This is a genomic window from Pedobacter sp. MC2016-14 (assembly GCF_020991475.1).
Taxonomy (GTDB): domain Bacteria; phylum Bacteroidota; class Bacteroidia; order Sphingobacteriales; family Sphingobacteriaceae; genus Pedobacter.
The window spans coordinates 1-57,671 of record NZ_JAJMPA010000004.1; the positions used below are offsets into that span (position 1 = coordinate 1).

Below are 57,671 nucleotides of genomic sequence, written 5' to 3' on the forward strand. Positions count from 1 at the left end.
AATTTCATATAAATACTTGTTTAAACAGGTTAAACTACTGTAAAACAAGAAGAAAAAATCTAGGCTTATCTATCCCCGGATTTTAAAGTAGCCAAACAGCAGTAAAAACAATACACCAGCAGCCATAAGCACCCAGCTCCGGGGCCGCCTTTTTCTACTTTGCGCTATTTTAAAACTACTTTCTCCGGCACTTCTTTCAGCCTGTCTGGCTTAAAGATTATAAATTAACCCAACCATCACCGCAGCAAACCCATAGAAAACCCTGAAAAAACGCACAACAAACGCAGTCATTCTGTGCCTTTGCTGTGCGTTTTCTGTGCCTTTGCCGTGCCTTTGCTGTGCCTTTGCCCCGGACATGGTACGGACAAGCCTCCTATCAACTCAAATAATGGAGAAAACAACGGAAAATATACTGGTTGGTCTTTATCCTGAATGGACAATAGTTTCATGGTATAATTTAGCCGATAGGCACGATGATTGGAGTACAATTGACAAGCAAAATAATTCGTATGGAATCACCTACAAAGAACAACTGGCGCTTTAGGTTGCATGAAGTTATCTATGAATCTAATACATCGGCAGGCAAGGCATTTGATGTAGGTTTACTCTTTGCAATTTTCACTAGTATCATCATCGTCATGTTAGATAGTGTAGAAAGGTTACACGATCGCTATGGAAGTTTATTTAGCCTGATCGAATGGATCTTCTCTTTCCTCTTTACCATTGAATACATACTCAGGCTCATTAGCATAAAGAAGCCATTTAAGTACGTATTTAGCCTGCTGGGCATTATTGACCTCATCGCATTGATCCCATCTTATCTAAGCATTTTCTTCGTTGGCGCGCAATCGCTCCTTGTTTTCCGTGCGCTAAGGTTATTGAGGGTGTTCCGGATATTTAAACTAGGTCACTTTTTATCCGAAATCAATTTTCTAACCGAGGCCCTTAAGGGCAGCGTGAGGAAAATCAGTATATTTTTAATGACGGTACTTATGCTTGCTGTTATTCTGGGCTCCATCATGTACCTGGTAGAACAGCGGGAAAACGGCTTCGCTAACATTCCAGAAAGTATCTATTGGGCTATCGTCACCATCACCACCGTTGGTTATGGCGATATTTCACCGGTAACGCCTATGGGTAAAATGCTGGCTTCTATTGTCATGTTGATTGGTTATTCTATTATTGCTGTGCCCACAGGGATTATTACACACGATTTAGCATTGGCAGCAAGACAAAAGAAAGAGCTACCAGAGTCTTGCCCTACCTGCAGTCGCGAAGGACATGATGCCGATGCACTATTCTGCAAATTCTGTGGCTCCTCTTTATTTGTTTAACTAATAAAGCTTAAAGTTAAGCTATTGTAAATTATGCCGTTCTACATAAATCAGGCACAGTAATTGCATTCTGCTTAATCTACCATGAAAACAAGATTATTTACTGAAAAACTGCCTGAAGTACTGGACTATGCACTAGCCATCGTGATTAGTTCTGTACCCGGATTTGCCGAAGCCGACAGCAATACCAAACAACTTTATCAATCCATTACTAAAGAACTGCTGGCGCAGGAATTAAAGTCAAAAAGAGAATTTGCACGTCGCAACCTCCGCTTGCTTTCCAGAAAACCAAACCGCAGCCGCCTCAAATCCAGCGTATAGTTATACAAAACCAATCTACCTTAAGTATTTTCAATATCTTCAAGAGAAGAATGACTAGTGCCTACCGATTTTTTGATCACCGTTAATTCGCCATTCAGTTCCATCACTACCGCTTCTACCTGGTCCACATCCAACATCCTAAACTTGCGGATTTCGGCATAGATCTCCTCGCGGGTCAAAACTTCCTTTTTCATCGCATCCTCCAGAAATTCTCCCCTATAAAACACCATCGTAGGCGAAGAATTGATTACTTTTTCCAAAGTATTAGATTCCCTGGCCATCCAGGCCAGCAAATACTGCATCGCAATAATCAAGGCCAAAGCTACTGAACCATCAACTAAGGGCACCTTTGCTAAAATCATTGAAGAAAGTGTAGAGCCCAGAGTTACTGTGACTACAAAATCAAAGGCGGTAAGCTTAGCAAGTGTTCTTTTGCCCGAAATCCTAATAAATAAAAACAAGATAATATAAGCCAATACTGCACAGACCCCCACATGCCAAACACTTTCCCAATTTTTGAACAATAACTCTTCCATGCTACACTAACAGCCAAAACCTCCAATTGTTACCAATGTTATTTAGTGATTAGGTTTGCTTTAACAAAAGCTATTTTATTGTTCTTGAATTTGAAGTCGAAAGTTCCGCCTATTTTTCCCTCGGGAAAATCACCAGTAAATTCCACTTCCAGATGTGCATTTTCTTCATCCGCTATCGTTAGTTCAACTTGTTTGGTATAGGTATTGTAACCAATAAAATAGTTATCAAAATATTCCTTAATGCCATGATGTCCTTTAAATTTCCTGCCTACTGATGGATCATCTAAAATAGCTTCAGGCAAATAAAATTTAAGGTATTTTTCGGTATCGAAAGCATTACTGGCTGCAATCCACTCTTTAATAAAGTTAGGTATGTAGGTGTTATGTTTATTCATTGATATTTCTGTTTACTGTCGATGCAAATATGAAACAAATTCCACCTTAAATATTCGCCGAAATGGGATATTTCCTCGCCTTTTTGACGTTATCGTTACATCAAGTTTTGTATTTCGGCAAATGTTGAAATACACAAATCCATATTACCAGGCTGCGTCCGGCATGCGTATATACCATCAAGCAATCACGTTCGAGTCACGTTCAGATCAACTGCGAGGTTGAAAGGCATTTAGGTTACTCAACCCTTACGCAACCTCGAAGTTGATTCAAGCCAACGGTTAAGTTGGTATATACGCATGCCGGACGCATGTAATAAAGAACAAAATTCAGCCTTAAGGAATCAACTTTTCCGCACGCAACTGCTCAAACAGGCGGTAAAAAGAATCTTCCGTATCCTGATAGATGGTAAAGCCCATTTTCCTGCTTTTCGACATATCCGTCATCACCTCAATTGGTCTTCCAAGGTCAAGATCTGTATGCCATGCAGAAGAAAGACGTCCCAGGTCACTTTCTTTCAACTGGTACTTTTCAGCAATTGCTTTCCAGCTTTCCCCGTCATTACGCATTTCCTGCTCCAGCGAATGAATTGCACCCTCAAAGCCAACTGCGGCTACACCAAAGTAAGTTGCAATTCGATTCCACAATCTGCTCCAGCGAAATACATCTCCATTTACTATATTAAAAGCCTGGTTGCGGGCAAGCTCTGTAGTAGATGCCCAAATCAGTTGTGCCGCCAAAACCTTAGCATCCGTCACATCAGAGAGGCCATTCCATTGCGCCGATGAACCCGGCCAGATAAACGGGCGGTTATTTTCTTTGCAAATAGATGCATATACTGCAAGCGTTGTCCCCAGGTTCATGGCATTCCCAACCGCCTTACCAATTACAGTATGAGGTCTGTGGATACTCCAGCTAAAACCATCACGCTCCGCAGCAGCATAAACTTCGTCCTCCTGTGCATAATAGAAATTTTCAAGATCCAGTCTTGGGTGCTCTTCCCTTAAAGGAGTTTCAGGTAAAAAACCTTCCTTTGCATAAGCCTCAAATGGGCCCAAATAATGTTTCAGTCCCGTAACCAGTGCCACATGTTCTACTGATTTATGTTCAGATAAAACTTCTAGCAGGTTCCGGACCATCAAAGCATTTACCCTGATATTTTCCGCTTCCGTATCATTTCGCATCCATGTAGTAATGTAAACATGGTTTGGCTTCACATTTTCCAGTGCCGCTTTAAGGCTTGCCTGATCCAAAAGATCAGCCGCCACAGGCTTCAAGAATATATTTTCTGTATTTGGATTACGCGCCAAACCATACGTTTCCCAACCCTGCTCAATCAACATTTCAGCCAAATTACTCCCGGTGATCCCGCTAGATCCTACTACTAAAGCTATTTTATTCATGATATTTTATTTTACACAAAGTTAGTCCCGCAAAGGTCCCTGGCGCTTGACCTGCGTCAAATAATACAGTTGACCTGGATCAAGCGTTTTAAAAATCTATCTTTGTTGTTCCTAATAAATAGCCAAATGATCGACGTACTCTTTAACCACATCCAGGATAAAGTTTCCCTAACAGCGGCCGATAAAGAAACCATACAAAGTTTTTTTACCCCTAAAAAATTGAGGAAGCGCCAATACCTGTTGCAGGAAGGTCAGGTCTGCAAACACCTCAGCTTTGTGGCTAAAGGACTACTTAGAACCTACAATGTAGATGAAAAGGGCCTGGAACACATGAGTGTTTTTGGTTGGGAAGGCTGGTGGATTTCAGATTTCAACAGTTTCCTCTCCGGCGATCCGGCCATTTTTAATATCGATGCCATTGAAGATTCAGAACTGCTACTGATCAGCTATGACGATTATGAAAACCTGACCCTCCGTGTACCCATCATGGACAGGTATTTCCGGATGCTCTACCAAAACAGCATCGTGACCAAAGAACGGCGTTTGATGAGTTCCATCACCCATACCGCACAAGAAAAGTACCTCAAACTTGCCGAATCAAATCCGGAAATCCTGGAACGAATCCCACAAAATATGATCGCTTCCTATTTAGGTATTGCACCCGAAACACTGAGCCGGATCAGGAAAAACCTGGTGGCAAAAAAATAACAGGACAAAGGCGTTAAAAGGAGACCGAAGTATGCACCATTACACGGTTGCCCGCATAAGCCCTGCCCCCGGCAAGATCCTGCGACCGCACATTCTGATAATTTGTGCCCAAAGACATGCCTTTAAACGCCAGTTCTAGACCAGCAATTGCCGATAAAGAATAACCACCAGATACATCAACCGTATATTTTTTATCCTCCAGGTCCTTTTTAGCTGTTTCATATAAAATTCCGGTATTAGGGGCAATCGTCAGCACTTTAGCCACCCTGAATTTATAGTAGGCCAATACATTACTGGTAAATTTATTGCCGTATTTGTAATTGTACTTGTTTTCCGTATTCATTTTATAACTCACATTTGCGTTAAGGCCCATATCGTTGTACCTGATATCGTATGCCGCAGTCAGCGTAAAGTCTGTACTTGCGGTACCCAGCTGAAAGTTGTTTGGAGATTCCTGTACCGCCAGTCTTTCTGCAGGTTCATAGTTTCCCGTAGGTACTTTTATCCCCCCGCCAATCCACAGCGACTGGATCATCAGCCGATCTTTCACCGTGCCTATCTGTTCAAAAACCTTGTAATAGCCCATAACCGCAACATCACCCAAACCGTTTTTGGTTCCATTGCCTTCCTGGTTGCTTCGCCTGTTAAAGTTGTAGGGCACAAAAGCCAGTACCCGGAAGCGCTTGCCCAGGTTCCATCCACCCCAAAGTTCTGTACTTTGATAATTTTCATCGGCAGTAATTGGCGTACGTTCACCATTAGGTCCAAGATGCGTATGCAGGTTTTTATATTGGTAACGCAGGCCTAAAAACCGCTTATTAAATTCAGGTAAAATCCCCAGGTAGTAACTCCCCACGCCACAGCCACAAATATCACAGGCATAGCTGGAAACCGTACTAAAAAAAATAAGGGCCAGGCTCATAATTAATTTCTTCATATCTATTATTGTTCAGAGAGTAAGGTGTTTTTGATGAATTCCTCATCATTCAGTGTGGAAAGAAAAGCGGCAATTTTTGCCCTGTCGTCATTGCTCAAAACCAATCCGGGCTGCGCATTTTTGGTTAAAAGAGGGTCTAAATTGGGCGTAAGCTGAACTTCCGAATGGTAATGTTCCAGCACTGCCGCCAATGTTAAAAACCGGCCATCGTGCATATAGGGGGCTGTATACTTTAAATTCCTTAAAGAAGGAACCTTAAACTTATACCGATCTGTTGCCTGCAGCGTAGCCGTATAAAGCCCCTGATCGTTCACTGCAGTAATGCTTAAGCCATTGTTCCGGAAAGAACCATCCGTAAATAGAGGTTCCGAATGACAGGAAGCACATTTTTGCTTAAATAAAGTATAGCCAGCCTGCTCCTCCGCATTAAAAGCTGCATTCCCTTCCTTACGCATCACCTTGTCATATTTAGCATTACTGCTGATGCACATGAGCATAAATTGCGATAGCGATTTCATCAACCTTGCCGTATTGATTTCTTCCGTCCCAAAAGCACTTTTAAAAAAGGTCGTATACTTTGGCAGCAGCCGGAGCTTTGCCATCACATTTTCCAGGTTTTCGTCCATTTCCTCATGCGTCGTGATGGGCACAATGGGCTGCAGGTCCAGATCATATACCCCACCGCCCCACATAAAGGCTTTGTTCCAGGCCAGGTTCATGATGGGCGGTGAATTTCGGGTACCCAGCCTGTCGTCAATGCCATGACTTACATCATGGCCATGTTGCGTAAATGCCGAAGATTGGATGTGGCATGAACCACAGCTGATCGTATTGTCGCGCGAAAGCCGTGGTTCATAAAATAAGGCCCTGCCCAATTCAAAGCCGGCTTTGGTAACCGGATTATTGGCGAACTTATATTCCGGATCAGGAAAATTAGCTGGTTTCTGAAAACCAAGAAAGGACTCTATTTCTTCCTGGATCCCATTGTCTTTTTTGCAGGCCAGGATAAACAAGCCCAATGCAAAAAAGACAAGCAGGTGTTTTCTATTCATCATTCCTAATTTTCGGTATGGTCATGACTGAACATCTGCGTTAGATTAACCGCAATTTTAGTACTGAATTCGCTGAACATCGCATTAGGATGTGCGGCAATGCTGAAACCATTTGTTCCGTTAAAAACCTTCATGGCATCTACAAAAAGGTGCACATTACTTTGGCGGCCTTTCCTTACCCTGGCAATACCTGCCGCGTTTAAATCAATCGTTACCGTTTTAATGTTGTTGATGGTAGGTGCCGAATATCCGCCGAAACCACCAATATGGTATTTAAACTGCTTTTTGCCCGTTGGGTCGCCATTCACATCGTCAGAAATGACAGGCGAGTTTCCTTCAAATTTAAAAAAGATATACCCGGCATTCCAGCCCCAGTACATCCCTCCGCCATCCATCATGCCGCCGCCTGCGGCCGGATCCAGCACCCCAGTCCTTCTATCAATAGGCATTGTACTGCGCAAACTGTCCACACCAATTGTGAAAGTCAATTTGGTGTAGTCACCCTCAGGCACCCTTACTTTTGCAAACCGGGTTGCTTTATCTGACGATTGAATCAAGAAATAACTACTGTCCTGCTTTACGGCATAACTTTTACCATCCGCAGTCGACACTTTTAGATTACTGATAAAATATTGCAGCATAGAGATGGAGAATTTTTCTCCGGCCAGATTGGTGTATAAACTGGTGGTATTGTTTAAAGTAAGCGTACGGTCCCCAACAATGTTGTCAAATTCTACCGAAAAAGGCGCCAGGTTATTCTCATCAAATTCAGGCGTAGGATCATCCTGTTTAGAACAAGCCGAAAGGATAAAGAGCGGTACAAGTAGCAAAAGCTGTATATTCTTATATTTTATGGTCATTATGTTTGTATCAAGTTAAATAATTAGGATTAGCCGGAAGGTTATTTCTTTTTCAGATAGCGTTCAGGCTTTTTATCGAAGGACTTTTTACAGCTGGCTGAGCAAAAATCGTAGAGCACGTCCAGGTAGGTAGACTGATATTTTGAATTTGCTTTTTTAACCGACATTCCACATACCGGATCTTTGGATTCCTGATGGCTGTGGTTGTGTATTGGAGTAGCTGCCATAGAAAATACCGACAGCAAAATGAGGATAGGAAATATAAATTTCATAAAAATTGGGCACTATACGTGATACAGCTCCTACGAGGAAGCCATAAACACGAATGAAAAAATAATTTTGAATAATGAAGGCAGTAAATGCCTTAAGCTTGAATTAAGCTGCCAATTTGGGTGGTTGAAAGATAGAACCCAGGAAACAGTTGCTGTAGTGACAAGTATATTCCGGGTAAGAAGTGGTAAATAGCGTTGCGGTTACCGGAGATTGAAAGTTAAAAGCATCCGTTCTCTCAAAAAAGGATATGGATAGGTTACTCAATAAATCTTTAGTGGCTTCTTTCTTTTCGTTCTCTTCGGCCTGCTGCACCTTTTTCATCAGGTAACACTTACCATTGCAATTCATCCAGGGTCTGTCTTTATTTACGCAAAGGGTTTTTGCAATATAGTCCTGGTTGACTTCAAAACCTGCATACACCAATATCCTTGAAAAGCTGGAGCCGATCAAAGCAAAGAGTAGTAAGCAAGCAATTAGCCGTTTTTGCATAATAATGCGCAAATATAGTGATATAAATATATCAAGGAAGCAAAAAAGCCATTAAAGAACTGGTAGACCAAAATTACATTAAGATGATAGAAGAATTGGCATAAAGTGACGAATTTGAGATCAGAAATGTCCTAAAACAAGATAGGGATGTTCCATCCAGAACCATCCCTTTCTAACCAAATATAAACCTGTATGAACGGTTTTTATCTTCAATCTACTGTACACCACTCATTTCTGAGTCCGAAGTAGCTATATTTTCATTTTAAATCTTCTCGTTTTATTTGTGATTTCGATAACCACATCACAAAAGTAGACAAAAAGAATAACAATTCACTATAAATTTTAAAAAAAGAACGATTTATTTTAATGAATTCTCTAAATCAGCTCATTTTCAAGCAAAATAAACAGTCAAAACTTGCAATATTTCAATTTTTAGCCAAACATTATTAAACATTAGGCCAAAAAACCCATTTTTAAACAAGCTTAAGTCAAAAAACAGCCAATTTTTAATTCGTTAACTTAAAAACAGCTTAAATTTAACAAGCTTAATAAAAAAATGAACGTTTTTCTCTAAAACTCAAGCATCCTTAAATATTTAAGTCTACTTCCGTGTTGATCTAAACAAAAATAAGTCCATATCACTAACACAGTGCAAATTTAACAACTTTTAACTTGTTATGCTAACAAGACGTGTCGAAATGACACTTTATTTTTCGATCACCCAAAATGGTGCTAAACAATACTGCCAAAACTACCCTGCCGATCTGAACATGTGTCACCTATTATATACCAACCAACAAACTGCATCTGTATGATAAAGCCTTTGCGCTTTAACCATCTGTATTCCGGAAGGCCAAACCAGTACAAGATAACATGTAGCTTCCAGGGAGGTTGTTGTAAACAAACAGTGGTAGAACACGCATAAAACCCGTATAGAGCCCGTATAGAACAGGTAAAAAAAACGAGCTTGATGTGCTTGTTACATGACTGTTATTAGGCTACTCCTACCATTTATTACGGAGCACCTCCCTACAAACCGCAACGATATTTATTAAGCCTCTGCACTATAATGGCAAAGTGCTTCAAAAATAGATTTCTCCTTCGAAATGATGCCCTATTAATACGCATCGAACAAAAGAATCCTCCCATTGAGCTGAGCTCCGGAAAATATGCAAATCGAGGGGCCTTTTGGAAAAGCGAGGGGGCTAAAGAGCCTGCCTTGTCTGCTTGTCCTTCAAAAAATTCCTTCCGGAGAAAAAATTCCAGACAAGCAGACGCAGCAGGCGATTAGCCCCCGAGCGCTTTTTAACTTTTTTTAACACGCCTTATTAATGAACAATACATAGCTTAGCGTCCTGTTATTTTTAATTGACGATATCGTATTATTAACTTATCTTTGCACAATGTTTAAAATTAAACACGTTTTACTCTTAAGTTTCACCATCATAGCCCTTTCTGTTGCGGGTTGCAAAAGCCGTTTTGAAAAACTAAGGCTGAGTAACGATGTCGCCAAAAAATACCAGGAGGCGATGAAACTCTATAACAAAAAGAATTACACCAAAGCATTGGTCTTATTTGAAGACCTTGCACAAAAATACCGTGGCAGAGCTGAGGCCGAAGAATTAAACTACTATTACGCATTAACACTGTATTACCTTAAAGATTATACAACGGCGAGGTACCAGTTTAAATCCTTTGCAGACACCTATCCAACCAGTAAGTACGCAGAAGAATGCCGTTATATGGGCGCCTACTGCTATTATCTGGATTCACCGGATTTTCCGCTAGACCAGGCCAATACTTATAAAGCGATAGACGCATTGCAGTTATTTATCAACTTGTACCCAAAAAGCGAGCGTGTAGAACTGGCCAGTCAGTACATTTCAAATTTACGTGGAAAGCTGGAAACCAAAGCGTTTGACAATGCTAAATTATATTACGACCTTGGTGGCTACGACATCACCAACTATAAAGCGGCTGTAATCGCCTTAAAAAATGCACAGATCGATTTCCCGGACATTAAATACGCCGATGAAATGGATATGCTGATTGTAAAATCACAATACCTGTATGCAAAGAACAGTTACGAATTCCGTCAGGAAGACCGTTACAATGAAGCGATTGGTTATGCCAATGAATTTATAGATGCGCATCCGGAAAGTAAATTCCTGGCTGAAGTTAAAGGATTGAAGTCAAGCAGCGAATCTGGCATTATTGAAGCCAAACGTGTGATGGCACTGACTGCAAACGAAGAGAAAAAATACAAAGCATTAATGGAAAAAGATGCAAAAAAAGATAGTTCTAACAATACGAATCCAACACCCTTAAAATAATGAGCACAACTAAACACGTTATACCGAATACTACAGTGACCAGGAACATCAATGACCTGGATCAGAAAACAGAGAACATATACGAGTCGTTAGTGATTATTGCTAAAAGAGCAAACCAAATCTCTAACAACATTAAAGAAGAGCTGCATGGCAAACTTGCGGAATTTGCTTCTTCAAATGATAACCTGGAAGAGATTTTCGAAAACAGAGAGCAAATCGAAATCAGCAAGCACTATGAGCGTATGCCTAAACCAAGCCTGATTGCGATTGATGAATTTCTGAACGATAAAGTTTACTACAGAAATCCAGCAAAAGAGCAACAATAGCAGCAAATATGGTTAAATTGCATTTCAATGCACCTCATTAATCATGTTTAGCAATAAAAAAATCATCATTGGCGTTTGCGGCAGTATTGCGGCATACAAATCGGCCTCATTGGTACGGTTGCTGGTTAAGGCTGGCGCAGACGTCAGGGTAATTCTAACTGCAGATGCAGCACATTTTATTACCCCCCTTACCCTATCCACCCTTTCTAAAAATCCCGTTTACACCCGGTATTATGATCCTGAAAGCGGGGTATGGAGTAACCATGTGGAATTAGCCCTGTGGGCAGACCTCATCCTCATAGCCCCTGCCAGTGCAAACACCATTGCCAAGATGGCTACTGGATTATGTGATAACTTCCTGACTGCAGTTTACCTTTCAGCTAAATGTCCTGTTTATCTGGCTCCTGCCATGGACCTCGACATGTGGAAACACCAAAGTACACGCGACAACATTTCGCGCCTGCTGAGTTTTGGAAATTCTATTATTGAACCCAATGACGGAGAACTGGCCAGCGGATTACAAGGCCAGGGCCGCATGGCAGAGCCAGAGGAAATTGTGGCTTACCTGACATCAAGTCTAAACCAAAACCTGCCTTTAAGCGGTAAAAAAGTGATGGTTACAGCAGGGCCGACTTTTGAAGCCATAGACCCCGTGCGCTTTATTGGCAACCATTCATCAGGGAAGATGGGGTTTGCCATAGCCGATCAGCTTGCGGCGCTGGGTGCAGAAGTTACGCTGATTACCGGGCCAACCGCAGAAAAAAGCAAAAAACCTGTCCGCAGAATTGATGTCATCAGTGCAGCGGATATGCTGGCAGCTTGTACACAAGAATTTAAAGACAGCGACATTACCGTAATGAGCGCAGCTGTAGCCGATTATACCCCAGTAAACATCGCCACGCAGAAAATTAAAAAGCAGGAAAGCGAATTTTCTGTTGAACTTAAAAAAACGACCGACATCCTGGCCACTTTGGGCAATGTTAAATCTGCCGGACAAATCCTGGTGGGTTTTGCGCTCGAAACCGAACACGAAGAGGAACATGCCATTGGCAAACTGAAAAAGAAAAACCTCGACCTCATTGTGCTGAATTCACTGAACGATAAAGGTGCAGGATTTAAAACAGATACCAATAAAATCACTATCTTTAATCAGCAGTTTGAAAAGACTGTTTTTGAAGTAAAGTCTAAAGTTGAAGTTGCGGCAGACATTTGCAAGGAGATCCTAAAGTTAGTTTGATGAAAAAGTTTGTACTCTTAATTTTTATGGCCTTTTTGGGCAATCTCGTTTACGGGCAGGAATTGAACGCGAGGATCCAAATCCTTGCGCCAACGGTCCCCAACATCAATAAAAGAAACCTTGATATCCTGCAGACCACCATCAGGGATTTCCTGAACAACAACAAATGGAGTACAGAAACCTATTTACAACAGGAACGCATTGATTGCAATTTCGTGATTACGTTAACCGCATGGGATGGCAGCTCAGGTTATAAAGCTGAGGCGCAAATTCAGAGCAGCAGACCGGTTTACGGAACGGCTTATTACAGTACCATTTTGAATTTAAGTGACAAAGACTTTGATTTTAGCTATAACGAAGGACAACCGGTAGATTTCTCTGATCAGAATTACCTGTCTAATTTAAGTTCCCTGCTGAGCTTTTATGCCTATACCATGATAGGATTGGATAAAGACAGCTTTAGTAAAATGAGCGGCACCCCCTATTACCTGAAAGCCCAAAACATCCTGAACATTGCCCAAACTGGTGGAAATTCGGGCTGGAAAGCTTTTGACGGACTTCGCAACAGGTACTGGCTGAATGAAAACCTGCAAAATAAGGGCTTTGATGAATTGAGGGCATTTATTTATGACTACCACTACAGCGGATTAGACCAGATGCAGGAAAGCGTAAGTAAAGGCACCAAAAATATACTGAATTTGCTGCCCAACCTTAAACAAATGGACAAGCAAAAATTAGGCTCTATTTTCCCTAATTTCTATTTTGCTTCCAAAGCAGATGAAATCGTAAACGTAATGGGAACCGCTGATGCACAAGACCGCATCAAGGCTTACAATTTATTGGTAGAGATTGACCCTGCCAACATCAGTAAATACGAAGGCCTTAAGCTGGCCCGCTAAAATCCAAATCTCCCGGAATTATCTTTATTATTTTAAAAATAAGCTTTTGCTTAGCTTAAATTCATAATTTAGCAAAGGATATGCTACAGAAACTTTCGATACGCAATTACGCCTTAATAGACAACCTGGAGCTTGAGCTGGACAAAGGCTTAAACATCATCACAGGGGAAACAGGAGCGGGAAAATCAATCATGTTAGGGGCCCTTTCACTAATTTTGGGTCAGCGCGCAGAAACCAAATACTTCTTTAACCAGGAAAAAAAATGTGTAATTGAGGGATTTTTTAAACTGAGCGGAACAGCTGCAGAAGCCCTGAAAACAGCATTTGAAGAACAAGACCTGGATTTCCAGGTTGAAAGCATTTTACGCCGGGAAATTTCTATTGACGGCAAATCCAGGGCTTTTATCAACGATACGCCTGTAACCCTTACCGTGATGAAACAGCTTGGGGAAAAACTTATTGATATCCATTCCCAGCATGCCACCATGGAGGTTAGTGATCCGGGATTTCAGCTTGCTGTAGTAGATACTCTGTCCAATCACCAGTTATTATTGAACCGGTACCGCAGCGAATTTAAACACTACAAAAATATACAGCAACAGCTGAAAACAATGGTACTTCATGCAGAAGAGGCACGAGCCAGACAAGACTATGAACAATTCCTGTTCAATGAACTGGAAACGGTCAACCTGCAGCCAGAGGAACAGGAGGCCCAGGAAACTGAGCTGCAAACCTTAAATAATGCGGAAAGCATCAAAAGAAGTCTGGTTAATGCGTACCAATTGCTGAGCGAGCAGGAGGCTTCGGTACTGCCCATCCTAAAAGAAGCCATCGGACAATTACAGTCGGTAGAGAAATACAATCCGGCTTACGAAGCCCTCAATGAACGCCTGCGGTCTACATTGATTGAGCTTAAAGACATCGCTGAGGAAACTGCCGCCCTGGAAGAAGACATCGCATTTAACCCTTCGAGGATTGAAGCCATCAATGCCAGGTTGGATACCATTTACAGTCTGCAACAAAAACACCGGGTAAAAAGCATTGCTGAACTGATCGGTATTCAGGAGCAATTGTCTAACAACCTCAGTTTACTGCTGAGCGGTGATGAGGAAATTGAGCGCTTAAAAGTTGATATTGAAAAGTTAAAAAAACAACTGGAAAGCTGGGCTGCCGAATTATCTGCCAGCCGCAGTCAGGCTATTGCTGCCGCAGAAGAACAGGTAGCTGAGATTTTGCTGCAAGTGGGCATGCCAAATGCCAGGATAAAAATTGAGCAGGCCAAACTGGAAGAACTGAACAAGGACGGCCAGGACCAGATCAACCTGTTGTTTTCGGCCAATAGCGGTCAGGCCCCTGCCCCGGTCGGCAAAGTAGCTTCCGGCGGAGAATTGTCACGTTTAATGCTGGCCATCAAATCTATCATGGCCAAACATACGGCATTGCCGACCCTGATTTTTGACGAGATTGACACCGGAATTTCCGGAGAAACCGCCTTGCGTGTAGGTAAAGTAATTGGACAGCTGGAGCAAAATATGCAGGTAGTTTGCATTACGCATTTACCACAAATTGCGGCCACCGGTAACGCCCATTACTTTGTTTATAAAAATGAAGAAGGCGGGCGCAGTACTACAGGCATTCGTAAACTGGACAAAAAAGAGCGCATCGCTGCCATTGCGGAAATGTTAAGCGGCAAAAATCCAGCTACATCTGCGCTGCAAAATGCTAAGGCACTGCTAGGGTTATAAAAATTATTTGCTACCTTCGGCAGGTTTTTGAAAATAAAAAATATTAACTATGTATAACTTATTAAAAGGTAAACGCGGTATCATTACAGGTGCATTAGATCAAAACTCTATTGCCTGGAAAGTAGCGGAAAAAGCACATGAAGAGGGCGCAACGTTTGTATTAACGAATGCACCTATAGCTATGCGTATGGGAGAAATTAATGCACTGGCAGAAAAAACCGGTTCACAAATCATTCCTGCAGATGCCACCAACGTGGATGAGCTGGCTAACTTGTTTACCCAATCTCAGGAAATATTAGGCGGTAAGATTGATTTCGTTTTGCACTCTATTGGAATGAGCGTTAACATCCGCAAAAAAATTCCATATACAGAATCTAACTACGATTATTTCATGAAAGGTATTGATGTTTCGGCATTGTCGTTTCATAAAATGCTTGCCGTAGCTAAAAAACTGGATGCTATTGCCGAGGGTGGTAGTGTGGTTGCTTTAAGTTATATGGCTGCACAAAGAACTTATCCTTTTTATACGGACATGGCTGACATCAAAGCAATGCTGGAATCTATTGCCCGCAGTTTTGGTTACCACTATGGTTTAGAGAAAAAAGTAAGGATCAATACGGTTTCTCAATCGCCCACTAAAACTACTGCCGGTACTGGTATTAAAGGTTTTGGTGATTTCTACGATTACGCGGACTCTATTGCCCCACTGGGTAATGCTGATGCAGAATCTTGCGCAGATTACTGTGTAACTTTATTCTCAGACTTAACCAGGATGGTGACCATGCAGAACTTATTCCATGATGGAGGTTACTCTTCTACTGGTGTGAGTGATGTGGTAATGAAAGGCCTGGGTGTTACGGCTGAATAAGCTAGCTAAACCAGCATAAAATTTAATGTTAAATATTGTTAAAGCCCTTTTAAAGGGCTTTTTTTTTATACTTTAGTGCAATGTTTAAATCTCTGTTTGCCTGCTGTATCATGCTGTTTTGCTGCGCCTTTGTTTATGGGCAGGCCGGATTGAGCATTAGCGGTGAAGTACGTGATAAAAAAGGCGAAACATTGCCCGGTGCGGGGGTTTACCTGAGCGGTTATAAACTTGCAACGGTAACGGATAACAATGGGAAATTTGTTTTGCCTAATCTTAAACCCGGCAATTACAATCTGTTGGTGGAAATGATGGGCTACCTTCCTTTTACTAAAAATGTAATCCTTTCAGACAAATCGGCTACGGTAACCCTGGTGTTGTCGGAGAACACCATTACCCTTAAAGAAGTGGTGATCCAGGCCGACCCCAACCGGGAGAAATATATCAACTTGTTTAAAGAGTATTTTATTGGTAAAACGCCGAATGCCGCCAAATGTAAACTCCTGAACCCGCAAGTTTTATATGTGAAATTTGACAAAAACTCCAATACGCTGAATGTGCAGAGCAATGAGTTTCTGATCATTGAAAACAGGGCCCTCGGTTATCGGCTCAAGTACATGCTGCAGCAATTTGAATACAATTACAATACGAGGATCATCTTTTATTCGGGGCTGCCCAATTTTGAAGATTTAAAAGGCTCAAAGGCCAAAAAGAAAGAATGGATGCTGAACCGGGAAGTAGCGTATTATGGCTCTTCGCAGCAATTTTTTAAAGCTTTATATAGGGGTACTACCAAAGAAGAAGGCTTCATATTACATAAACTGATTAAGATTAAAAATCCCAACCGGCCACCTGATACGCTCATCAACACCAACATCAGGCGTTTCATGAAGTCCATGCATGGGGTTATCCGGCTAGGTTCTGCCTTTAACGATTCGCTGAACCTGTGGACGCAGATTAAAAACATGCCTAAAGACATCCCTACTTTAAACCGTGGGGATGTGCTGACGGATACCCTGGTGACACAGCAGTACCAGAACCTTAAAACCATCAATTATAAAGACGACTTGTATGTGATGTACACTGGTGAAAGGGAAACAGTGGATTATACCAACCGCTCTGGTCATTCAGTAATGCGCCCACTAGATGTACCAAACTACCAGATTTCGGTGATTAAAATGCTAAAAGGCCCCGTACATTTCTTTGCCAATGGTGGAACTTACGAACCCCAGTCTTTACTGTACGAAGGGTTCTGGGCCTGGGAAAAGATTGCCGACCTGGTGCCTATGGATTATATACCGCTGAAGGCAAGATAAGCCTTGATGTGGATAAGTTGCCCTTGCAGGATTGCTAATTTTATTAGCATATTTGTTTATGCAAACAGAGCAAGGTAACCCTGAAGATCATCCTGAAAAAGCAAACCTATATTTTAAAGGCAGAGGTGCGCAGTTTAACCCGAATAACCGCTTTGCCAAAAACGACTACTTGAAAGAGCATGTTGAAGGTATTGACGATTGGGAAGAAACGGATCATAAAACGAAGTTTATCTTCGGACAGTCAAAATCTATTGTCAATAAAGTGGAAAGTCCTGATGTAGGCATGGCGTATTCCTTAAATCCGTACCAGGGTTGCGAACATGGCTGTACGTATTGTTATGCGCGCAATGCGCATGAATACTGGGGCTTTAGTGCGGGGATGGATTTTGAGCAAAAGATCATTGTTAAAAAGGAAGCACCAGAACTGTTCAAGAAATTTTTGGAGCGTAAAGGCTGGAATGCAGAAACCATTTCCCTCTCTGGCAATACAGATTGTTACCAGCCTGCAGAACGGCAGTTTAAAATTACCAGGCAACTGCTGGAGATTGCATTGGCTTACAAACAGCCGATTGGCATGATTACCAAAAATTCACTGGTATTGCGTGACCTTGACCTTTTACAGGAGATGGCTAAACTGAATTTATGCATGGTCTACGTTTCCATTAACAGTTTGAACGAAAAATTAAGGCTCCAGATGGAACCCCGTACTACTACGGCCAGACAAAGGTTAAAGGTAGTAGAAGAATTGAGTAAGGCCGGCATTCCCACGGGGGTAATGGTAGCCCCATTGGTGCCAGGACTGAGCGACCATGAAATTCCGCAGATTTTGAAAACGATAGCTGGTTGTGGCGCTGTTTCTGCAGGTTATACTATAGTACGCTTAAACGGGGCGATAGCCGGAATTTTTGAAGACTGGTTAAGGAAGAATTTTCCCGACCGCTTTGATAAAGTATGGCATATGATCCAGAGCTGTCATGGAGGAAAAGTTAATGACAGCAGGTTTGGCGACAGGATGCGCGGGGAAGGCAATATTGCACAAATGATTAGGGATACCTTTAAACTGCATTGCAGGTTAAACAAGCTCAATGAACAAAGGATTATACTAAACTCTGGTTTATTTGAAGTGCCACAGGCACAAATGAAATTATTTTAGCGGCTGACAGTTATCATCAGCCGCTAAAAAAGAATTATCCTAGTTTTTTATATTTAATTCTGTGAGGTGTTACATCGCCAAGGCGTTTTTTACGGTTCTCCTCATAATCACTGTAATTACCTTCAAAGAAGTAGACCTGAGAATTGCCTTCAAAGGCCAGGATATGCGTACAGATGCGGTCAAGGAACCACCTGTCGTGACTAATCACAACGGCACATCCACCAAAGTTCTCCAACGCCTCTTCCAAAGCCCTTAAAGTATTTACGTCGATATCATTGGTCGGCTCATCCAGCAGCAATACGTTTGCTCCTTTTTTAAGCGTAATGGCCAGGTGTACCCGGTTGCGTTCTCCACCAGAAAGCACACCAACTTTTTTCTGCTGGTCACCTCCGTTAAAGTTGAACTTGGATACATAGGCACGACCATTGGAAGCTTTATTGCCCAGCATAATGTTGTCCAGTCCGTCGGTAATATTTTCATAAACTGTTTTCTCCGGATCGAGGTCATTGTGCATCTGGTCTACATAACCCAGCGCAACCGTTTCCCCTACCCTGAAGGTACCTTCATCTGGTGTTTCCTGTTCTGTGATGAGGCGGAACAAGGTGGTTTTACCCGCACCGTTTGGACCAATAATCCCTACAATACCAGCTGGAGGTAAGGAGAAGCTCAGGTTTTCAAACAAGATTTTATCCCCATAAGCTTTGGTTACGTTGTTCGCTTCTATGACCACATTACCCAGTCTTGGACCTGCAGGAATGAAAAGTTCCAGTTTGTCTTCTCTCTCCTTACCATCCTCAGAAGCTAACTTATCGTAATTTGAAAGACGGGCCTTAGATTTGGCATGTCTCGCTTTTGGTGCCATACGCACCCACTCCAGCTCGCGTTCCAGGGTTTTCTGGCGTTTGCTCTCTGTTTTCTCTTCTTGAGACAGGCGTTTGGCTTTTTGATCTAACCAGGACGAATAATTTCCTTTCCATGGAATACCTTCACCACGGTCAAGTTCAAGAATCCAGCCTGCAACATTATCCAGGAAGTACCTGTCGTGCGTTACTGCAATTACAGTTCCCTTGTATTCTTTTAAAAATTGCTCTAACCAGTCGATGCTCTCCGCATCAAGGTGATTGGTTGGCTCATCCAGCAATAGCACATCAGGTTCTTGCAACAACAAACGGCACATGGCCACCCTGCGACGTTCACCACCAGACAGCACACCAATTTTGGTCTCCGGATCTGGGCAGCGCAAAGCATCCATTGCACGCTCCAGTTTGGTATCCAGTTCCCAGGCATTGGTGGCATCAATCTTATCCTGCAACTCTCCCTGTTTTGCCATCAGTTTGTCCATGGCATCCGCATCTTCATATACTTCAGGTAAACCGAACTGCTCGTTTATGGCTTCGTACTCTTTTAGGATGGCAGTAATTTCTGCCACACCTTCTTCTACAACTTCCCGAACGGTTTTATTTTCGTCCAGTTCCGGCTCCTGCGCAAGGTAACCAACGGTATAACCCGGAGAGAAAACCACTTCGCCCTGGAAAGCCTTATCAATACCTGCAATAATTTTGAGTACAGATGACTTTCCCGATCCATTTAAACCGATGACACCGATTTTAGCACCGTAAAAGAATGAGAGGTATATGTTTTTTAAAACTTGTTTCTGAGGGGGGTAAATCTTGTTTACACCCGCCATCGAAAAGATTATTTTTTCGTCCATTTATTACTTTTAATTAACTACAAAAATAGGGCTTTTAAACTTACCACCAAACCAGTGGAAATTTGATTTCATCTACAGAGCTGGCGATTAAATCTGGTTTAAAAGCATATTGCCCCAAGGTGTCTTTAGTTGAAATTCCAGACAGCACAAGGATGGTTTTATAACCCATTTGTACGCCGCCCTGGATATCGGTTTCCATGGTATCGCCGATGACTGTAGTTTCGCTGGTTTCCAGACCAAGAAACTTTCTGGCAGAACGCATCATAACCGGACTGGGCTTACCAGTAACAAAGGCCTTGATACCAGTCGCTTCTTCAATCATAGCTGTTGTAGCGGCTATACCAAGGTTATTCCATCCCGGCTTTTTAGGTGAAGGATCTCTGTTGGTGGTGATGAACTTTGCACCTGCAAGGATCATATCTACGGCACGCTGTACCATTTCCAGTGTAAAATTCCGTCCTTCACCCAGTACTACAAATTCAGGATCTGTATTGACCAGGGTAATACCATGATCGTGCAAAGAGCTCAGCAGGCCACCTTCGCCCAGTACATAGGCTGTACCGTTAGGACTTTGATCGGCCAGAAATTTTGCTGTAGCCATTGCACTGGTATATACGTGACTGGCATCAACTTTAATACCAAGGCTTTTTAATTTCCTTACCACTTCCAGACTGGTCCTCTGGCTGTTGTTGGTCATAAAGGCAAAAGGAATTTTATTGTCAATTAGGCCCTTAATAAATTTATCGGCTCCAAATATTAATGCTTCGCCACTGTATATGACACCATCCATGTCAATTAATAATCCTTGTTTCATTAGTTTAGTTTAAAATTCGGTGATTAAGGGTTTATAGGCTGATCCTGTACTCCTGTATAAAACCGATGGTGAGCCACAAATATAATATTTGTGAAAACAGCCGGACAGGAATTGTAACATTTTATTTGTAAAGAAAAAAAATAACTACCAAAATGGCAGAGATTCTGTTTCGCTTCACCAGTTTTGACAGTTGAAGACAGGATTAATTTTTGTGACCTGAAAAATACAAAAGGTGGAAATATAGGGATGAACCTGTGCGGGAAGCCCGTTCAAAGGATTTAATTACAGTTTAAATAAATGAAACCTGCTGATTTGCAGTCTTTAATTTCCGTCAGCATTCAGTAAACATTTGTGAAATTACGGCATGCCTGAGAACCATTCTATGGCATATGGCGTAATTGTTGATAAAATATGTTGACTGGAATCGTATATTTATAAACAATTTTATAGTTTAGGACATTCCGGTTTTTAGAAAGGTTATATATGGAAGCTAAATTTTCACCACAAGTAAAAGATGTGATCTCGTTTAGCAGGGAAGAAGCCCTGAGATTAGGTCACGATTATATTGGCGCAGAACATCTTTTGTTGGGTCTTATTCGCGAAGGCGATGGTATGGCCATCAAAATATTAAGATCGTTGGGCGTTGATACTTCAAAACTTCGCCGTTCTATTGAGGATGCAGTTAGAGGAACGTCCAGTGTTACGGTTAATCTGGGCAATATCCCATTGACCAAACAAGCTGAAAAAGTATTAAAAATTACCTATCTGGAAGCAAAGATTTTTAAAAGCGACCTGATTGGAACTGAGCATTTGTTGTTGTCTATTCTGCGTGATGACGATAACATCGCTTCTCAGATTTTAATGCAGTTCAGCATCAATTATGAAACCTTTAAACAGGAGGTTGAAATGAATAAAAATGGTTTTAGGGACGACGTCGAAAACAGTGCCTCTACAGGCGGTGATGACGACTACCGCGAAGAGGAATCTTTCAGCAGTCCTAAAAAAGTTTCAGATATTAAATCTAAGACACCCGTACTGGATAATTTTGGCAGGGACCTGACCAAGGCTGCTGAAGAAGGAAAGCTGGATCCGATTGTTGGCCGAGAGAAAGAAATTGAGCGTGTATCGCAAATTCTTTCCCGTCGTAAAAAGAACAACCCTATTTTAATTGGAGAACCGGGTGTAGGTAAATCTGCCATTGCTGAAGGTCTTGCACTGCGCATTGTACAACGTAAGGTTTCCAGGGTATTGTTCAACAAACGTGTGGTTACTTTAGATCTTGCTTCTTTAGTTGCAGGAACCAAGTACCGCGGACAGTTTGAAGAGCGTATGAAAGCCGTAATGAACGAGCTGGAGAAATCTACGGATGTGATCTTGTTTATTGATGAGATCCATACCATTGTTGGTGCTGGTGGCGCATCTGGATCATTGGATGCTTCGAACATGTTTAAACCTGCGCTTGCACGTGGAGAGATCCAATGCATCGGGGCGACTACGCTTGACGAATACCGTCAGTACATTGAAAAAGATGGTGCTTTAGATCGTCGTTTCCAAAAGGTAATGATTGAGCCGGCTACACCGGATGAAACCATTGAAATTTTGAACCGCATTAAAGAAAAATACGAAGAGCACCATGGGGTGACTTATACTGATGAAGCGATTGCTGCTTGTGTGGCACTGACTTCGAGGTATATTACCGACAGGTTTCTTCCGGATAAAGCAATTGATGCGCTTGATGAAGCGGGTTCAAGGGTACACTTGACCAATATCCATGTTCCTGAGAACATTATTGATATTGAGAAGAAAATTGAAGACATTAAAGTTGAAAAAAACAAAGTTGTTAAAAGTCAGAAATACGAAGAGGCTGCAAAATTAAGGGATACTGAAAAGAACCTTTTAGAGCAGCTTGACCGTGCTAAGGCAGAGTGGGAAGCAGAAACTAAAACCAAGCGTTATGAAGTTTCTGAAGACAACGTTGCCGAAGTGGTATCAATGATGACCGGAATTCCTTTGCAACGTGTTGGACAAACAGACAGTGCGAAACTGCTGAACATGTATGATACGGTTGCCGAGAAAATTATTGGCCAGGACGATGCGATTAAAAAACTGACCAAAGCGATTCAACGTACCAGAGCGGGATTAAAAGATCCTAAGAAACCAATTGGTTCCTTTATCTTCTTAGGTCCTACCGGTGTTGGTAAAACGGAATTGGCTAAAGAGCTTGCCAGGTTTATGTTTGACAGTGATGATTCACTGATCCAGATTGACATGAGTGAGTACATGGAGAAATTTGCCGTATCACGTCTAGTGGGTGCGCCTCCGGGATATGTGGGTTATGAAGAAGGTGGACAGCTGACTGAAAAAGTTCGTCGTAAGCCTTATGCTGTAATCCTTTTGGATGAGATTGAGAAAGCTCACCCTGATGTATTCAATATCCTTTTACAGGTATTGGATGAAGGACAACTGACCGACAGTTTGGGACGTAAGGTAGATTTTAGAAATACCATCATCATCATGACTTCTAACATTGGTGCACGCCAGTTGAAAGATTTTGGACAAGGTGTGGGATTCTCTACTGCTGCTAAAACCAACCAGGTAGACGCGCATTCTAAAGGTGTAATTGAAAGTGCTTTGAAACGTGCTTTTGCACCAGAGTTCTTGAACCGTGTAGATGATGTGGTGGTGTTTAATACCTTAGGTAAAGAGGAAATCTTTAGAATCATTGACATTGAACTGAAATCTTTATTTGGCCGTGTTCATAACCTGGGTTATGAAATTAAGCTGACTGACACTGCGAAAGAATTTATTGCAGAGAAAGGTTTTGACAGTGCTTTTGGTGCACGTCCGCTTAAAAGAGCGATCCAGAAGTACCTGGAAGATCCGATTGCGGAGGAGATCCTTAAAGGCGAAATTGCCGAAGGGGACATTTTGGAAATCTCTTACGATAAGGAGAAAGACCAGATTGTTGTAGAAAACAAGAGTCCTGGTAAGAAAAAAGTAACGAAATAGAAATTGATACAAAAATCCCGCTGCAAGCAATTGCAGCGGGATTTTTTATTTAAAAACCAAATTGCTGTAGGTTGATGTTAAAGCTCAACTGAAAGTAACGCGTGATCTGGTTGCTCCGGCTATCTACGATGGTATTATCAAACACACTTCTTACCAGTGAGTTTCCTTGATTGAGCAAATCATAAGCCTGAAGTTTTATGGTGGCTTGCTGCCTTTTTAAGAAGGATTTCTGAATGCTGGCATTCAGCAACAGTGGATTCGCGGCATCAAATGCATAACCCTGATTGATCCGTTTGGAGCCATCTAGACCTAGAATAAGCGTGCGGTTGATGAATACTTTGGCATTGAGGTTAAATTCCCAGATTTGAATGTTTTTAAGGTTTTGCAGCGCAATAGAATACCTGTTACTGGAATAACTGTAATTGGCATCCCCGCCCAGCGTAAAACCCTTCAGGTTCATCCGCAACATGGCCGCCTGTGAAAGGTTAAAACCCTCATTATCGGTTTTGATGTTATCGGTATAGGACACGGAATTGGCAATGCCAATGGTGCCTCGGAATTCCAGGTTATACTGGTTGTGTACAAAAGGCATAGACCAGGAGTATAAACCATCCACACTATAATTGCCGTTGGCATTGGTAAGCCTGGTTTCCCGCTTTAAACTTTTCAACTTATCTTCTACTACAATGACATTGCTTACAATTTGGCCCCTTACAACATTACCATTAACGCCATACATGATGGCACGACCATTTTCTGGATTTGTATTTTGGTAAGATAAATTAACCGTATTGCTGAAGGTGGAGCGCAAATTGGGGTTACCAATGAGCACATTTTGCAGGTTACGGGTATTGGGAACGGGCTGCAACTGCATAAAAGTTGGCGCAACACTGTTACCAGTATATACAAGAGTTAAACTGGTGCGTTCATTTAAATTATAGCTGATGTTGGCTATGGGTGCCAAATTGAACCCTACATGGCGGATTTGGCTTTGCGGACGTTCATTTTGAACGGTAAGCAAGTTGGGCTGTCCGCTGAGGCCAAGGCTATAGCTAAGGGTTTGGGAACCATACCGGAAATTGAGGCCAAAAAGATGTGAAGTAAAACGTGAGGTATACACTGTACTCAGGGAATCTACGATAAGGCCATTTGTACTGAAATTGTTGACCCTTGTAACCAGGTCATTGTCATTTGCCTCCAAAGCAAAATTATAATAAAAATCCAGGTTCATGCTGGCCAGGGAATCTTTACGATAAAAAGGTTCACTAAACCTGAAGCTGGCCCCCAGGTTACGGGTAACGTTCCTCGTATCAACCAGGCGGTTTAATATAGAATCTTTAAGCAATACAGAAGAAACGAAATATCTGGTATGGTTATCCAGGTCTTCGTCTGTATCTCCCCTTCCATTTTTTGCCGTGAAACCAAAAGAAATGTTTCTACCCGGCTTTTCCATTTTGTGTGCAAAAGCAAAATTGGCATTAAACTCGGGGTTGTAGATCTCAGTATTGTTGAGGTTGGCAATTTCTTGTCTGCCTTGTTTGGTTAAACCAGTTTGCAGGGAACTGGCCGTATATTCGTCTTTGCTGTTTAAGAATGACCCCGTTACACCTGCCTGCAGGAAATTAGTTTTACCAACAGATTGTACATTCCAGTTGAGATTGTGTTTGTTGCTTTTTGTATTTTGAGAATAATCATTGGTATTGAAAATACTCCCCTGATTGGTAATGGTTTCTATGACCTCCAGCTGGTGGTTTTTATTGCTGAGGTTATCAAAGTTATAGGCGATACTACCGGTAAGTTCTTCTGAGATTTTATCGCGGTAATTGATTCCTGTAGAGATGGTGCGGTTGATACCCCCTGCCCCGTTTGTACTGAGCGCATTCCCCTTGATACCGATTTGCTTCTTTTCGCGCCAGAGGTTACCATTGGCCTGTAAGCCATAACGCTCATTGGTACCGGCACTGGCAGAAGTATTTCCGAAATTACCTTTGTTTCTTCCGGGTTTGGTGACCAGGTTGAGCATCTTTTCTGGCGAGCCGGTTTTAATGCCCGTAAAATTGGCTTCATCTCCGTAATCGTTAATCACCTGCAGCTTGGCAATCATATCGGCGGGCAGCTGACTGACAAAGTCTTTAACACTATTGGTGAAAAAATCCTCTCCGTTGATGCGCAGTTTGTTCATCACCCTTCCCATTGCAATTACTTTTCCATCCCTGTCTATAGAGATGCCCGGCAGTTGCCGCAGCAAATCTTCTACCCTGTCATTTTCCAGCACCAGGTAGGCCGCCGCATTGTATTCAATGGTATCCTTCATTAACCTGATGGGTACAACCTGGCCATTAATGATAACTTCTTTAAGGGTATTGGCATCTTTTTCCAAAATGATATTGGGCAAACTGATGCTAAACTGGTTTTCAGGAATTTCGTACATGCGGCTGTAAGGCATATAGCCGATGGTGTTGATGGTAATGGAAAACATTCTGCGGTTAAAGCCGGAAATGTTAAACTTTCCCCGGTAATCTGCTTCTTTTAGGAGGGTATCCTGACCTGAAATTAGTTCCACCTTTGCACCGGCCACTACCTTATTCAGGGAATCGCGGATGCTGCCGGTAACCTTATATCCCTGTGCATGTGCACTGGCAGCGCAAAGCAGGCTAAAGGCAAAAATCAGGTTGATATATTTCAATATATTGCTGTAGGTACTTATGCGAAAATAACAAATTTTATGGAATCACTACGAATTTACGTTGTGTGGTATGGGCACTAAAATAACCCAATGCCCCGCCGCTTAGGTTACTTTGGGGATTGCTGGACTGGCTGCCATAAGCAAAACCTGTAGCAGCGTACAAACCATACAGATAACTATAAAAAGGCGCCTCGATACAATGCATTTCAACCGTTAAACGGTCGCCGCTTTTGAAATCTTTACTGTGGTCTTCTGTAGTATTTTCAAAAAGCATGCTGGCTACAATTTCCTGCCCTTCCGAAAATTCATCGTTAACCAGCCCATATGCGGCTTGTTCTATTCCATTGACGTACTGCTGAAACCAGTAATAGTTTTTGGTTTCCAGCATATCCGCATAGCGGACATTAAGCACGGTACGTGTTGGCGCAAAATTACCCTTTGTGAGATATAAATCCTGAAAGGCTGCAGCAACAGGCATGGTACTGCTTGCGGTAAAGCTTTGCTGATCTACCGTAACGGTAAGCAAATAGGTTTGGCCTTGTGTGCCGCGGAACGTGTTGTGCTGATATACACCAGCACCGGCGTCTCTAAAAGTATAGGTAACGCCCCTGTTCTCTACCTTTACACTTGCCCCGGTTATACCGGTAAATTCATTGTTGCTTGTAAAATCTTTGGTACTGCTGATTTTGATCCTTGACCTTCCGGTTTCATTGGTAACTACCCCTTCAATGACATATTTGGGAGGGATACTTTTTAAATCCAGGCTGACTACTTTCTCGCAAGCGATTAAACAAAATAGGGACAGGGAAAGCACTATAAAGCTGAAAGTTTTTCTGACCCGCGTCATAACTAAAACCTGAAATTGTAAGTTACGGAAGGAACGATTTTGAACAGCGTAGTTTGTACGGCCTCGGTGGTATTGGTATCATTTTGACCAGACCTAAAGTTAATTTGATAAGCATTTTGCCTTGCATAGGCATTATAGAGGCTAAAGTTAAGTTCTGACGAAAACTTGCTGCTTTGCTGCAAAATGCGGGTAGCACCAAGATCTAGCCGATGGTATGCCGACATTCTGTCTGCATTACGTGCATCGTAATAATAATAAACCTGACTAAACACCTTGTACTTTGCATTGGGCCAGGTTACTGCGCTGCCCGTGGCGTATACCCAATTGGCGGAAACTGTCCATTTTTTATCCAGCTTATACATCCCGACCACAGCAATATCATGTGTGCGGTCCTGACGGGCATTGTACCATTGGCCATTGTTGATTCCGGCAATATTACGCTCTGATTTTGACAGGGTATACCCCAGCCATCCGGTAAGGCGGCCTGTTTTCTTTTTGAATAGGAATTCGATGCCATAGGCCCTGCCTTTGCCAAAATGAAGTTGGGTTTCTATAGGCTTATTGGTAAACACATCACCTTCATTGCTGTAATCGATCTGGTTTTGCAGCTTCTTATAGTAACTCTCTACTGTAAGTTCATAAGCCTGGCTAAGCAGGTCACGATAGTAACCCAGAGAAACCTGGTTGCTAATTTCGGGCTTTATGATATTGGTACTCGCTACCCAGCGATCGGCCGGAGAGGACGAGTTTGAATTGGCGATGAGGTGAAGGTTTTGCACATTACGAACATAAGAAATTTTAACTGAAGAACTTGCATTAAGTGCTAATGCCGCAGCAAGACGGGGCTCCAGGTTGGCATAGGTCTTAACCACTTCCCTGCTTTTATAGGTTTTGGTTTCTATGACTTCATTTGCGGCATTGAGCGTATAGTAATCTCCTTTTCCGAGAATGCTAAAAGCGGAAATACGAAGCCCATAGGTAAGACTAAAGTGATTAGAGGGTTTCCAGGTATTGCTTCCATACACGGCGTTCTCTAAAGAATACCTGTCCTGAAGTTTCTGTGATTTTAAAATGGTATTGCCATCTGTTTCTACTTCGCCGGGTTTTATGGTATGGTAGATGGCATTGAAGCCAAAATTGAACGTATTTTTGGTATTGGCATACCATTGGAAGTCTTGTTTATAATTCCAGTCCCTGATCTGGGAAAAGAGCGTCATGGAACTTTGCTGGGTGCTGTTTTGTATGCGGTAATTGTAATTGCTAAAGATGAGCGAAGCATTGGATACAAGTTCTGTATTGAAGATATGGTTCCACCTTAAGGTGGAGGTTGCGTTTCCCCAGTTTACATCGGCATATTCTGGAGAAGCCAGTACATCTTTACCAATATACAGGGAGATGTACAGCCGGTTACGCGCATTGAACAGGTAATTGACCTTTGCATTGACATCATAAAAATACAGCCTGGAAGCATTGAGGTTGGTATCTGAAGCTAATTTGAGGAAGGCATCAGCATAGGTTCTGCGGACAGAAACTAAAAATGAGGAACGGTCTTTTATAATAGGGCCTTCGGCATTTAGGCGTGCGGAGATTAAACCTATGCCTCCGCTAAATGCATAGCGCTGGTTGTTGCCATCGTTCATTTTAACATCGAGTACGGAAGACAGTGCTCCGCCATATTGGGCGGGCATGCCGCTTTTATATAGCGTTACGTTTTTAAGAGCGTCTGAATTGAAAACGGAAAAGAAGCCCATGAGGTGTGAGGCGTTGTAAATTGGGGCATCGTCTAGCAGGATCATATTCTGGTCTGCCCCGCCACCCCTTACAAAAAAGCCCCCATTGCCTTCGTTTCCTGATTTTACACCGGGCAACAGTTGAAGGGTTTTCATCACATCGCGTTCTCCAAGCAGTATGGGAATATTCCTGATTTCGCTGAGGTTGAGCTGCTCTACGCCCATTTTGGGACTACCAATATTGCGTTTACCGGTAGCAGCGTTAATTTTTACGGTATCGAGCACAACAATTTGTGCCGATGCCGGATGAAACAGGGGCAGCAGCAAAACGGTAAATAGAATTAAAAATCTGAATGCACCGCAACGCTGCATGTGGCTATTTCTCTTTTTCGGGTCTTGGACCTCTTTTATAGATCACCAAACCGTTTAAAAAATTCCGCAGGATTTGATCTCCACACTTCTTAAAATTCGGATGATCTTCACTCCGGAAAATATCACCGAGTTCACTTTTAGTAATTTTAAAGCCTACGAGATTTGCAATTTTGATGATGTCATCGTTCGTCAGCTCGAGTGCTACACGTAATTTTTTAAATATATCGTTATTGCTCATATTGAGTTTTAAGTAGTAAATGCTAAGTTTATTCTGGTTGTTCTAATATAGAATTTTACATTGACACTTCTATTTTAACCTTCTTGTTCTTGATTTTTTCTCCGTTTAATGCAGAAAGCACCTTACCTACCATGTTGCGTTTAACGGCAACGTACGAGCTTTGGTCTTTTACCTCTATGAGGCCTACATCTTCTTTTACCAGTCCGCCTTTTTTTAGCAGTAAGCCTACAATATCAATTTTATTGACTTTATCTTTTTTTCCCGCAGCAATATACAAAGTTTGCCATTGACTATCTTCTGGTACTTTGTATTTTCCTTTGAGCTGCTCCACTTCCATATCGTCACTTAGGAATGGGTATTTCTCGCCCTCGGCAACCATCAGGAATGCGGTACCTTTGGCGTTCATACGCGCTGTGCGACCATTGCGGTGAAGAAACGCATCTTCTGTGTAGGGTAACTGGTAATGAATAATGTATTCTACTTCTGGGATATCTAAGCCACGGGCCGCCAAATCTGTTGTAATTAAGATTTTAACGCTACCGTTTCTGAATTTAAGCAGGGCGCGTTCGCGTTCATCTTGCTCCATACCGCCGTGAAAAATATCGTGTACCAGGTCTTTATCAATCAAAAGATCACTGATGCGGTCTACCGTTTCTCTGTGGTTGCAAAAGATGAGTGTAGTTTTATGGCCTATTTTGCAGATGAGCTGGAACAGGGTATCTAACTTTTCTTCTGCTGTGGTATTTACTTTTTTGAGTTTTAAATCTGGTACTACCTTAACATCTTTAAGAAAATCTATCTCTATGGCTTTATTGAGTCCGGTAAAGGCCGGAATTTCTTCCATTTTGGTGGCCGAGGTAAGGATACGTTGTTTTAAAGACAGTAGTTTACCAATAATGTAGGCCATATCTTCCTGAAAACCGAACTCCAGGGCCTTGTCAAATTCATCCAACACCAGGGTTGTGATGCCGGATTCGTCGAAATTCTCGTGGCGCAAATGGTAGGCAATCCTGCCGGGCGTACCGATCAGCAATGCAGGTGGTTCTTCAAAGTTATGTCGTTCTGTACGCACGGCATGACCACCATAACAGCAATTGACTTTAAAACCTGTGCCCATTTGCTTAAATACTTGTTCTATTTGTAAGGCGAGTTCTCTTGATGGGACTAAAACAATGGCCTGAACGCCTTTTTTCCCTTTATCCAGATTAATAAATAATGGCAATAAAAAACCCAGGGTTTTTCCGGAACCTGTTGGGGCCAGTAAAACAACATCATTTCCTTTGCTGCTTGCGGCCACAGCGGCCTGTTGCATTTCGTTTAGGGCTGTAATTTTTAAATTACCAAGTATGTTTTCTGCCGTCATGCTGCAAATATAAGGTATTAGATTAGCCCCGCCCATAACAAAAATGGTAATCTGTTGTTGTAACGTATGTTATTAAGGGATCATATAGATACAAGAATGAATAGACATACCTATCAAACTGGCATTATAGGCAACTGCGCTTTTTTGGCACACATCAATAAAAACACGAATGTAGACTGGCTTTGCTGGCCTCGTTTTGACAGCTCTTTTGTTTTTGGGGGAATGCTTGACGGAACTGAGGGCGGAGAGTTTTCTGTTTTACCTAAAGGGGAATATACGAGCGCACAGGCTTATCTCGAAAATACCAATATATTAAGTACTGAGGTTACCACGGAGGAGGGTAAATACAGGGTTACGGATTTTGCTCCTCGATTTTACCAATATGAGCGCTACTATAAGCCTTTGATGTTGATCAGGAAGATTGAGGCCCTAAGCGGCAATCCACGGATTAGGGTGAAGTGTAAACCTGTATACAATTATGGGGAGACTAAACTGGAGGCGAGCCGCGGGAGTAACCACATTTTGTATGAGGGTGCTGGTGAAAGCCTGCAACTGAGTACAAACATTTCGCTAAGTTACGTGGAGGACGAAAGCTATTTTGTACTGAACGAGCCTAAGTATTTGATTTTGACTTTTGGTTATAAACTGGAAGCGCCTATTGAGAGTACGGCGGAACGTTTTTTATTGCACACCAAGAAATATTGGCGCACCTGGATTAAGCATTCCACCATTGCTGGTTTTCATCAGCCATTGGTAATCCGTTCTGCGCTAGTGCTTAAAATTCACCAGTATGAGGATACAGGAGCTATTATTGCGGCCAGTACCACGAGTTTACCTGAATCTATTGGCAGCACCAGAAACTGGGACTACCGCTACTGCTGGATGCGGGATACATATTATGTAATCAACTCGCTAAACCATATTGGTCATTTTGAGGAGATGGAGCGGTATTTTAGTTATGTTACGGACATTTCTTTTAGGGATGATACGCGTTATCAGCCTTTATTTGGGATTGGTGGTGAACGGATCTTGACGGAAAAAATATTGGAGAACGTAAAGGGATACCTGGGTGAGCAACCGGTTAGGATTGGTAACCAGGCTTATGAGCACATACAGAATGATATTTACGGGCAAGTGTTGATTTCTATGCTACCCTTATACCATGATACGCGCTTTATTTTTGATGAGCGGCAGGATTCTTCGAGCTGGCTGGATTACTTGCTGAAAAAGATAGAGATGACGATTGATGAGAAAGACGCGGGGATTTGGGAGTTCAGGAATATTGCCAACACGCATTGTTACACGAACCTTTTTCAATGGGCGGGTGCGAATGCAGCGTTAAAAATGGCAAAGACTATTGGTAATGCGGAGTTTGAGCAACGGGCACAAAGCTTAATTGAGAGGGCCGCGAAGCATATTGAGGATTGTTATGACCCGGTACGCAAGGTGTACAACCATGCTGTTGGTAGTCCGCATTTGGATGCCAGCACTTTGCAATTGATATTGATGAATTATCTTGATCCGGCTTCTGACCGGGCTAAGGATCATTTGAAAGCGCTGGAAGCTGAATTGAAGGGTGCAAACGGATTGTTTTACCGTTATAAGCATAGCGATGATTTTGGTAAGCCAAAAACTACGTTTTTAATTTGTGCATTTTGGTATGTGGAGGCTTTGGCTTGCGTGGGTAGGTTGAATGATGCGATGAGGGAGTTTGAATCTTTGATTCAATATGGTAACCATTTGCAGTTGTTTAGTGAGGATGTGGATGAGGTTGATGGCAGTCAGTGGGGGAATTTTCCGCAAGCGTATAGTCATGTGGGTTTGATGAATGCGGCGCACAGGATTGCGATTAAACTTGACAGGCCAATATTTTTGTAAAAAAACGGATGATCTGTTCTAAGGCTGCATTCGTTTGCCTTGTTATTTTTTCTGCGGGTAAAGATTTTTTAGGGCACAAATGCCAGGCCTTATTGCAGACCATTCGTTTTTAAAACGCCATGCAGACCTTTTGCGTGGGGAAATATTTGGTATAAAAAAGGCCGGGATTGCTCCCGGCCTGATTATAATACTTTTAATTACGCTTTCTACTTAAACATGTAGGTTAAGGTAACCCTTGCATTTCTAGGAACTTCATAAATGTAAGTATAATACCCCACCGAATTAGCTGGCATACTTGCAGTTTTAGCTGTGTAAGACCCTTGAGTAAGTAGCTTGCGATCTAACAAATTATTTACTAAAGCCGCAAGTCTAACCTTACCTTTTTCATAGGAAACACCTGCGTCAAAGCGATAATAGCTAGGCAATTTTAAAGATACTGCATTTGAACCAGCATTTCTATCAAGCTGAATCTGATATCCACCAGTTAAGCCAAAGCCATTTAAGAATGAACTTTCATCTTTAAAACGGTATGATAACCAACCATTAGTAATGTGCTTTACAGAATTTGGAATTGGATTTCCAATAATTGATGTATTAGCATCTTTACTAACTTTTGCATCTGTATAAGCATAATTCAAAATCAGATTAAGATCTTTAACAATTTCTCCTGCTATATCAAGCTCAATCCCTTTTGATTTTATCTGACCAAGTTGTATTTGTAAACTCGGATTTGCTGCACTATTTGGATTAAGTTTTTTGTATTCATCAATATGTGTTTGATCAAGATCTGCTGTTAGCACATTTTCTTTTGTAATTTTGTAGGCAGCAAGCGTTGCGCTCCACTTCCCATCAAACAAGTCCTTTTTTAGGCCTAGTTCAATATTATTACCTCTAACTGGTTTAAAAGCCCTACCAAGATAATCTTGTCCTGATACAGGTAAAAAACTCTGATCATATAGGGAATAAACTGAAAAGTCTTTCATAATAGAATAACTTAGTCCAATGCGAGGACTGAACACGTTATCAGATACTTGCGCGGCTAGAGTTTTACCAACAGTTACCGCATGGGTAAAGCGGCCTGCAAGTGTTACTCGTAGTTTTTCGTCTAACATACGGATTTCATCTTGCAAATAAACACCTGTATAAGTTAGATTGGTTGCATAGGTATTGGCACCAGAACGGGACTGAATGCTTTTAGTCGTATAGTCAAAAACAGGAATATTTATGGCTGGAATACCGTAAACAGGATGAAAAACATTAAAAACTCCATTTTCACTATCTTTAGTTACCTGCGTTCTGATATCTTGTGGACCGTTAGTAAAATCTCCCCAGGTTTTCAAGTTACCCATATCAACGCCAGCCATAAATCTATTAATTATAGATCCAGTTTTAATATCTCCCATGATGCTAAATTGTGCATTTTTATTGATAGCCAATTCTTCACTCAAATTGTAATATCTAACAATATCACCGTTTTCTTTCATTGAACTTAACCACGTTGAACCGCCCTTTAAACCGTAATTCACATAGGCAATCTGACCGTTAATTTTCCAATTGTTATCTAGCTTATGGTTAAAATAAAGCGTTAAATTATGATCAGATAATTTACTTGGATCTAGCGCAGGATCGCCAATAAAAAAGCTTGGATCCAATTCGCCAAATCCATTTGGAGAGAAGCTGTAGTTTCCTAAAGATAATGCTTCAACATGTTGATGTGTATATTCAGCAGTGATTAATGTAGCACTGTCAATTTGATAGCTGATAACCGGTGCAATAACATATTTATCGTTGTAATTGTATTTATTAAAGCTTCCCTTAGACTGCGCTGCAAGATTTAAACGATACAATAAACGACCATCTTTAGTAATCTTACCATCAAGATCAACTGCTGCACGTCCTAAATTATATCCCCCTCCACTCAAAGTAACCGAACTACGGTTTTCGCCAGTGGGCTTTTTAGTTACGATGTTATAAATACCTCCGGGCTCACCATTGGCCATCATAAATCCAGATGGGCCTTTGATAAATTCAACTCTATCAATTGTTGCAGCATCTTCGTTAAGCGGACCCCATGGCATTTTCATGTTCATGCCATTACGGAATGCAGGTATCGTGGTACCGCGAGTAGAGATGTTAGCATATTGCGCATCCCAATGGCCAGTACGTGTTGTACCGCTCACATTACGAGTTATACCATCAACAATATCAAACGCCATTTGATCTGCAATTAGCTGACTGGTTACTACTTTAATGTTTTGTGGAATTTCAATTAAAGGAGATTGTAAACGCAAAGAAGGCGATACTTTATCTACCTTATATTTCTTTCTGCCTGTAGATATTTGAACATCATCTAGCTGAGACTTATTCTCATTCAAGGAGAAATCTGAGATCACTGTTCCCTTTGTTAAGGTGATTTGTTTTTCTTTAGGATACAAGCCTACGGCAGAAACTACAAGTGTATAGGTACCTGCTGGTACTTTACGGATGGAGTATGATCCATCTTCATCTGTTACGGCACCATAGGTGGTACCTTTTAATTTTACGGTTACCCCTTCGGCAATTGTACCATCTGATGTGGTTACTCTACCCCTGATACTTCCAGTAACCTGGGCAAATAATTGGCTGCCTGTAAGCAGCACTAAGAACAATACGAGTAAATGTTTCTTCATTATACTATTAAAAATTGATTAGAATTATTTGGCCGCAAAGTAAAGGCTATTTGAGCAGTTTACCAAACTATTTTTAATTAATCTAAATAGCCACCCTATCTGGAAGACTTTTTAGCAGCAACATTTTTAGATACATGTTGTAACAAGAATGTGATTTCACCAATGCCTTAGTTACATACAAAACCAAACAATACGCCTTTGAAGCCGTTATTATTACAGATATGATGAACAATAAAACGATAATCGTCTCCAACCGCTTGCCCGTTAAAATTATAGAACATAACGGAGAATACTTATTAAGCCCCAGTGAAGGGGGATTGGCTACCGGACTTGGATCCGTTTATAAAGAAGGTAATAACATCTGGATTGGATGGCCCGGAATTGAAGTACCGGAAGAAAGACAGGATGAAGTACGGAAGCAGCTTGCTGAGTTAAACCTCATTCCGGTTTTTTTAACTCCGGAAGAAATAAACCTTTATTATGAAGGTTTTTCTAATGAAATTTTATGGCCCGTATTTCACTACGTGGTTACTTACGCTAATTTTGAGCAAACTTACTGGGATTTTTACCAGCTGGTAAATGGTAAATTTGAAGCTGAACTTGCTGCACATGTTAGAGATGGTGATACCATTTGGGTACACGATTACCAGCTGATGCTGTTGCCTTCTTTAATTAGGGCTAAAGCGCCAAACGTTACCATCGGATTTTTTCAGCACATTCCTTTTCCTTCTTATGAAATATTCAGGCTGATACCCTGGCGTGAAGAACTGATACACGGGTTATTTGGTGCGGATTTGATCGGCTTTCATACTTTTGATGATGTGCGCCACTTTTTAAGCGCTGCCGCCAGACTTTCGCCTGCTAAGCTTTCTGATAATGTGATCACTTTTCAGGAACGCCAAATTGTTGTAGAGGCTTTTCCGATGGGAATAGATGATGCTAAATTTGAAGCCCTGGCCCAAAGTCCGCTTGTGGAAGAGCATATGAATTCTTTTAATGAGGGGCTGGACAATGGTAAAGTTATCCTTTCTATAGACCGACTGGATTATAGTAAAGGGATTTTACAGCGCTTGCAAGCTTACGAATTATTGCTGCAAACTAAGCCGCAGTGCATTGGCAAAATTTCATTTTATATGATTGTGGTTCCTTCAAGGGATACTGTGCCGCAATACCGCGAACTCCGAGAGCACATAGACCAATTAGTGGGTAACATTAACGCCAGGTACCGGACTTTAAACTGGCTGCCGGTACATTATTTTTACCGCTCGTTCTCGGTTGAATTTCTTTCTGCCTTGTACAGCACCGCAGATATTTGTTTGGTTACCCCGATGCGCGACGGCATGAACCTTGTAAGCAAAGAATATGTGGCCTCCCGCATCCATGATACCGGTGTACTTATTTTAAGTGAAATGGCGGGGGCTTCAAAAGAATTAAACGATGCCCTGATTGTAAACCCCAACAACATTGGGGAAATTGTAAAAACCATTTTGCAGGCACTAAATATGACTTTAGAAGAGCAGCACAGCAGAATGGCCAGCATGCGTGCTGTGGTTAAAAAATTTAATATCCACCTCTGGGTGAAAAACTTTATGGATAAATTAGAAGAAGTTAAAGTATTGCAGCAAAGCATGCTAACCAGATACGCCTCAATAAAGGTAAGGGAACAGATTGCTGAAGCTTATTCAAAAACTGATCAACGGTATATATTTTTGGACTATGATGGTACCTTAGTTGGTTTTCAGCCGGTTATAGATCAGGCGTCACCAGATCCTGAATTATACGAGCTGTTAAATGACTTGACCAGTGATTTGGCAAATAAAGTAATTATTATTAGTGGACGCCGCAATGAAACGCTGGAGAAGTGGTTTGGCCATTTAAAGCTGGACATGATTGCAGAGCATGGTGCCTGGCAAAAAAGATACGGAGAGGAATGGAAAAGCCTGCCATTGCTTACCGATAAATGGAAGCAGGAAGTGCGTACAGTTTTAGATACATATACCGATCGTACCCCGGGTTCTTTTATAGAAGATAAAAGTTACTCACTAGTTTGGCACTACAGAAAAGTGGAAGATGGTCTTGGCGAGCTTAGGGCGAGTGAGATCATTAACCACCTAAAGATGATTATTGCCGACAAAGGACTACAGTTGATGCCTGGAAATAAAGTAATAGAATTTAAGAACATAGAGGTAAATAAAGGTAAGGCTGCCCAGGGATGGATGCACGAAGCACATCCTGATTTTATACTGGCACTTGGGGATGACCACACGGACGAGGATATTTTTAAAGCCTTACCGGAAGATGCCTATACCATTAAGGTGGGCAGCAATATTTCTGCCGCAAGATACTTTTTAAGAAACCCTACGGAAGTGCGGCTACTATTGAAAAATCTGACAACGTTCGTCCCTCAGGGAAATTAAACATTCAGCGGTATTAAATTCATCTTTAATAGAAGCTTCGTCTCTTTTATAAGTGGCCTTAAGTTCTCTTCTGTTCTTGGCCTGAGAAAAACGCCTGATATCATCCTGGCTTTTTAAAATCAGGCCAGGAACTTGTTTGGGTTTGTGGTCTTCGCCAATGGCTACCATGGTAAAATAACTGGTATTGGTATGCTTAACCACGTGGGTACGTACATTTTCAGAAATAACTTTAATGCCAATAATCATAGAGGTTTTTCCGACATAATTTACGGAAGCCATCAAAGAAACCAGTTCCCCGACTTCTACAGGGGCCAGGAAGTCTACCACATCAATAGAGGCGGTAATGCAGTAGCCATCTGAATGTTTAGCTGCGCAAACGTAAGCTACTTTATCCATTAAACTTAATATGATTCCTCCGTGAATTTTGCCTCCAAAATTAGAGTATGATGGGATCATCAGCTCGGTGAGTGTGGTTTGAGAACTTTCTACTGTTTTATAATCTTGCATAGTATGCTGCAATTTACTGCAAATTTCCATTAATCAAAATGGTAGTTAAATTTATATATTTACGGCGTATGGAAACTCCTCAATCACTTCAGTTATTGTCTGCCATAGAGCAGCGGATATTGGGCTCGCTCATAGAAAAAAGTAAAGCGACACCTGATTATTACCCCATGACAATTTCTGCATTAACTGCAGCATGTAACCAAAAAACATCCCGTAATCCGGTGGTAAATTATGATGAAGAATCTATTGTGCTTACCCTGAATATGTTAAAAATAAAGGGCCTTGTAGGTACAGTATCTGGTGCAGGAAGTCGTGTGGTAAAGTATAAGCATAACCTGGCAATTGTTTATCCTTTGTTGCCTACCGAACTGGTTATCGTTTGTTTGTTACTGCTCCGCGGTCCGCTTACACCAGGAGAAATCAACACCAATTCTTCGCGTTTATATGAATTTGAAACCATCGAAGAAGTTAATGAGCTGTTACAAAAACTTGCTGCGGATGAGCCTGCTTATGTGGTTCAACTGCCTAAAAAAGCAGGCCAGAAAGAATCCAGGTACATGCATTTGTTTGGTGGAATACCAGAGGTTAATGAGCAGGAAGAGGTAGCCAATGACACTCCACAGTCTGCAAATACTACTGAACTGGAAGAACGCATAACGAAATTAGAAAAGGAAGTAGAGGAGCTAAAAGAATTGGTGAATTTATTGATGAACTAAAGATTTTAAGTGTCTAATCTCGCAGACAAAATAAGCTAGCAAATAACGTTTAATTCCGGGTATTTTAAGAAATGGATTACACTGGCAACCTGCTCAGTTCAATATCATCTGGGGTTACAAATATTAAGGGTACTTTTTCTATTTCTACGTAACTGGAATCCAGGCCAAAACTACGTTCTTCTGAAAGGCTTAAGCGTTTTAGCACAAAATAATAGTGCATCACAGTGCGCTCATAAAAACTCAGTTTGGCAAACTTAGACAAATGTTTTTCGAGCAAGACAAATCTGAAGTCACCCGCAATTTTATGTCTGTTTAAAGATTTATACTGACTGGTGATGTCTACCTCGCCATTTTTAACCAGCTCTTCAACTACTTTTCTGAACAGGAGGTTAACCCGCTGCTCTTCGCGAAAACCCAACTTGAAGTCGATCCGGATTAGTTTGCCCGGGATAAGAAATTCTACTTTATATTCTCTGCAAAAAGGCTCATCTACCACATCTACATGGACAAGCCAGTAAATATCGGCCCGCTTTGGCTCTTTTTGAAGGATAGAGTACATGATTTTGGACTCTATTTCTGTTTTGAAGTTAGCACTTGTCAGGTACACCAACTGAGATGAATATTTCGCTACAGTTTCGTCATCGCTCAGCTCACTGATGATCTGGTAATAATCGTCTATCTCCACGTACTTTACAAAGCGGTTTTTGATCTTGCGGGCGGCATACCAGCCCCACATCACGGTAAAAAGTAAGGAACCGATTAAAACAGTTACAAAACCGCCATGGAAAAACTTAGTCATGTTACCTACTAAAAATGCGAGTTCTAATAAACCATAAATGGTTAAAAACAGGACAACGATGTAGGTAGGGACTTTTTTTACCCGCATAAATACCGCGACTAAAATTGTAGTGGCCAGGAAAGTTAAATTGATGGCTAATCCGTAAGCACCTTCCATATCAATGGATCTTTTGAAGATGAGCACTACGATGATACACCCCGCACAAAGCAACCAGTTGATGGATGGCACATAGATTTGCCCTTTTTGATTGCTTGGATAATTGATTTTAACTTTTGGCCAAAGGTTTAACCTTACCGCCTCTGAAATGAGGGTAAAGGATCCCGTAATCATGGCCTGACTGGCAATAACGGCGGCAACTGTAGCCAGTGCAACCAAGGGTAGCAGGTACTGGTGAGGAACCAACTGGTAAAAAGGGTTAAGTTTATCGTTGTAATTTGGATGCGCCAATAACCATGCACCTTGCCCAAGGTAATTTAAGATTAAGGTGATTTTAACAAAAATCCAACTGATGCGGATGTTTTTTCTTCCGCAGTGACCGAGGTCTGAATACAAGGCTTCGGCTCCTGTAGTACATAGAAACACTCCACCGAGTATAACCAGGGCCATTGGGTTGGTGGAAATGAGCTGTACTGCATAATATGGATTGAGGGCCTTAAGCACGGAATAATCATGTACGATATATAGCAAGCCCAATACCCCAAGGGTTGCAAACCAAAGAAACATGATTGGACCGAACAACTTGCCCACCAGGCTGGTTCCAAATTGCTGGATCACAAAAAGAAAAATAATAATGGTTAATACAATAGGAATAATTTGCAGGCTTGGAAATTTTACCTGCAAGCCTTCTATTGCGGAGGTGACGGTAATGGAGGGCGTAATGATCCCATCTGCAAGTAAAGCACAACCACCTATAACGGCGGGTATAACCAGCCACTTTGCTTTTTTACGCACCAATGAATACAATGAAAAAATGCCCCCTTCTCCCCTGTTGTCTGCACGAAGGGTGATGACGACATACTTAATGGTAGTTTGCAATGTAAGGGTCCAGATGATGCAAGACAAGGCTCCAAGTACAAGTAGCGGAGTTATCGGCTGGCCACTATCGCTCACGGTATTAAAAATTGCCCTTAACGTATATAATGGAGATGTACCAATATCTCCATAAACAATGCCTAAACTAATGAGCAGGCCGCCTGCTGAGAGAGAATTTATATTTTTATGATCAGACATTTTATTCGTTCATCTTGCTATGGCAAATAAACAAAAAATAGAAGTAATTGTTAGAATTGGTGTTAAAATGTGTTAAATTACAAGAAACAAAACAAAAAGCTTGCTTAATCTGTATAATTATATATATTTTTGCTGCCATAAAGTATGAACAAAACGTCTAAAACCGCCTTCTTTGCTTATGTAATCTGTTGCGCCTGCATCAGCTTACTCTGCAGTATGCCTGTTTTAGCACAAAAATCTGATAGTATTTATTACAGCTCAAGAGCTAAGAAAGTAAATAGAACACCAACTATCAAAGCAAACATCCAATCTTACAAGCCTAGCTACAATGCTGGCTTAGGCTATCTTCCTTACAACAATTCTTTATTAAACGCCAAAGGCTCGATTAAGCAAGACAAAATTCTTTCGGTATCTAAGGTATATCCAAATCCGGTAGATGATCAGGTAAATGTGACTTTGAAACTTGATCGTGAGGGTGTAGTTTCCATTAAAATTATTGATTTACTGGGAAATGAAGTGATTACCCTAGCCAATGAACGCATGGTTTCTGGTGAACAAACTAAAAGCTTTACCATTCCTAATAAACTAAACAGCGGCATTTATTTTCTGCGCATAGTTTGTGGTGCAGAAACGATTGTAAAACGCATTTCTGTTATCTAATTCCCTTAAAATTCTGGTTTATTGCCTACCTATCTTTAGAGAGAAGGATTTAAAACTGTATTTTAATTTTTTTGTCTTAGAAACGTTATCAAATGGCTGTTATTTTCTTTTTTAGGGATATAAAGCTATTTTTACGAATCGTGCAAGAAGCATGATTGATAAGCCTTAATACGAAATGAAAGTGATTGCTATTGGACGCAACTATGCTGCGCACGCCAAAGAACTGAATAACCCACTGCCTGATGCTCCTGTAATTTTTCTAAAACCAGATACTGCTGTTTTAAAAGATAATAAACCTTTTTATTTACCTGATTTTTCTGCTGACATCCATTATGAGCTGGAAGTGGTACTTAAAGTTTGTAAGGAAGGTAAACATATTGCAGAGAAATTTGCCGGAAATTATTTTGATGAAGTAGGCCTGGGAATTGATTTTACAGCAAGGGACCTGCAAAGTAAATTTAAGGAAAAAGGGCTGCCCTGGGAATTGGCCAAAGCTTTTGACAACTCTGCCGCCATAAGTAAATTTGTACCTAAATCACAGTTTGAAGACATAAGTGCTTTACCTTTTAGCTTAAAAATTAATGACGAATTAAAGCAGGATGGCAACACCAATATGATGCTCTTTTCTTTTGAACAGATCATCTCTTTTGTATCTAAATACATTACCCTTAAAAAGGGAGACTTGATTTTTACCGGAACACCGGAGGGCGTTGGCAAAGTGTTTGCCGGCGATAAACTTGAGGCCTGGATAGCTGATGAGCAATTTTTAAATTTTGAGATCAAGTAACATTAATGCGCAAATTCATTTTATTTTTAGTAGCCGGTCTTTTATTTGTTGTAACGGTTAAAGGCCAGCAAATTTTTAGCAACAATAAATATCCTTTGGTAGACTTTAGGATGCCGATGGACATTAAGCCGCCTGCACTTGCAGGATCTTTTGGTGAGATTAGACCCAATCATTTCCATTCTGGAATTGATTTTAGAACCAACCAGCGTGAAGGTTATCCGGTGTATGCCATTGCCGATGGCTATATTTCCAGGCTTAGGGTGCAAAACAGTGGCTTTGGACAGGCTTTATACGTCAACCACGCTAATGGTTATACCAGTGTTTATGGTCACCTGCAACGTTTTAACCCTAAAATCGATCAGGTGGTAAAAGGCCTTCAATACAGTAAAAAAACTTTTGAACTGGATGAGTTTCCGCAGGCAACGCTAATTCCCGTACGAAAAGGTGATTTGATAGCTTACTCTGGTAACAGGGGAAGTTCTGGCGGTCCGCATTTACACTTTGAGATCAGGGATACCAAAACTGAAGCAACTATTAACCCTCAGCTGTTTGGCATTAATATTCCAGATAACATTAAACCTATAATTTACAGTTTATATGTTTACCGCTTAAATGGTAAGCCCTTTAACGAGTTCACCACGAAGGCTGGTTATACCTTAACGGGTACTGCTGCGGCTTATCGTTTGGCCCAGGGAAAATTAACACTGAACGGTGAATATGGCTTCGGAATTGTAACAACAGATAGGCACAATGGGCTTTCTGGCACCAATGGTGTATATGCCATACAATTGGAAGTTGACGGAAAACTGGTGTTTACCTCTGCTTTGGAGCGGTTTTTATTTGAAAACAGCAAAGCTGTTAATTCGCACATAGACTGGCCTGCTTACATCAACACTAAAAAAAGCATACAGAAAAGTTTTGTAGATCCAGGGAATCCGCTAGGCATTTACAGCAACCTGGTAAACAATGGACGGATAAACTTTACAGACGGCAAATTGCATGAGTTAAAATATACTGTTACGGATGCAAGTGGCAATGCAAGTACCCTCTCTTTTACGGTTCAGGCTGGTGATGGCGTAGTGGCTGAAAACAAAACCCCTTCCACTGGCTTAATTTTTCCCTACGGAAAGTTAAACGAGTACAGTGAGGCCGACTTTAAGGTGATTTTGCCTAAGGGTACTTTATACAATGATTTGAATTTTACGCATAAGATTTTGAAACCTGCATCAGCAGCCTCTGGAAATCAATACTCTGCGGTTTGTCAGATCCAGAACAACCTAACCCCTTTGCATACGGGTTTTGACTTATGGATTAAAGCTAATGCCAGTTTAGAACGTTATAAAGACAAAGCGCTTATGGTAAACACCAATGGTGCATCGCAAGGTGGCATATATGAAGATGGTTTCCTTAAGGCCAAACCTAAGACCTTTGGGAGCTTTTATATTGCCATAGATACGATTGCGCCTGTGATTGTGCCCTTAAATATTTCGGATGGAAAGCGCATGACAGGGATTAGTAAAATGTCTTTCAAAATAAGAGATAACCTTTCTGGTATCCAAAGTTTTAATGGCTATATTGACGGTGAATGGGTGCTGATGGAATTTGACACTAAAACCGCTACCTTGTGGCACACTTTTGATGAAAGGACCACTGCGGGAAAACATGAGCTGAAAATTGTAGTGACTGACATGAAAGACAATAGTAAAACTTATACCATAACATTTTATAAATAATATGAGTGAATTAAAAGAAGGTATGCAGGCTCCGGAATTTACCGCAGCAGACCAGGCTGGCCAGCCAATTTCTCTGGCACAATTTAAAGGCAAAACGGTAGTTTTATATTTTTATCCAAAAGACGATACCCCGGGCTGTACCGCAGAGGCTTGCGATTTCAGAGACAATTACCAGGGTTTACTGGCCAAAGGCATTACGGTACTTGGCGTGAGTGCAGATGACGAGAAATCTCACCTGAAATTTGCAACTAAACATAGTTTACCCTTTACATTGATAGCTGATACAGATAAAAAGATTGTAGAGGCTTACGGCGTTTGGGTAGAAAAAAATATGTATGGCAAAAAATACATGGGTATTAGTCGCAAAACCTTTATAATTGATGAAAATGGTTTTATAAAGCACATTATTGACAAGGTTGACACCAAAAATGCGACCGCACAGGTTTTGGATTTGATAAAATAAATTAACTTTGGTACGGTTGCAAAGGATCGGGAATGCACCGGCTGGTAACACCAGTAAACCAAATAAAAACTAATATTGCAACAAGTAGTAAATTATGATGAAACGTACGATTGAAGAATTAGAGGATATCGCTTCGCAGGTAAGAAGAGATATTGTAAGAATGGTTCATGGCTGCCAGTCCGGGCACCCTGGAGGATCATTAGGCTGTGCTGATTTTATGACAGCTTTATATTTTGAAGTGATGAACCACAATCCGGACTTTAAAATGGAAGGTAAAGGAGAAGATTTATTTTTCCTTTCTAACGGCCATATTTCTCCTGTATTTTACAGTGTACTGGCTAGATCTGGCTATTTTGATGTAGCTGAACTGGCTACTTTTAGAAAGTTAAACTCGAGGGTTCAGGGACACCCTACCACCCACGAAGGTTTACCAGGTATCCGTATTGCTTCTGGTTCATTAGGACAGGGCCTTTCTGTTGCCATTGGTGCGGCTTTGGCTAAAAAACTAAATAAAGACCTATCTCACGTTTTTGTGTTGCTTGGTGACGGTGAGTTACAGGAAGGCCAAAACTGGGAAGCGATTATGTTTGCTCCTTTTAACAAGGTTGACAATTTAATAGCATCCGTTGATTATAACGGTCAGCAAATTGACGGCCCTACAGAAAAAGTACTTTCGCTGGAAAGCTTACAAGCTAAATTTGAAGCTTTTGGATGGCATGTAATCACCTCTAACGGTAATGACATGGCTGATATTGTTAGGAACCTTGAATATGCAAAATCATTGCTTGGAAAAGGTAAGCCTGTTTTGAATTTAATGAGTACCATTATGGGTAACGGTGTTGACTTTATGATGGGATCGCACAAATGGCACGGTGTTGCCCCTAACGATGAGCAACTTGCCCTTGCAATTGCCCAATTAAAAACCACACATAAAGATTACTAGAACCGTGAGAAAAAAATTCCCATATACAGAAAAAAAAGATACCCGCTCTGGTTTTGGAGCAGGACTATTAGAAGCAGGAAAAAACAATCCTGAAGTTGTTGCCTTATGTGCAGATTTAGTAGGCTCTTTAAAAATGGATGCCTTTATTAAGGAATTTCCAGAGCGCTTTTTCCAGATTGGTATTGCTGAAGCCAATATGATTGGTATTGCTGCCGGTTTATCTATTTCTGGTAAGGTTCCTTTTACCGGAACGTTTGCCAACTTTTCTACCGGACGTGTATACGACCAAATCCGTCAATCTGTAGCTTATTCCGATAAAAATGTTAAGATTTGTGCATCGCACGCTGGTTTAACTTTAGGTGAAGATGGCGCTACGCACCAGATTTTGGAAGACATAGGCTTGATGAAGATGCTTCCTGGAATGACCGTAATTAACACTTGTGATTACAACCAGACTAAAGCAGCAACCATTGCTATTGCAGAACACCATGGCCCTGTTTATTTGCGTTTTGGACGCCCTGTGATCCCTGTATTTACAGATCCGGATCAAAAATTTGAGATTGGCAAAGCATGGATGGTAGATGAAGGTACTGATGTGACGATTGTTGCAACCGGACATATGGTATGGAAAGCAATTGAAGCTGGCGAGCAATTGGAAGCTTTAGGCATAAGTGCAGAAATTATTAACATACATACCATTAAACCGCTTGATGAAGAGGCTATTTTAACCTCTATTAAAAAAACAGGTTGTGTGGTAACTTGCGAAGAACACAATAAATTTGGTGGCCTGGGTGAAAGTGTAGCACGCTTATTGTCTACAGAATTACCGTCGCCACAAGAATTTGTAGCTGTAAACGACAGTTTTGGTGAGAGTGGAACACCAGACCAGTTGATGACAAAATATGGCCTTGATACGGTAAACATTGTTGAAGCCGCACAAAAGGTGATTGCAAGAAAGAAATAAGCATGAAGCAGGTTGAAGATGCAGAAATATTAGAGAAATTTTATAACGAGAAGACTCGTAATGAGGCCTTCAACCTGCTTATAAATAAATACCAGCAAAAAATATACTGGCACATTCGTAGATTGGTGATTGACCACGATGATACAGATGACCTTGTACAAGACGTTTTCATAAAAGTTTGGAAGAACCTGGAAAAGTTTAGGAATGACTCGCAATTGTATACCTGGATTTACAGAATAGCCACCAATGAGTCTATTACTTTCCTGAACAAAAAGAAAAATCAAAATAATATACCGCTGGATGAAGTTTCTACAGCACTCTCCGAAACGCTAACGGCTTCTTCTTATTTTAACGGCGACAAAGTGCAGATGAAACTGCAACAGGCGTTACTTATCCTACCAGATAAACAGCGGTTGGTGTTTAACATGAAGTACTATGACGACATGAAATATGAAGAAATTTCTGCCGTGTTAGGTACAAGCGTAGGCGCTTTAAAGGCATCTTTTCATATTGCCGTGAAGAAAATTGAAGAATATATGCTAAAAGATGACATTACCTTTTAAACCTTTTGCCTTTTAAAGTATCAATATAGCTGTGATGGATAATAATTTTGAAAATAAGTTGTGGGAGAAAAAACTGGGAGATGGATTTGCGGTACCTGAGCACTATTTTGAGGGCTTAAATGAAGCGATCTTTACCAGGTTGAGTGTGGAAAAACTTAAAGAAGTTGCACCTGAAAGCGGCTTTAGCGTTCCTGATGGATATTTTGATACGCTTAGCACCAGGGTTTTATCTGCGGTAGAAGATGAACAATTATCTATAGTTTCATTATCTGTACAAAAAGAAGCTAAAATTATTGGATTTTGGAAGTCTGATTTATTGAAGTATGCTTCTGTAGCATGTTTGGTAATGATAAGTGCTTTTGGTTTTTATTTCTATGATCATGAAGAGCTGGTTAAAAAACCGATGGCTAGCAATATGGCTACGGAGCAGTCACTTTACGACATGGATGAGCAGGAAATTATTGACCACGTTACCACGACAGATAAAGATATAGTGACCACTACTTCTGCAACGGATAAGGAAATTGAGAATTATATTTTAAACAATTACTCTCAAAATGACATTACCAGGAACTTATAAAATTAGATGATGAAGAACTTATTTATATTAATTGTACTCTTTTGCAGTCCTTATCTTGCAACGGCCCAAATGCCGGAAATTGAATCTTACAAAATAGCTTATTTAACACAGAAGCTTGAATTGAGCACTGAAGAAGCCCGCATATTCTGGCCTATTTACAATGGCTTTCAGAAAGAACAAAGCGCTTTAAGGGATGAACGAAGACAGAAGATGATTAGCTTTAGAAAAATAACAGAAATTGACGAGCTTTCTGATATTGAAATACAGACACTAATTGCAAATGAACTGAGCTTTAAGCAACGGGATTTAAACCTTGAACGTAAGTATTATGCCCAACTTAAAGCCAACTTACCTATAAAGATTATAGGAAAATATTACAGGGCCCAGGAAACTTTTAAAAAGGAACTGCTAAACAGATACCGCAGACAGCCAAACTAACCCATTTTCTGCCTCTTGATCATGTAGTTTTGTAAAACCTGCGAAAACCCCTGGTTAATATCTGCATCTACCAGATCTATCTTATATTGAGCACACTTCAAGGCTATCTTTTGCCTGTAAAGCGTAATGGTTTCCAGGTAATCTTTTCTAACACTGCCAGGCTGTGTCTTTAACACAGCGCCGGTTTCCAGATCAACAAATTCATAAGGCCTGTTTTCAAAATCAAAGTTGACCTCTTTGGCCTTATCGGTAACATTAAAGATGACCACTTCATGTTTATTGAATTTAAGATGTTGTAATGCGGCAAAAAGCGCTGTAATCTTATCTTCATGATGCACACTGTTCATAAGATCGCTAAATATCACGATCATGGAACGTTGATGAATAAGCTCTGCTATTTGATGTAAAGCTTGCTCCAGATTGGTTTGCACATTTCTGCTTGGAGACTTCATAATCTCTTCTAAATGTGTATAAATGTACTTTTGATGGGTGGTAGTAGACCTGGCTGCAGTATTTACTACTAAATGATCCGTAAACAGGCTTAAACCAAAGGCATCCCGTTGTTTCTTTAGCAAATAGATTAATACGGCCACAGACTGAACAGAGAACTGTAGTTTGTTATACTGCTGCTCTGGAAAATACATGGAAGAAGAAACATCTATCACAAACTGACAACGCAAATTGGTTTCTTCTTCATAGCGCTTGCTGTACAGTTTATCTGTTTTGGCATACAGCTTCCAATCTATATTTTTAATGTTATCCCCAGTGTTAAAAGCCCGGTGTTCAGCAAATTCCACAGAAAAACCATGGAACGGGCTTTTATGAAGGCCGGTAATAAAGCCTTCTACAACCTGCCTTGCAAGTAATTCCAGATTACCGGGAATTTCCTGATACTGACTATGATCTAAAGGTGGAACGGCATGCATCATGTAAAGCTAGCTAAAGTTTATATTCTATTGCATTAAGATTCTGAAATAAATTTAGGATGAGGATGGTGCATAAAAAAAGCGTTCATGATTTATGAACGCTTTTGCTATATGATTGTATCTAATTACAATTGCTTTTCTAATTTACCAGCTAAAACTGATTTTGGAACTGCACCAACTTGTTTATCAACAACTTCACCATTTTTGAAAAACAACAACGCTGGAATGTTGCGGATACCAAACTGGGTAGAAATTTGCGGGTTATTGTCAACATTTACTTTTCCAATAACTGCTTTTCCTTCATATTCTTTTGATATTTCATCAACTACCGGGCCTACCATGCGACAAGGACCACACCATTCTGCCCAAAAGTCAACTAAAACGGGTTTATCTGATTTTAACACTAACTCTTCAAAGTTAGCATCTGTGATTTCTAAAGCCATAATTCTATTTTTTTTTATACAAAGATATAATCAATTGTAATGCCATCAAGGTGGCACCGCCAAAATGACATTACAACAACTTAGAGACTAGTTCTTTTGACCTAATGTGGGATTAAGGTTAAGTGCTTTTAACTGATCTAACAGCACGTTACTAGGGTTAATTTTAAGAGATTTGGAAGGTAGCTTAACAAATACGTTCTGCTCACGATCATACACATCGAAAATGAGCTGACAGTTCTGCTGCTCTGTATTGGACTTATTGTCATCCAGAATCGCCATAATTTGACTCATAAACTGGTCACTAATCATTTCTAACGGTACCTGAATGTTTACAGATTTTGCAAGCTTATCCCTAAGTTCGGAAAGGAGATTGATTGCAGTGATTTTAAACTCCCAATCGCCCTCTTTTCTAAACCGTTCTCCTACCCTTCCCCTAATCTGAAGAAAGTAGCCTTCTGTTAAGAATTGTTTGAATTTGATGAAATCATCACCAAACAAAGCCAATTCACAACTATCTTCGTAATCTTCAAAAGCAAGTGTACCAAAAGGCTTTCCGGTTTTAGTCATCCGTTGTGCTGCTGCTGCCACCAGGCCCCCTACAACAAGGTCTCTGTTTTTGAGCTGCTCAAATTCAGCCAGAACCTCATCATTGGTATCTCCCATCCGTACCTTATTGACAATGGAAAGATGCTTTACAGAATGCTGGCAAAACTCTTTGAGCTCTAGTTTATAATTATCAAGGGGATGGCCGCTCAGGAAAATCCCGATGGCATCTTTCTCATACTTTAAACGGTCTATTAAACTCCATTCTGGAGCCACCGGCAGCGCCGGCTCAAGGATTAAATCGGCCACGGATCCACCAAACAGGGATGACTGTGAGGAAGATTCATTATTTTGAAAGTCATTTGCATATTTAATAACCTTCTCAATACCGTTCATTTTATCGTTTACACCTACAAAAAAGTATTGGGCACGATGGTTACCAAATTGATCAAACGCACCACTATACACAAAACTTTCGTATGCTTTTTTATTGACAGTACGCGTATTGGAACGACGGGCAAAATCATACAAATCTTTGTACATGCCATTGGTCTCCCGTTCTTCAATGATACTTTCTACTGCTTTGTCTCCAACACCTTTGATCCCCGAAAGCCCAAAACGGACCTCTCCATACATGTTTACAGAAAATTTAATGTCAGATTCATTAACATCTGGCCCTAACACCTGAACGCCCATTTGTTTACACTCTTCCATGAAGAAAGCCACTTGCTTAATATCACTCATGTTATTAGAAAGTACGGCAGCCATATACTCAGCAGGGTAATGTGCTTTTAAATACGCTGTTTGGTAAGCAATCCAGGCATAACAGGTAGAGTGTGATTTGTTAAAGGCATAAGATGCAAAGGCTTCCCAATCTTTCCATATCTTCTCTAATATAGTCGCATCGTGGCCCTTTTCCGCAGCTTGTTTTACAAACTTGGGTTTCATTTTATCGAGTACGTCTTTCTGCTTTTTACCCATCGCCTTACGCAGTACATCGGCCTCACCTTTGGTAAAACCTGCCAGCTTTTGAGATAAAAGCATCACCTGCTCCTGATATACGGTGATACCATAGGTTTCTTTCAGGTATTCCTCGCAGGCATCCAGGTCATACTTGATTTCTTCCTCACCATTTTTACGTCTTACGAAACTCGGAATATACTCCAAAGGCCCCGGACGATAGAGTGCATTCATGGCAATCAAGTCACCAAAAACGGTGGGCTTAAGCTCTTTCATGTACTTTTGCATCCCACTACTCTCGTACTGGAAAATACCGATGGTTTCTCCCCGCTGAAACAACTCATAAGTTTTCACATCATCTATAGGAAACTCATCTGGATCTAAATCTATATGGTGCCTGTATTTGACAAGTTTAACTGTATCTTTTATTAGGGTAAGGGTTTTTAAACCCAGGAAGTCCATTTTTAACAGTCCCGCACTCTCTACCACAGAGTTATCAAACTGGGTTACATACAAGTCAGAATCTTTGGCAGTGGCTACCGGAACATAGTTGGTTATATCACTTGGGGTAATGATTACCCCGCAGGCATGAATACCAGTATTACGAAGTGAGCCTTCAAGAACCTGGGCCTGCATAATGGTTTCGGCACTCAAATCTTTAGCTTCTGCCAATACTTTTAGCTCAAGTACCTTTTCATATTCATCTGCACGAAGGGCTTCTTTTAAAATCTTTTCTTCGAGATTGAAGATTTTTGCCAGCTTCATGTTTGGAATAAGCTTGGCAATTTTATCTGCCTCAAAGAGTGGCAAATCTAACACACGGGCGGTATCTCTAATGGAAGATTTGGCAGCCATGGTACCGTAAGTGATGATTTGCGCTACCTGATTAGAACCGTATTTACGGATTACATAATCCATAACACGGCCGCGGCCTTCATCATCAAAGTCAATATCAATATCGGGCATGGAAACCCTGTCTGGATTCAGGAAACGCTCAAATAGTAGATCGTATTTGATGGGATCTATATTAGTGATCCATAGACAATAGGCTACAACAGAACCGGCCGCAGAACCCCTTCCTGGTCCAACAGAGACATCGAGGTTTCTGGCTTCTCGTATAAAATCCTGTACAATGAGGAAGTAACCTGGGTATCCGGTTTTCTCAATAGTTTGCAGCTCAAAATCCAGCCGTTCTTTAATCTCGGCTGTAATTTCCCCATATCGTTTTTGAGCACCTACATAGGTTAGGTGGGCAAGGAATTTATTCTCTCCCCTCTTACCACCGTCCTGTTCATCTTCGGCTACTAAAAATTCGTCAGGAATATCAAATTTAGGTAGCAGAACTTCGCGGGCAAGCTTAAAGATTTCTACCTTATCTATAACTTCCTGAATGTTGAGGATAGCTTCTGGCAAATCGGTAAAAAGAGCCTTCATCTCTTCTGGAGATTTGAAATAATACTCTTGATTGGGCAGACCATAACGATAGCCACGGCCACGACCAATTGGTGTGGCTTGTTTTTCTCCATCTTTTACACACAATAAAATGTCGTGCGCGTTTGCATCTTTTTTATTAATGTAGTAGTTGTTGTTGGTGGCAATGAGTTTTACATTGTGCTTTTTTGCCAGTGAAATCAAAGAGACATTCACAATGTTCTCGTCTTCCTGATTATGCCGCATCACTTCAATATAGAAATCATCTGCGAATTGTTCTTTCCACCATAGGAGGGCTTCCTCTGCCTGACGCTCTCCCAGATTTAAGAGTTTGCTGGGAATTTCTCCATAAAGACTTCCGGAAAGGACAATGATGTCTTCTTTATATTGCTCAATTACCTGCCTGTCTACCCGCGGCACATAATAAAACCCATTGGTATAAGCGATGGACGACATTTTTGCCAGATTATGGTAACCATTTTTATTCTTAGCCAGCAATACAACCTGGTAGCCGTTATCTTTTCTCTTTTTATCTGTATGGTCATCACAAACAAAAAACTCACATCCTACTATAGGCGTAATGATTTGTTCTGATGGCTCTTCACCCTTTTCAATTGCGGCAGCATTTTTTGCTTCTACTCCTTTGTTGTGGTTTAAAACCTGATTTACAAAGTGAAAAGCCCCCATCATATTGGCATGATCTGTCATGGCAACTGCTGGCATTTTATGCGTTGCAGCAGCTTTGATTAGCGCTGGGATATTTATGGTAGACTGAAGAACTGAGAATTGAGTATGTGTGTGCAAATGCACAAAATTGGCTTGTTGTAACTCTAACCTGTTGTCTGCAAGTTCTTGTTTTGAGATTCCGCTACCACTTGTTTTTTGCAGACGTTTACGGATATCATCTGAAGCAGATTTAAGGTTAACATGTTTTAAACCAACACGGCCAATAACGCCAGGATTTTTTTCTTTAAAATAGCTAAAGTATTCTTTACCTTTCTGTAGCTGTTCTGGCTTAAAGACTTCTAGTTTAATGAGCTGAAGGAAGCAACGTGTAGTGGCTTCAACATCGGCTGTGGCATTGTGGGCTTCGGCAAATGGTTCTCCAAAGAGGTACTCATGCAACTCGGTTAGGTTTGGCAGCTTAAATTTACCGCCTCTACCACCTGGCAGGCGTAAAAGCTCGGCAGTAACTTCGGTACAAGTATCTAAAACCGGCATCGATGCCAGCGGACTTTCCAATCCGGCACGATACAATTCACTGCCCATAATGTTAACATCAAAACCAATGTTTTGACCGACCACGAATTTTGCTTTAGAAAGGGCTATATTAAATTTTTCTAAAACTTCCAGCAAATCTATCCCCTGCTCTTCGGCCAGTTCTGTAGAAATACCATGTATCCTTTCTGCATCGTAGGGGATATTAAAACCATTAGGCTTTACCAGATAATCCTGATTTTCTATCAGGTTACCCAATTCATCATGTAGCTGCCATGCTATTTGAATACACCTTGGCCAATTGTCTGTATCGGTTATGGGTGCATTAAAGTTGCGTGGCAAACCTGTAGTTTCGGTATCAAAAATCAAATACATAGCCGGATGTTAAAACGTATTGGGGAATCAAAAATGAAGAACAAAAATACGGATTTTTATGACGCTGAACTTAATGGAAATGCCATATGTTATCAACAATAAGCAATAGGCGCTGAGCTGTAAAATCTACGGCTTAAGCAAAGGATTTTTTTGCAGGGGCGGCAGGATGACCTTGTGCAACAAGTAAAGTGGTATCGTAGCCTTTTTTGCTACAGCGATCTATAATATCATTAAGCAATTGCTGCTCTATTACAGGTACTCTGGCCATGATGTAAAGATATTTACACTTTGGATGACCCACAACCACGTAAGAATAATCTGCAGCGATTTCAATTATCCAGTAATCTGTTTTAAACGGCCACAGCAACTGTGCCTTAAAAACGGCATTTTCATTTCTGCGAACAGCAAATAATTTGGAACGCATATATTTTGTTTTATCTTCTCCTTTTAGTTTATAGGTAGAGAATACAGCATAATAGCCATCGGGGTGGATTACATATGTGTGGGTGGTCTGCTTCCAGTGTTTATCCATCATTGTTGGTATAGAATACAGCGCGTACCACTTTCCAGCATAAGACAGGATATCAACTTTTTTTACCGGCAAATTCTCCATGGCAATTGTTATATTAAGCAACGATGCAGCAAATGTAAAATCTTTATTATGAAACCAGCAAGATTGGATAAAGTTTTAGTTTACCGGAATTACTTACCCTTATTTTGGTTAAAAAAAATGAGGTTGCCTTTTTGGACAACCTCATAATATATTGTTAAAAAAGTAGTTATGCGTCTATTTTAGCATACTTTGCATTTCTTTCTATAAACTCTCTACGTGGGCCAACTTCATCGCCCATTAGCATTGAAAAGGTATGATCGCATTCTGCAGCATTTTCAATAGTGGCCTGCATCAATGTACGTGTAGCCGGATTTAAAGTAGTATCCCACAACTGCTCTGCGTTCATCTCTCCCAAACCTTTGTAGCGTTGTATATGTACACTCTCTTCTTTACCCGCACCTTTAAGGCGTTGTACTGCGGCATCACGCTGTACATCATTCCAGCAATATTCAAATTCTTTACCTTTTTTAACCTGATAAAGAGGTGGAGCAGCAATGTAAACATAACCGGCTTCAATTAATGCCTTCATGTAACGGAAGAAGAAAGTCAGGATTAAGGTAGTAATGTGTGAACCATCAATATCAGCATCCGTCATGATTACAATTTTATGGTAGCGAAGCTTGGTAATATTTAAAGCTTTGTCATCTTCTGGAGTTCCGATGCTTACGCCCAGAGCAGTAAACATGTTCTTGATCTCGTCATTTTCATAAATCTTATGCTCCATGGCTTTTTCCACATTCAGGATTTTACCTTTTAAAGGAAGTATAGCCTGGAAGTTACGGTCACGGCCTTGTTTTGCCGTTCCACCCGCCGAATCTCCCTCCACAAGGTACAATTCGCATTTTACCGGATCACTGTCAGAGCAGTCAGAAAGTTTACCAGGTAAGCCGGAGCCACCCATAACACTCTTACGCTGAACCATCTCACGTGCTTTACGCGCTGCAGAACGCGCTGTAGCCGCAATAATAACTTTGTTGATGATCAGTTTTGCTTCTCTTGGGTTCTCCTCAAGGTAATTGTTCAATGCCTCACCTACTGCAACATCTACCGCACCCATTACCTCAGTATTACCAAGCTTGGTTTTAGTCTGTCCTTCAAATTGCGGCTCCTGAACTTTTACAGAAACTACAGCTGTAAGCCCTTCACGGAAGTCATCTCCGGTGATTTCAAACTTAACGTTCTTAAGTAAACCAGATTTATCTGCATAAGCTTTTAGGGTACGGGTTAAACCACGTCTAAAGCCGGCAATGTGTGTACCACCTTCATGCGTATTGATATTGTTTACGTAAGAGTGTACATTTTCTGCATAGCTGTCATTATATTGCAATGCAAGCTCTACAGGAATGCCATTTTTGATCCCCTCTACATAGATAGGTTCTTCTATTAAAGACGGACGGCCTTTATCTAAAAACTGTACAAATTCTTTTAATCCACCTTCGGAAAGGAACAATTCAGAAAGCGCATTGCCTTCTTCATCAATCTCACGTTCATCAGTTAAAGTTAAGCTGATGCCTTTATTTAAAAAGGAAAGCTCTCTTAAACGTGAAGCGAGAGTATCGTAACGATACTCTGTAGTTTGGGTAAAAATAGTTGGATCTGGTGTAAACGTAATTACAGTACCGCGTTTCTCCGTTTCGCCTACAATTTTAACATCGTATTGTGGCTTACCCATCTCATACTCTTGTTCCCATATTTTACCATCGCGGTGAACTTCGGCTTTTAAGTGTGTAGAAAGTGCGTTTACGCAACTTACCCCAACACCATGCAATCCACCTGAAACTTTGTAGGTGTCTTTATCAAACTTACCACCCGCATGCAAAACGGTCATTACAATTTCTAAAGCCGATTTCTTTTCCTTTTGCATAATGCCTGTAGGAATACCACGGCCATTATCTTCAACCCTGATGGAGTTGTCTTTTAATATATTAACAAAAATGGTATTTGCATGTCCTGCAAGGGCCTCATCAATGGAGTTATCTACAACTTCATAAACCAGGTGGTGTAAACCTTTGATTCCGGTATCGCCTATATACATAGAAGGGCGCTTACGCACCGCTTCTAAACCTTCTAATACCTGTATATTATCTGCCGAATAATTTGACTTTGAATCTTGTTCTTCGCTCATAAAATTTAATAAAACAATAAGAGTCAAAAATAACCATTTATAAACAAATAACTTCAAAATGTGGATAACTATTTAGCTGCATGAGGGGTAAAATCATCCCTAAAAACAGACCATATTTAGGATACTAATTTGTAAATTTTATATTTGCTGAAATTTATAAATCCAGCATGAAAAGAATGACTTTAAAACTAAGCAGTATGGCTACTGCCGTAGCGATAGTTTCTGTAATGGCATCTTGCCAAAATAAAGAGCAAACCACTACCGCTTCTAAACCTGCAGATGCTGCAGCCGTTAGTGCAAAAGACCAGATTGTTTATGTAAACTCTGATTCTTTGTTAACAAAATATGAATATTTTAAAGATTTAAAAGTTAAGCTTGACGGTAAAGCTAAAGTGGCGCAAGACGATATGGCTGCAAAACAACAAGCTTTTCAACGTGAAGTAGCGCAGTACCAGCAACAACAAAACACATTGCCTGCAGACCAGAGAGCAGCTACTGAACAAAGACTTGCACGTAAACAGCAAGAGCTTCAGTCTTACCAGCAAAATGCGGGTTCGGCACTTCAGGGTGAACAAGCTACAGAACAGGAAAAACTGTACAACAAAGTTGCTGATTACCTTAAAGTTTACGCTAAAAGCAAAGGCTTTAAAATGGTGTTGACGTATTCTAAAGGTAACAGTGCCATATTATTTGCAGATGAAAGTCTGGATATTACATCTGAGGTTATTAAAGGCTTAAAC

The 57,671-nt window shown here is 41.0% G+C and carries 49 protein-coding genes (1 of these 49 running past the window's edge); 26 read left to right on the forward strand and 23 right to left on the reverse strand.

What is annotated here, in order from left to right; all coding sequences use genetic code 11:
• The first annotated feature begins 388 nt into the window (after positions 1–388).
• The 3 genes from LPB86_RS18535 (at position 389) to LPB86_RS18545 (ending at position 1,655) form a co-directional block, all read left to right on the forward strand.
• Positions 389–544 (forward strand): hypothetical protein, encoded by a 156-nt coding sequence (locus LPB86_RS18535; protein ID WP_230692910.1) that lies wholly within the window; start codon positions 389–391, stop codon positions 542–544.
• Complete coding sequence (locus LPB86_RS18540) at positions 510–1,334, forward strand: ion transporter (protein ID WP_230692911.1); 825 nt, start codon at positions 510–512, stop codon at positions 1,332–1,334. The genes LPB86_RS18535 and LPB86_RS18540 overlap by 35 nt, the downstream gene beginning before the upstream one ends.
• 84 nt (positions 1,335–1,418) lie before the next feature.
• Positions 1,419–1,655: a hypothetical protein gene (locus LPB86_RS18545; protein WP_230692912.1), complete on the forward strand. Its 237-nt coding sequence runs from the start codon at positions 1,419–1,421 to the stop codon at positions 1,653–1,655.
• A 20-nt stretch (positions 1,656–1,675) separates the two neighbouring features.
• Here LPB86_RS18545 and LPB86_RS18550 read toward each other — a convergent pair whose 3' ends face one another.
• From LPB86_RS18550 to LPB86_RS18560, 3 genes are all read right to left on the reverse strand, one after another.
• Positions 1,676–2,191, reverse strand: coding sequence for a DUF421 domain-containing protein (locus LPB86_RS18550; RefSeq protein ID WP_230692913.1), 516 nt, complete (start codon positions 2,189–2,191; stop codon positions 1,676–1,678).
• 38 nt (positions 2,192–2,229) lie between these two features.
• Positions 2,230–2,586: a nuclear transport factor 2 family protein gene (locus tag LPB86_RS18555; RefSeq protein ID WP_230692914.1), complete on the reverse strand. Its 357-nt coding sequence runs from the start codon at positions 2,584–2,586 to the stop codon at positions 2,230–2,232.
• Between the two features lie 333 nt (positions 2,587–2,919).
• Complete coding sequence (locus tag LPB86_RS18560; protein WP_230692915.1) at positions 2,920–3,987, reverse strand: SDR family oxidoreductase; 1,068 nt, start codon at positions 3,985–3,987, stop codon at positions 2,920–2,922.
• A gap of 126 nt (positions 3,988–4,113) precedes the next feature.
• Here LPB86_RS18560 and LPB86_RS18565 point away from each other — a divergent pair, with 126 nt between their 5' ends.
• Positions 4,114–4,695, forward strand: a complete 582-nt coding sequence (locus LPB86_RS18565) for a Crp/Fnr family transcriptional regulator (protein ID WP_230692916.1) — start codon at positions 4,114–4,116, stop codon at positions 4,693–4,695.
• 13 nt (positions 4,696–4,708) lie between these two features.
• Here LPB86_RS18565 and LPB86_RS18570 read toward each other — a convergent pair whose 3' ends face one another.
• The 5 genes from LPB86_RS18570 to LPB86_RS18590 all read right to left on the reverse strand — a co-directional run bounded on the left by LPB86_RS18570 (position 4,709) and on the right by LPB86_RS18590 (position 8,306).
• Positions 4,709–5,632, reverse strand: coding sequence for a transporter (locus LPB86_RS18570; protein ID WP_230692917.1), 924 nt, complete (start codon positions 5,630–5,632; stop codon positions 4,709–4,711).
• A 5-nt stretch (positions 5,633–5,637) separates the two neighbouring features.
• Positions 5,638–6,687: a cytochrome-c peroxidase gene (locus LPB86_RS18575; protein WP_230692918.1), complete on the reverse strand. Its 1,050-nt coding sequence runs from the start codon at positions 6,685–6,687 to the stop codon at positions 5,638–5,640.
• Between the two features lie 2 nt (positions 6,688–6,689).
• Positions 6,690–7,544 (reverse strand): MbnP family protein, encoded by an 855-nt coding sequence (locus LPB86_RS18580; protein ID WP_230692919.1) that lies wholly within the window; start codon positions 7,542–7,544, stop codon positions 6,690–6,692.
• 41 nt (positions 7,545–7,585) lie between these two features.
• Positions 7,586–7,816 (reverse strand): YHS domain-containing protein, encoded by a 231-nt coding sequence (locus tag LPB86_RS18585; protein ID WP_230692920.1) that lies wholly within the window; start codon positions 7,814–7,816, stop codon positions 7,586–7,588.
• Between the two features lie 103 nt (positions 7,817–7,919).
• Positions 7,920–8,306, reverse strand: a complete 387-nt coding sequence (locus LPB86_RS18590) for a hypothetical protein (protein WP_230692921.1) — start codon at positions 8,304–8,306, stop codon at positions 7,920–7,922.
• A 1,403-nt stretch (positions 8,307–9,709) separates the two neighbouring features.
• Between LPB86_RS18590 and LPB86_RS18595 the strand changes: the two genes are divergently transcribed.
• From LPB86_RS18595 to LPB86_RS18630, 8 genes are all read left to right on the forward strand, one after another.
• Positions 9,710–10,639: an outer membrane protein assembly factor BamD gene (locus tag LPB86_RS18595; protein ID WP_230692922.1), complete on the forward strand. Its 930-nt coding sequence runs from the start codon at positions 9,710–9,712 to the stop codon at positions 10,637–10,639.
• Positions 10,639–10,965 carry a DNA-directed RNA polymerase subunit omega gene (locus tag LPB86_RS18600; protein ID WP_230692923.1) on the forward strand — a complete coding sequence of 109 codons (327 nt, stop codon included), beginning with the start codon at positions 10,639–10,641 and terminating at the stop codon, positions 10,963–10,965. The genes LPB86_RS18595 and LPB86_RS18600 overlap by 1 nt, the downstream gene beginning before the upstream one ends.
• Positions 10,966–11,008: 43 nt before the next feature.
• Positions 11,009–12,202 carry a bifunctional phosphopantothenoylcysteine decarboxylase/phosphopantothenate--cysteine ligase CoaBC gene (coaBC, locus tag LPB86_RS18605; RefSeq protein WP_230692924.1) on the forward strand — a complete coding sequence of 398 codons (1,194 nt, stop codon included), beginning with the start codon at positions 11,009–11,011 and terminating at the stop codon, positions 12,200–12,202.
• Positions 12,202–13,101 carry a DUF4835 family protein gene (locus LPB86_RS18610; RefSeq protein ID WP_230692925.1) on the forward strand — a complete coding sequence of 300 codons (900 nt, stop codon included), beginning with the start codon at positions 12,202–12,204 and terminating at the stop codon, positions 13,099–13,101. The genes coaBC and LPB86_RS18610 overlap by 1 nt, the downstream gene beginning before the upstream one ends.
• A gap of 80 nt (positions 13,102–13,181) precedes the next feature.
• Positions 13,182–14,846: a DNA repair protein RecN gene (gene recN / locus LPB86_RS18615; RefSeq protein WP_230692926.1), complete on the forward strand. Its 1,665-nt coding sequence runs from the start codon at positions 13,182–13,184 to the stop codon at positions 14,844–14,846.
• 49 nt (positions 14,847–14,895) lie between these two features.
• The gene (locus tag LPB86_RS18620; protein ID WP_230692927.1) at positions 14,896–15,714 is read left to right on the forward strand and encodes an enoyl-ACP reductase; all 819 of its coding nucleotides are present in this window, start codon (positions 14,896–14,898) and stop codon (positions 15,712–15,714) included.
• An 80-nt stretch (positions 15,715–15,794) separates the two neighbouring features.
• Entirely contained in the window at positions 15,795–17,027 is a 1,233-nt protein-coding gene (locus tag LPB86_RS18625; RefSeq protein ID WP_230692928.1) for a carboxypeptidase-like regulatory domain-containing protein, read from the forward strand.
• A 58-nt stretch (positions 17,028–17,085) separates the two neighbouring features.
• On the forward strand, positions 17,086–18,180 hold the full coding sequence (locus tag LPB86_RS18630) for a PA0069 family radical SAM protein (RefSeq protein ID WP_230692929.1): 1,095 nt from the start codon (positions 17,086–17,088) through the stop codon (positions 18,178–18,180).
• Positions 18,181–18,214: 34 nt separating this feature from the next.
• Here the strand turns inward: LPB86_RS18630 and ettA are convergent, their stop codons facing one another.
• Complete coding sequence (gene ettA, locus LPB86_RS18635) at positions 18,215–19,891, reverse strand: energy-dependent translational throttle protein EttA (RefSeq protein ID WP_230692930.1); 1,677 nt, start codon at positions 19,889–19,891, stop codon at positions 18,215–18,217.
• 40 nt (positions 19,892–19,931) lie between these two features.
• Positions 19,932–20,705, reverse strand: coding sequence for an HAD-IIA family hydrolase (locus tag LPB86_RS18640; RefSeq protein WP_230692931.1), 774 nt, complete (start codon positions 20,703–20,705; stop codon positions 19,932–19,934).
• A gap of 483 nt (positions 20,706–21,188) precedes the next feature.
• Between LPB86_RS18640 and LPB86_RS18645 the strand changes: the two genes are divergently transcribed.
• Positions 21,189–23,714 carry an ATP-dependent Clp protease ATP-binding subunit gene (locus tag LPB86_RS18645; protein WP_230692932.1) on the forward strand — a complete coding sequence of 842 codons (2,526 nt, stop codon included), beginning with the start codon at positions 21,189–21,191 and terminating at the stop codon, positions 23,712–23,714.
• A 49-nt stretch (positions 23,715–23,763) separates the two neighbouring features.
• Here LPB86_RS18645 and LPB86_RS18650 read toward each other — a convergent pair whose 3' ends face one another.
• Genes LPB86_RS18650 through LPB86_RS18670 form a run of 5 tightly spaced genes read right to left on the reverse strand, consistent with a single transcriptional unit; the run spans position 23,764 to position 30,950 of the window.
• Positions 23,764–26,400, reverse strand: a complete 2,637-nt coding sequence (locus tag LPB86_RS18650) for an outer membrane beta-barrel protein (protein ID WP_230692933.1) — start codon at positions 26,398–26,400, stop codon at positions 23,764–23,766.
• 37 nt (positions 26,401–26,437) lie between these two features.
• Complete coding sequence (locus LPB86_RS18655; RefSeq protein WP_230692934.1) at positions 26,438–27,247, reverse strand: DUF4249 family protein; 810 nt, start codon at positions 27,245–27,247, stop codon at positions 26,438–26,440.
• Positions 27,248–27,249: 2 nt separating this feature from the next.
• The gene (locus tag LPB86_RS18660) at positions 27,250–29,349 is read right to left on the reverse strand and encodes a TonB-dependent siderophore receptor (protein ID WP_230692935.1); all 2,100 of its coding nucleotides are present in this window, start codon (positions 29,347–29,349) and stop codon (positions 27,250–27,252) included.
• 4 nt (positions 29,350–29,353) lie between these two features.
• Positions 29,354–29,587, reverse strand: coding sequence for a DUF1456 family protein (locus LPB86_RS18665; RefSeq protein WP_230692936.1), 234 nt, complete (start codon positions 29,585–29,587; stop codon positions 29,354–29,356).
• Positions 29,588–29,642: 55 nt separating this feature from the next.
• A complete protein-coding gene (locus LPB86_RS18670) occupies positions 29,643–30,950 on the reverse strand; it encodes a DEAD/DEAH box helicase (RefSeq protein ID WP_230692937.1) in 1,308 nt (435 codons plus the stop codon).
• A 96-nt stretch (positions 30,951–31,046) separates the two neighbouring features.
• Here LPB86_RS18670 and LPB86_RS18675 point away from each other — a divergent pair, with 96 nt between their 5' ends.
• Positions 31,047–32,828, forward strand: coding sequence for a glycoside hydrolase family 15 protein (locus tag LPB86_RS18675; protein WP_230692938.1), 1,782 nt, complete (start codon positions 31,047–31,049; stop codon positions 32,826–32,828).
• Between the two features lie 206 nt (positions 32,829–33,034).
• Here the strand turns inward: LPB86_RS18675 and LPB86_RS18680 are convergent, their stop codons facing one another.
• Positions 33,035–35,497: a TonB-dependent receptor gene (locus tag LPB86_RS18680; RefSeq protein ID WP_230692939.1), complete on the reverse strand. Its 2,463-nt coding sequence runs from the start codon at positions 35,495–35,497 to the stop codon at positions 33,035–33,037.
• 221 nt (positions 35,498–35,718) lie between these two features.
• Here LPB86_RS18680 and LPB86_RS18685 point away from each other — a divergent pair, with 221 nt between their 5' ends.
• Positions 35,719–37,914 (forward strand): bifunctional alpha,alpha-trehalose-phosphate synthase (UDP-forming)/trehalose-phosphatase, encoded by a 2,196-nt coding sequence (locus LPB86_RS18685; RefSeq protein ID WP_230692940.1) that lies wholly within the window; start codon positions 35,719–35,721, stop codon positions 37,912–37,914.
• Here the strand turns inward: LPB86_RS18685 and LPB86_RS18690 are convergent.
• Positions 37,873–38,421 (reverse strand): acyl-CoA thioesterase, encoded by a 549-nt coding sequence (locus LPB86_RS18690; protein WP_230692941.1) that lies wholly within the window; start codon positions 38,419–38,421, stop codon positions 37,873–37,875. The genes LPB86_RS18685 and LPB86_RS18690 overlap by 42 nt on opposite strands.
• 68 nt (positions 38,422–38,489) lie before the next feature.
• On the opposite strand from LPB86_RS18690, the gene LPB86_RS18695 reads away from it, so the two are divergent.
• Positions 38,490–39,137, forward strand: coding sequence for a YceH family protein (locus LPB86_RS18695; RefSeq protein ID WP_230692942.1), 648 nt, complete (start codon positions 38,490–38,492; stop codon positions 39,135–39,137).
• A 76-nt stretch (positions 39,138–39,213) separates the two neighbouring features.
• Here the strand turns inward: LPB86_RS18695 and LPB86_RS18700 are convergent, their stop codons facing one another.
• The gene (locus tag LPB86_RS18700; RefSeq protein ID WP_230692943.1) at positions 39,214–41,166 is read right to left on the reverse strand and encodes a KUP/HAK/KT family potassium transporter; all 1,953 of its coding nucleotides are present in this window, start codon (positions 41,164–41,166) and stop codon (positions 39,214–39,216) included.
• Positions 41,167–41,310: 144 nt separating this feature from the next.
• Here LPB86_RS18700 and LPB86_RS18705 point away from each other — a divergent pair, with 144 nt between their 5' ends.
• From LPB86_RS18705 to LPB86_RS18745, 9 genes are all read left to right on the forward strand, one after another.
• Complete coding sequence (locus tag LPB86_RS18705) at positions 41,311–41,826, forward strand: T9SS type A sorting domain-containing protein (RefSeq protein WP_230692944.1); 516 nt, start codon at positions 41,311–41,313, stop codon at positions 41,824–41,826.
• A 175-nt stretch (positions 41,827–42,001) separates the two neighbouring features.
• Positions 42,002–42,613 carry a fumarylacetoacetate hydrolase family protein gene (locus LPB86_RS18710; protein ID WP_230692945.1) on the forward strand — a complete coding sequence of 204 codons (612 nt, stop codon included), beginning with the start codon at positions 42,002–42,004 and terminating at the stop codon, positions 42,611–42,613.
• Between the two features lie 5 nt (positions 42,614–42,618).
• Positions 42,619–44,346, forward strand: coding sequence for a M23 family metallopeptidase (locus LPB86_RS18715; protein ID WP_230692946.1), 1,728 nt, complete (start codon positions 42,619–42,621; stop codon positions 44,344–44,346).
• Position 44,347: 1 nt separating this feature from the next.
• Complete coding sequence (bcp, locus tag LPB86_RS18720) at positions 44,348–44,809, forward strand: thioredoxin-dependent thiol peroxidase (protein WP_230692947.1); 462 nt, start codon at positions 44,348–44,350, stop codon at positions 44,807–44,809.
• 97 nt (positions 44,810–44,906) lie between these two features.
• On the forward strand, positions 44,907–45,752 hold the full coding sequence (locus tag LPB86_RS18725; protein WP_230693218.1) for a transketolase: 846 nt from the start codon (positions 44,907–44,909) through the stop codon (positions 45,750–45,752).
• Between the two features lie 4 nt (positions 45,753–45,756).
• A complete protein-coding gene (locus tag LPB86_RS18730) occupies positions 45,757–46,716 on the forward strand; it encodes a transketolase family protein (RefSeq protein ID WP_230692948.1) in 960 nt (319 codons plus the stop codon).
• Between the two features lie 2 nt (positions 46,717–46,718).
• Positions 46,719–47,279 carry an RNA polymerase sigma factor gene (locus LPB86_RS18735; protein WP_230692949.1) on the forward strand — a complete coding sequence of 187 codons (561 nt, stop codon included), beginning with the start codon at positions 46,719–46,721 and terminating at the stop codon, positions 47,277–47,279.
• 34 nt (positions 47,280–47,313) lie between these two features.
• Entirely contained in the window at positions 47,314–47,859 is a 546-nt protein-coding gene (locus tag LPB86_RS18740; protein ID WP_230692950.1) for a hypothetical protein, read from the forward strand.
• A gap of 6 nt (positions 47,860–47,865) precedes the next feature.
• Positions 47,866–48,297: a hypothetical protein gene (locus tag LPB86_RS18745; protein ID WP_230692951.1), complete on the forward strand. Its 432-nt coding sequence runs from the start codon at positions 47,866–47,868 to the stop codon at positions 48,295–48,297.
• Here LPB86_RS18745 and LPB86_RS18750 read toward each other — a convergent pair.
• The 5 genes from LPB86_RS18750 to gyrB form a co-directional block, all read right to left on the reverse strand.
• Complete coding sequence (locus tag LPB86_RS18750; RefSeq protein WP_230692952.1) at positions 48,294–49,226, reverse strand: DUF58 domain-containing protein; 933 nt, start codon at positions 49,224–49,226, stop codon at positions 48,294–48,296. The genes LPB86_RS18745 and LPB86_RS18750 overlap by 4 nt on opposite strands.
• A gap of 122 nt (positions 49,227–49,348) precedes the next feature.
• Entirely contained in the window at positions 49,349–49,666 is a 318-nt protein-coding gene (gene trxA / locus LPB86_RS18755) for a thioredoxin (RefSeq protein WP_230692953.1), read from the reverse strand.
• Between the two features lie 87 nt (positions 49,667–49,753).
• A complete protein-coding gene (gene dnaE / locus LPB86_RS18760; protein WP_230692954.1) occupies positions 49,754–54,193 on the reverse strand; it encodes a DNA polymerase III subunit alpha in 4,440 nt (1,479 codons plus the stop codon).
• A 133-nt stretch (positions 54,194–54,326) separates the two neighbouring features.
• Complete coding sequence (locus LPB86_RS18765) at positions 54,327–54,806, reverse strand: lipocalin family protein (RefSeq protein ID WP_230692955.1); 480 nt, start codon at positions 54,804–54,806, stop codon at positions 54,327–54,329.
• 166 nt (positions 54,807–54,972) lie between these two features.
• The gene (gyrB, locus tag LPB86_RS18770; protein ID WP_230692956.1) at positions 54,973–56,931 is read right to left on the reverse strand and encodes a DNA topoisomerase (ATP-hydrolyzing) subunit B; all 1,959 of its coding nucleotides are present in this window, start codon (positions 56,929–56,931) and stop codon (positions 54,973–54,975) included.
• A 167-nt stretch (positions 56,932–57,098) separates the two neighbouring features.
• Between gyrB and LPB86_RS18775 the strand changes: the two genes are divergently transcribed.
• A protein-coding gene (locus LPB86_RS18775) for an OmpH family outer membrane protein (RefSeq protein ID WP_230692957.1) crosses the window boundary here: on the forward strand, positions 57,099–57,671 show its 5' portion. Its footprint extends 27 nt past the window's final position; 573 of the gene's 600 nt are visible here — the first part of the coding sequence; the start codon lies at positions 57,099–57,101; its stop codon lies off the right edge, out of view.

Excerpts from the sequence above, each read along its gene's own strand:
- LPB86_RS18535 (WP_230692910.1), top strand. The coding sequence starts at position 389 with ATGGAGAAAACAACGGAAAATATACTGGTTGGTCTTTATCCTGAATGG.
- LPB86_RS18540 (WP_230692911.1), top strand. The coding sequence starts at position 510 with ATGGAATCACCTACAAAGAACAACTGGCGCTTTAGGTTGCATGAAGTT.
- LPB86_RS18545 (WP_230692912.1), top strand. The coding sequence starts at position 1,419 with ATGAAAACAAGATTATTTACTGAAAAACTGCCTGAAGTACTGGACTAT.
- LPB86_RS18550 (WP_230692913.1), bottom strand. The coding sequence starts at position 2,191 with ATGGAAGAGTTATTGTTCAAAAATTGGGAAAGTGTTTGGCATGTGGGG.
- LPB86_RS18555 (WP_230692914.1), bottom strand. The coding sequence starts at position 2,586 with ATGAATAAACATAACACCTACATACCTAACTTTATTAAAGAGTGGATT.
- LPB86_RS18560 (WP_230692915.1), bottom strand. The coding sequence starts at position 3,987 with ATGAATAAAATAGCTTTAGTAGTAGGATCTAGCGGGATCACCGGGAGT.
- LPB86_RS18565 (WP_230692916.1), top strand. The coding sequence starts at position 4,114 with ATGATCGACGTACTCTTTAACCACATCCAGGATAAAGTTTCCCTAACA.
- LPB86_RS18570 (WP_230692917.1), bottom strand. The coding sequence starts at position 5,632 with ATGAAGAAATTAATTATGAGCCTGGCCCTTATTTTTTTTAGTACGGTT.
- LPB86_RS18575 (WP_230692918.1), bottom strand. The coding sequence starts at position 6,687 with ATGATGAATAGAAAACACCTGCTTGTCTTTTTTGCATTGGGCTTGTTT.
- LPB86_RS18580 (WP_230692919.1), bottom strand. The coding sequence starts at position 7,544 with ATGACCATAAAATATAAGAATATACAGCTTTTGCTACTTGTACCGCTC.
- LPB86_RS18585 (WP_230692920.1), bottom strand. The coding sequence starts at position 7,816 with ATGAAATTTATATTTCCTATCCTCATTTTGCTGTCGGTATTTTCTATG.
- LPB86_RS18590 (WP_230692921.1), bottom strand. The coding sequence starts at position 8,306 with ATGCAAAAACGGCTAATTGCTTGCTTACTACTCTTTGCTTTGATCGGC.
- LPB86_RS18595 (WP_230692922.1), top strand. The coding sequence starts at position 9,710 with ATGTTTAAAATTAAACACGTTTTACTCTTAAGTTTCACCATCATAGCC.
- LPB86_RS18600 (WP_230692923.1), top strand. The coding sequence starts at position 10,639 with ATGAGCACAACTAAACACGTTATACCGAATACTACAGTGACCAGGAAC.
- coaBC (WP_230692924.1), top strand. The coding sequence starts at position 11,009 with ATGTTTAGCAATAAAAAAATCATCATTGGCGTTTGCGGCAGTATTGCG.
- LPB86_RS18610 (WP_230692925.1), top strand. The coding sequence starts at position 12,202 with ATGAAAAAGTTTGTACTCTTAATTTTTATGGCCTTTTTGGGCAATCTC.
- recN (WP_230692926.1), top strand. The coding sequence starts at position 13,182 with ATGCTACAGAAACTTTCGATACGCAATTACGCCTTAATAGACAACCTG.
- LPB86_RS18620 (WP_230692927.1), top strand. The coding sequence starts at position 14,896 with ATGTATAACTTATTAAAAGGTAAACGCGGTATCATTACAGGTGCATTA.
- LPB86_RS18625 (WP_230692928.1), top strand. The coding sequence starts at position 15,795 with ATGTTTAAATCTCTGTTTGCCTGCTGTATCATGCTGTTTTGCTGCGCC.
- LPB86_RS18630 (WP_230692929.1), top strand. The coding sequence starts at position 17,086 with ATGCAAACAGAGCAAGGTAACCCTGAAGATCATCCTGAAAAAGCAAAC.
- ettA (WP_230692930.1), bottom strand. The coding sequence starts at position 19,891 with ATGGACGAAAAAATAATCTTTTCGATGGCGGGTGTAAACAAGATTTAC.
- LPB86_RS18640 (WP_230692931.1), bottom strand. The coding sequence starts at position 20,705 with ATGAAACAAGGATTATTAATTGACATGGATGGTGTCATATACAGTGGC.
- LPB86_RS18645 (WP_230692932.1), top strand. The coding sequence starts at position 21,189 with ATGGAAGCTAAATTTTCACCACAAGTAAAAGATGTGATCTCGTTTAGC.
- LPB86_RS18655 (WP_230692934.1), bottom strand. The coding sequence starts at position 27,247 with ATGACGCGGGTCAGAAAAACTTTCAGCTTTATAGTGCTTTCCCTGTCC.
- LPB86_RS18660 (WP_230692935.1), bottom strand. The coding sequence starts at position 29,349 with ATGCAGCGTTGCGGTGCATTCAGATTTTTAATTCTATTTACCGTTTTG.
- LPB86_RS18665 (WP_230692936.1), bottom strand. The coding sequence starts at position 29,587 with ATGAGCAATAACGATATATTTAAAAAATTACGTGTAGCACTCGAGCTG.
- LPB86_RS18670 (WP_230692937.1), bottom strand. The coding sequence starts at position 30,950 with ATGACGGCAGAAAACATACTTGGTAATTTAAAAATTACAGCCCTAAAC.
- LPB86_RS18675 (WP_230692938.1), top strand. The coding sequence starts at position 31,047 with ATGAATAGACATACCTATCAAACTGGCATTATAGGCAACTGCGCTTTT.
- LPB86_RS18680 (WP_230692939.1), bottom strand. The coding sequence starts at position 35,497 with ATGAAGAAACATTTACTCGTATTGTTCTTAGTGCTGCTTACAGGCAGC.
- LPB86_RS18685 (WP_230692940.1), top strand. The coding sequence starts at position 35,719 with ATGATGAACAATAAAACGATAATCGTCTCCAACCGCTTGCCCGTTAAA.
- LPB86_RS18690 (WP_230692941.1), bottom strand. The coding sequence starts at position 38,421 with ATGCAAGATTATAAAACAGTAGAAAGTTCTCAAACCACACTCACCGAG.
- LPB86_RS18695 (WP_230692942.1), top strand. The coding sequence starts at position 38,490 with ATGGAAACTCCTCAATCACTTCAGTTATTGTCTGCCATAGAGCAGCGG.
- LPB86_RS18700 (WP_230692943.1), bottom strand. The coding sequence starts at position 41,166 with ATGTCTGATCATAAAAATATAAATTCTCTCTCAGCAGGCGGCCTGCTC.
- LPB86_RS18705 (WP_230692944.1), top strand. The coding sequence starts at position 41,311 with ATGAACAAAACGTCTAAAACCGCCTTCTTTGCTTATGTAATCTGTTGC.
- LPB86_RS18710 (WP_230692945.1), top strand. The coding sequence starts at position 42,002 with ATGAAAGTGATTGCTATTGGACGCAACTATGCTGCGCACGCCAAAGAA.
- LPB86_RS18715 (WP_230692946.1), top strand. The coding sequence starts at position 42,619 with ATGCGCAAATTCATTTTATTTTTAGTAGCCGGTCTTTTATTTGTTGTA.
- bcp (WP_230692947.1), top strand. The coding sequence starts at position 44,348 with ATGAGTGAATTAAAAGAAGGTATGCAGGCTCCGGAATTTACCGCAGCA.
- LPB86_RS18725 (WP_230693218.1), top strand. The coding sequence starts at position 44,907 with ATGAAACGTACGATTGAAGAATTAGAGGATATCGCTTCGCAGGTAAGA.
- LPB86_RS18735 (WP_230692949.1), top strand. The coding sequence starts at position 46,719 with ATGAAGCAGGTTGAAGATGCAGAAATATTAGAGAAATTTTATAACGAG.
- LPB86_RS18740 (WP_230692950.1), top strand. The coding sequence starts at position 47,314 with ATGGATAATAATTTTGAAAATAAGTTGTGGGAGAAAAAACTGGGAGAT.
- LPB86_RS18745 (WP_230692951.1), top strand. The coding sequence starts at position 47,866 with ATGATGAAGAACTTATTTATATTAATTGTACTCTTTTGCAGTCCTTAT.
- LPB86_RS18750 (WP_230692952.1), bottom strand. The coding sequence starts at position 49,226 with ATGATGCATGCCGTTCCACCTTTAGATCATAGTCAGTATCAGGAAATT.
- trxA (WP_230692953.1), bottom strand. The coding sequence starts at position 49,666 with ATGGCTTTAGAAATCACAGATGCTAACTTTGAAGAGTTAGTGTTAAAA.
- dnaE (WP_230692954.1), bottom strand. The coding sequence starts at position 54,193 with ATGTATTTGATTTTTGATACCGAAACTACAGGTTTGCCACGCAACTTT.
- LPB86_RS18765 (WP_230692955.1), bottom strand. The coding sequence starts at position 54,806 with ATGGAGAATTTGCCGGTAAAAAAAGTTGATATCCTGTCTTATGCTGGA.
- gyrB (WP_230692956.1), bottom strand. The coding sequence starts at position 56,931 with ATGAGCGAAGAACAAGATTCAAAGTCAAATTATTCGGCAGATAATATA.